Source organism: Martinezella paranaensis, from assembly GCF_014200235.1.
Taxonomy (GTDB): Bacteria; Pseudomonadota; Alphaproteobacteria; order Rhizobiales; family Rhizobiaceae; genus Rhizobium; species Rhizobium paranaense.
In genome coordinates this window covers 1-55,195 of record NZ_JACHBI010000012.1, presented here as the reverse complement: position 1 = coordinate 55,195, position 55,195 = coordinate 1, and the positions used below count along the sequence as shown (strand labels likewise).

Genomic DNA, 55,195 nt, shown 5'->3' with positions numbered 1-55,195 from the left:
TCAGAAATGGAGTCGATCGTCAAAAGCCCCCTTTACGAACGTGTCGCACGTGGCGTCGTGCTGACACCCTTCGGCCTGGCACTGGCCAAGCGGGCACGCAAGATCCTGCTCGAACTGCGTGAAGTCAGCCGCGAGATCGGCGAACTCAGGACCGGCAAAGGCGGTTCGGTCTTTCTCGGCGCCGTCACCGCACCCGCGATCAGCCTCGTTGTGCCGGCGATCCAGCGCGTGACGCGCGCCTATCCCGGCATCGAGATCAATATCGAGGTCGAGACCAGCAACGTGCTCGCGCGTGAACTGCTCGCCGCCCGCCACGACTTCATCATCAGCCGCATTCCAGACGAGCTCGATCCCCGCTTGTTCAACGCCCACGAGATCGGGGTGGAGAAGGCCTGCCTGATCGTCCGCAATGGCCATCCGCTGCTGGAAAAAGGCGTTGCCAGCCTCGAGGACCTGCCGGGCTATGACTGGGTCTTCCAACCGCCCGGCACGCTGTTGCGGCGCAAGGTAGAAGACATCTTCATCAAGGCCGGCGTGCCCCTGCCGGAAAACATTATCAACACCTCTTCGCTGCTCCTGACGCTCGCCATCGTCTGCAAGACGGACGCCATCACCCCGATCGCGCTCGATATGGCGCAATTCATCTGTGGACAGACATCGCAAGCCGGCGAATCCTGCATCCTGCCCATCGATTTCGATATCGAAGTGAAGCCTTACAGCCTGATTACGGCCCGCGAGCGTGCCATGCCACCAAGCGCCCGGCTGCTGCACGACATGATTCTGCAGGAAAGCAGGAACCCCGATCCGGCCATCGGCTTGCAGCCATAAGCTCCGCGCCAACTTGCACGGCTATCCCGAACACTTCTGGAGGCAGGCATGTTGTTCGGGCAATCGCTGTTTCAATCCGTCCTCGATCGTCTCGATGCGGAGGAAGAAAAGTCTGAGAAGAATGAGGCGGCGCATCGCATCCGCGGCCTCAACGTGAGCTTTGCCGCAACCGTTTTCGGAGGCGAGCCGGCGGCATCCTCCCGTCCGGACGATGCCTATGTCGACAATCTCGGCAACGACATCCCCTCGCGCGAGCCAATGCGGCCGGATTCTAAACCGAAAGAGCCGGAGCCGGCGGTCATGCCGGACTATCTCGCACGAACCTCGCGGGAAGACGTGGCGGCCGAACTGGAGATCTCTTCGCAGACCACCCTTCAGTCTCTTCACGAAAAACGCCGCGCGTTCGCCAAGGCCAATCATCCCGACGGCGTCGCCCCGCCCTTCCGCGAGCAGGCGACGACACGCATGATGATTGCCAATCAATTGATCGACGAGGCCATACGGCGTCTCGCGCGATAGCTACTTCTTCTCGTCCGTCGGCGCGTCGTCTTCCGCCTCGTCGCTCGCAGCGGCACGTTCAGCCTCGGCCTTGGGCGGCTGCGGATTGAAGCTGAAGAGCAGCATCCAGGCGGCATAGACGCCAAGGCCGCCTGCGAGGACCGCCCAGAAAGGCTGCGGCCCCAGAGCCTCGACGATCGCCCAGCCTAAGCAGACGGCAACGATCAGAACCCGCACCCAAAGCGGCTTATAGATAGGATGGTTGGGATCGATCAGTTGCATGGGCCTCGTTCGCCTGTTGGAGAGAACTTGTCTTTAGCGCATGATCCCGAAAAGTGCGAAGTGGTTTTGAAAGAGACTATGCCGATCAAATCGGGCACAGGGCGCCGATTTCAGAAAAAGCCATTTTCGCGACATGAATTTCAGAATTGTGAAATGCTAGCGGCTTGACGCCGCCATTGGAAAATGGAATGAAAATTCCATACGGATCATTATTCGGTTTATTTGTTCCGAATTAGGGAGGTAAAGATGACTGTCAGATTTGGTCTGCTCGGCGCCGGGCGCATCGGTAAAGTGCACGCGAAGGCCGTGAGCGGCGATGCCAACGCCAAACTCGTTGCGGTGGCGGATGCGTTCCCGGCCGCTGCGGAAGCGATTTCCTCCGCCTACGGCTGCGAAGTCCGCACCATCGAAGCGATCGAGGCTGCGAAGGACATCGATGCCGTCGTGATCTGCACGCCGACCGACACCCACGCCGATCTTATCGAGCGCTTTGCGCGCGCCGGCAAGGCAATTTTCTGCGAAAAGCCGATCGATCTCGATGTTGCCCGCGTCAAGGCCTGCATCAAGGTGGTCGAAGAGGTGAAGGGCAAGCTGATGGTCGGCTTCAACCGTCGCTTCGACCCGCATTTCATGGCGGTCAAGAAGGCCATCGACGATGGCCGCATCGGCGCGGTCGAGATGGTGACGATCACCTCGCGCGATCCCGGCGCCCCGCCGGTCGACTATATCAAGCGCTCCGGCGGTATCTTCCGCGACATGACCATCCATGATTTCGACATGGCCCGCTTCCTGCTCGGCGAAGAGCCGGTCGCCGTGACCGCCACCGCCGCAGTCCTCGTCGACAAGGCGATTGGCGAGGCCGGCGATTACGACAGCGTCTCCGTCATCCTGCAGACCGCATCCGGCAAACAGGCGATCATCTCCAACTCCCGCCGCGCCACCTATGGCTACGACCAGCGCATCGAGATCCATGGCTCGAAGGGCATGGTCGCTGCCGAAAACCAGCGCCCCTTCTCCATCGAAGTTGCCAACGGCGACGGCTATACCCGCCCGCCCCTGCACGACTTCTTCATGACCCGCTACACGGAAGCCTACGCCAACGAGATCGCAAGCTTCATCGCTGCAGTCGAAAAGGGCTCTGCGATCACGCCATCCGGCGCCGACGGCCTCGCCGCGCTCAAGCTTGCGGACGCAGCGGTTCAATCCGTCAAGGACGGGAAGCTGGTTAAGGTCGATTAAGACCGCGCTCAGCGTCCAGAAAATCAAAAATGGCCGGGTTGATCGCCCGGTCATTAACGTAAATGTGGAATCATCAAAAATGTTAAGGTTCCACATTTTTGCGATAACCGCTAACGCTGCCGGCCCCAAGCGCACGGTCGACTCATGTCGCTCACATCTCCGGAGTTCAAAGAGAAATACCGTTATTGCTCGCCCAGGCGAGGAAATACGTTCGGGCTGCAGGCCGAAGTCCAATTGCCTCTCGCAGTCGCCGAGTTGCCTCGTCTCTATCGCCCGACAGCAAGGCTGCGCTGAATGACAGCAAAGAGGGGCTGTCTTTCAGGGCCGCTGCAAGGCGCGAGGGATCGAGGTGAGATTCGAGCCATGGAATGCCAGTGGACTGCATCTTCTCAGCCAGATCAGCCGCGACCAAATCCAGGTCCGATGCCGCCGTAACCTCCCACCAATGATCTCGGCCATACACGAGTGTCCCCAACCTAGTGCGAAGGGTCGCGCTCGGCTCTGAAGGTTTTCCTTCAATGGCGTTCTGCCCTGCCATGGAGGCCACCGCAGCCACGAAGACGCCGAGGTTAACGGTAAACTTGCCGTTCTCTTCCAAATTCCAGCGGCTCGCTTGCAGGTTTACGATCAGCCAATCTTTGCCTTGAGACCGGTGCCAGTTGCGTCCCGACTTTTTAAACCCCTCACTTTTGAGCAATTGCGCAAATCCGCGCTTGATAACTTCATCTATGCTTTTTGCAGCGCCGCCCATACATTATCTCCAAGCTCGCAGACCACTATATGGATAGGAATTCGATCCTGTCACCGAGCAACTAGGCGAGAGCAATCATTAAACGGTTCGATGACCGCAATTGGCGGCTAGTTGCCATCAGGGGGAAGAAATCGAAACCGCGTTGGGCGGAGAAATCTTCGGGATACGCAACACCCCTCTTAACTGGCGTTACAAGGTTTTGGTGAAGGTTGGCCGGTCGATTCCACATTTAGGGCTTAATCGCCCGGCCATTTTTATTCGCTCATATCACTTCGTCGCCGGCTGATCGGTCACCGGTTGAGCGGTCGGCTCAGCCGCAGCGGCCTGATTCGCGTTTGGCGGCGACGCGAACCAGTATTTGGCCGATGTGGTACCCCGCTTGATGACGACGTGTTGGTTGGCGAAGATGCGATAGGGCTGGCTCCATTCTCCGTCCGGCCACTGCACGCGCACCACGGCACGTTCATTGGTTCCAAGACCGAAATGCGTGAAGCCGACATGGCCTGATGCGTGGCCACCGCCGATCTGGACGCGCTGCACCTGCGTCTGCGTGCCGGCCCGGACATTGATGGTGGCGCCGATGCCCATATGGTTGATCGGGCCGTTGTCCAATTCGATTTCGGTCCAATTGCCGAGGGGGCGATAACCCCAGTCGGTCTTGGCGCCGAGATTGCGGAACAGGAAGGCGCGCTGCATGCGGTTGACGACGAGGATGTCGAGCATGCCGTCATTGTTGAAGTCCTCGACCACCGCGCCGCGCCCCTTGCCGGGAAGCGCAATGCCGGCCTCGTCGCCCTTCTCGGTGAACTTTCCGTCGAAGCCGCCGAGCAGCAAGTTGTCGGGATCGCTGCTGGCGAAATCCGGCATGGCTTCGACATTGCCCTTGGTCAAAAACAGATCCATGTTGGTATCGTTGTTGATGTCGGCGAACTGCGCATGCCAGGCCGTCGACGGCCTGTGGTCCTTGCCGATATAGGGCCGATAGGCGGCTGCTCCCTTTTCATAGGCGGTGTCGCGATAGGTCGGGCTGTTCTCGTCAGCCTCGTCATCGAGTTCTTGCAGCTTGTTGTCACCCATCGATGTGATGAAGTATTCCGGCTTGCCATTTGCCTTCGGATCGGCCTCCGCAAGGCCCATGCCCCAGATCTTCAACGGCGCCCAGCCTTCTGCAGTCGTATATTGCCGCGGCGGCCGTCCCGGCGCGATGTCCCAGAGCTGCTCCTGTCCGCCGCGATAATATTGCCGGTCGTTGGCGACGCGCAGCGAATCCTGGCCCGAATGGTTCCAATCGGTGAACAGCATCGACAGCGTGCAATAGCTCGGCTTCAGCGGCAGCGGATTGGAATAGTCGACCTTGTCATTACTGACAGGACGATCGAAAACATTGTCGCTGCAGGTGCCGAAGGGCGTTCCCGGCGCATAGCGGTCGACATAATTGCCGAAAGCAAGCGTCGGATATTTATTGCCGGCTTCCCAGGTGGCCGCAAAAGCGACCGTCCAATCCTTGCCGCCGTCGAAGGCGAAGGTGCGATTGGCTTTTTCGAAGATGCAGTCCGGACCGCCCTTCAGGATGATATTTTCACCGAGCCGCAACAGCACGACATCCGTATAACCGTCATTGTCGATATCGATCGGATAGACGCCGAGGACGGACCGGAGATCCTTGTCGGAAAGATTGATCGGCTTCTCTTTGAATTTCAGAGCGCCGCCCGTCTCGCTTTCATTGACATAAAGCGCCAACGGGCTGGTGCCGCCGGCTATCATAAGATCGGGCTTGCGGTCGCCGTTGCAGTCGAAGCTGGCGACGCCGCCACCGACGAAATATTCCCAGCCGCCGGTATATTGATGATCTATGCCGGCGGCGACCGCTTCCTCCTGGAAATGCGGGACATCCATCAGAAAAGGCGCCGGCGCGGGCGTGTCCTCGGCGAAACCGCCGGGCGCGAATGAGAACGAAAACAAGCCGGCAACGGCAAGGAGGGCTGCGATCTTCTTCATTTATCCACCCCTGCCTGCTCGATAACCAGCGTCTTGAGGAAAGCGACGATGCGGGCGCGATCGTCATCGGACGCGCCGACATAGGCGTCACGGGCAGCGCGGCCGTCGCCGCCATGGGCGCGGATCACGCCGTCAAGGGTCGTGATGTCGTTGCGATGGCCGTAGGGCGGTGTCGAAGCCACACCCCAAAGCTCCGCCGTCATGAAGATATTGCGATCGACGAAGCGTTGCGCCAAAAGTTCGTTGCCGAGCTGGTCGACGGTGTTGTCGGTCATGGTGTGACGCTTGAGATCGCCGAACAGCGGCACCAGCACCTGCCCCTTATCATTGCGCTTCAGCTTCTTCGTCCAGTCGAGCTGCGACAGGTCGTAGACAGCAGGGTCTTTCACCTGCGAGACGTTCAACGTGCCGGCAACGTCGTTCGGACCGGGATCGGAGAAGGAGAGACTGTCGAGCGGCAGGCTCGTCCTGTGACAGGCCGTGCAGCCCATGCCATCGAATAGCTTCTCACCGGCGGCCGCCATGTCGCGCCATTGCGCGTTGTCCGGCACCTTCTGCACCGGCGCCGGCAAGGTTGCCTGCCAGGCCACCATCGCCGAAACGTCGCCGTCGCTGATCTCGTCGGCATGTCCGTCACCATCGAAATCCGTGGCCCCCGTCCAGCGGCCGCCGAAGCGCTCCACTGGCTCCATACCATGATGCTGGTTCAACGCGTTGACCGTGAACTGCCGGAGCGAGGTCATCACGCCCTTCTGGCTGAAGGGCCGGATGACAAGATCCATGTCGACGCCGTCGAGTTCCTGCATATCGACCAGGCCATTGGGCTGCGCGGTCAACCAGCCGAATTTGACGCCCTTGGTTTCGAGCGCGATGCGCTGGGGCTGGCCGGTTTTCGCCGCAAGCGTAATTGCCTCGGCGCGCTGGTGCTGCAGATCGACGGTCATCTCGCGCGCCAGAAGCTCGACCAGACCATCGCCGAACAGGCTGTTGGTGCCGCGCTCATTGGAGAATTGCGGATCGGTCGTGTCGAAATCCGCGCTCTCGAAACCTTCGGACACGAAGACATTGGTGGTGAAATCGCCGGCGCCGCCCGGAAAGGGCATGTTATGGCAGGAGGAACAGGCATTGGCGTCGACACCGGCCGTCCGGCTGAATTCGTTCATCACCGGGTGCTTGCGCTTGGTCGGCACGATCGCCTGCGTGGCGCCGGGGCGCCCTGCCCCGTCCTCCACCGTGAAGCGTGCCGTAAACAGCGCCTCGCCGATCTCGATGAGATTCTTGAGTTGCTCGACCGTCTGATGGCCGGAAACATCGGCGCCGGCCTGGCCCAGCGCCGCGGTCTTCTCCTCCCAAGGCTGCGCCGCGATAGCGGGCAATCCCGTCGCAGCAAGACAGAGGCACATCAGTGCCATTCGTTTCATAGTCCCCTCCTCAACCAGTCTGGCCGTTCAACTCCGTAACGACACCCGATCTGACGATATCGTCGTCCATCATCGCCAGCGCGCGGTTGAGATGCCCTTCGAACACCAGCGTCGGTTCGTCCGCCATCACCCGCAGCTCCGGCATGCCCTCCATGCGTACGACATGCGATTCCGCCAGCCCCTCGGAAATGCCCTCCAGCAACAGGTCGTAATAGCGCGTCCCCGGTCCGGTGATCGCGATCGGCATGCTTTCGTGCAGGCTGAGGACACGCGACAGGCCGATACCAAGCGCCAGCCCCGCCTGACGGAAGGCGAAAATGTTGCGGCGGCTGCCTTGCCGGGCGCTGGCGGCGATCTTGTCGAGTTCGGCAACCGGCACGAATTTCGCAGGGATCGTATCCAGCGGCACGTCGAAGGCGGCACGCAGGATGGCGTAAAAGCCGGCATAGGCTTCGATGCAGCCGCGCGAACCGCAGCGGCAGAGACCGCCGCCCGACATGTGCAGCATATGGCCGAAATTCGGCGCCGATATTTCGTGCTTTCCTTCCTCGCCGCGGCGCACGATTCCGAGACCAATGCTGTGGCCGAGCGAGAGAGCCGCAAGCCCCCGGAAGTCGCGGCCCTTTTTATTCTCTTCCTGCCGGCCGACGGCAGCGGCCACGAGCAGCGTCTCGTTGCCGAGGATGACTTTCGCCGACCATTCGTCGCGCAGCACCGCGGCAAAATCGATCTGCTCGCGCCCGAAGATCGGCGACCAGCGCAGCACCGGCTCGGAGCTCTCGACCAGGCCCTTGCTGCTGATCGAAATCATCAGCACCTTGTCCCGCGGCAATCGCGAACGGGCGACGATCCGGTTCAAGGCATCGCACAGCCCCGTGACGAAAGAGCCGACACCCGAGACGTTCTGCTGCCTCTCCTCGGTGAAGCGGTCGATCAGCCGGCCGGCATAATCCACAAGCGAATATTGCACTGCATCCGAGGAAATAATGACGACGATGAGATAGCCGCAATCGCGCCGCTGCGAGAAGAGCACGCGCGGCCGGCCGCGGCCGCTGGCGGCCTGCTGCTCTGCCTTTTCGATGATCTGCGCCCGCTCCAGGTCGGTGGTGATGACCGATACCGTCGCCGAGGAAAGCTTGGTGAAATCAGAGAGTTCCGTATGGGCGAGCGGGCCGTGACGGCGCAGTGCCGTCAGCACCAGAACACTGTTTTTCTGGCGGACCAATTCGGTGCTGGATTTGGCCAGCATTATCAAGCCTCCCGCTCATGCCATCCTCCCCTCCGCATCTCCGGCCGGCTTTTGTCAGCGGCGATTAAACCTGGAGATGCGGGTGTTGACAGGTGAAAAAATCTCTGACACTAAATTTCTCGACTGTCGAGAAAAAAATCCGAACCTTTCTCGTCAGCGTTATCGCGGCGGCCGGCGGGAGCTTAGGGCACGTGCGGTCGCATTCACTCGGGAGGATAATATGAGAGCTTTTATTAAGCTGGCTGCGGGCGCGGCCATCGTTTTGACCATGCAGACGACAGCCTTCGCGAAGGATCTGGTCGTCGGCGTTTCCTGGTCGAACTTCCAGGAAGAGCGTTGGAAGACCGATGAAGCAGCCATCAAGAAGGCTCTGGCAGCAGCCGGCGCCAAGTACATTTCCGCTGACGCTCAGTCGTCGGCTTCCAAGCAGCTCACGGACGTTGAGTCGCTGATTTCTCAGGGTGCCAACGCCCTCATCATCCTCGCACAGGATTCCGACGCCATCGGCCCGGCCGTTGAAAAGGCTGCCGACGAAGGCATTCCGGTTGTCGGCTATGACCGCCTGATCGAAAATCCGGCTGCCTTCTACATCACCTTCGACAACAAGGAAGTGGGCCGCATGCAGGCTCGCGAGATCCTGAAGGCGAAGCCGGAAGGCAACTACGTCTTCATCAAGGGCTCGTCGTCCGACCCGAACGCCGACTTCCTGTTCTCCGGCCAGATGGAAGTGCTGAAGCCTGCCATCGACGGCGGCAAGATCAAGAACGTCGGTGAAGCCTATACGGACGGCTGGCTGCCGCAGAACGCGCAGCGCAACATGGAGCAGTTCCTGACCGCCAACAACAACAAGGTTGACGCGGTCGTCGCCTCCAACGACGGCACCGCCGGCGGCGCCGTTGCAGCCCTCGACGCACAGGGCCTCGCCGGCTCCGTTCCGGTTTCCGGCCAGGATGCCGACAAGGCAGCTCTGAACCGTATCGCGCTCGGCAAGCAGACCGTTTCGGTCTGGAAGGACTCGCGCGAACTCGGCAAGCGCGCCGCTGAAATCGCCATCGACCTCGCTGGCGGCAAGACGATGGACAAGATCTCCGGCGTTCAGACCTTCAATGGCGGCCCGAAGCACGTTCCGATGAAGTCGGTCTTCCTGACCCCGATCCCGATCACCAAGGACAACCTCAACGTCGTCATCGACGCAGGCTGGATCAGCAAGGCTGAAGCTTGCCAGGGCGTTAAGGCCGGCAGCGTTGCAGCCTGCAAGTAAGCTGTCCTTGAACGGTTGACCCGACCATAACACCGACGCCGCAACGGCACCCCCGTTGCGGCGTCGAATGCGGATCAGGAGCAGACAACTCTCCCTTGCAGGTGGAGATGGAGCTTCCCGCATCCTTGCTGCGCCATCGCATATCCCATTGGCCTGCCGGATGGCGGTCATCGGGACCGGAACGAAGACCGGCCACACAGGCGATGACGCATTTTTGAGATCGGCGCGATATTGCCAGCGATTGCCCAGAATGCATCGCAGGCCGCGCCCAACAGTGGGAGAACGGCAAAGCGATGGCCGACATGACACAGTCCACCACATCGAGCGGTCCCCGCAATGCAGAAGCCGGAGCAATCACCCGGTTCCTGCGTGCCACCGAAATCGATACCCGCCTGCTCGGCATGATCGGAGCGCTGCTGATCATCTGGATCGGCTTCGATCTTTATCTTCGGATATTCGACGGCCGGGAATTCCTCACCGCCAGAAACCTTTGGAACCTTTCGGTGCAGACCTGCGAAATCGCGGTCCTCGCCACCGGCATGGTGCTGGTCATCGTCACGCGCAACATCGACCTTTCGGTCGGCTCGCTGCTCGGCTTCGTCGCCATGATCATGGGCGTCATCCAGGCCAAGTGGCTGCCGCAATATCTCGGCTTCGACAGTTCCTGGACCTGGGTCATCACACTGCTCTGCGGCCTGGCGATCGGCACGGCCATCGGCGCCTTCCAGGGCGCGATCACCGCCTTCTTGAATGTTCCCTCCTTCATCGTCACGCTCGGCGGGCTTCTCGTCTGGCGCGGCCTTGCCTGGTATGTCACCAGCGGCCAGACCGTGGCCCCGATGGACTCCACCTTCCTCGTCATGGGCGGCGGCGGCGCGACCGGTTCGATCGGCGCCACCTGGAGCTGGGTGGTGGGTGTGATCTCCTGCCTGCTGATCATCTTTGGCATCATCAGCTCGCGCCAGCAGAGAAAGCGCTTTCACTTTCCGCGCCGTCCGCTTTGGGCCGAATATTTCCTCGCCGCCCTCGGCTCGCTGCTCGTCCTCGGCACGGTCTATCTCTTCAACAGCTATTATTGGCCGATCGGCATCGCCAAGCGCTACGCCACGGATCATAATATCACCTGGCCGGAAACGGGATTGAACATTCCCTACGGCATCGCCGTTCCGGTTCTCATCGCCGTCTTCATCGGCATCGTGATGACCTTCATCGCCACGCGCCTTCGCTTCGGCCGCTATGTCTTCGCGATCGGCGGCAATCCGGAAGCTGCCGAACTCGCCGGCATCAAGACCAAATGGGTCATCGTGAGGATCTTCGCGCTGATGGGCTTCCTCGCCGCCGTCGCGGCCGCTATTTCCACGGCGCGCCTGAACTCGGCCGTCAACTCGCAGGGCACGACCTACGAACTCTTCACCATCGCCGCGGCCGTTATCGGCGGCACCTCGCTTGCCGGCGGCAGCGGCACGGTTGCCGGCGCCATGATCGGCGCCCTCGTCATGCAATCGCTGCAATCGGGCATGGGTCTCGCCAATGTCGATACGCCAATTCAGAACGTCGTCGTGGGCATTGTCCTGGTGGTCGCCGTTTGGCTTGACATCGTCTACCGCTCGCGCGCCAAGTAAAAGGAATTCGGAACCATGACGGACCAAACCACTCCGCTTGTGGAAATGAGGAACATTTCCATCTCCTTCGGCGGCATTCACGCCGTCGACAACGCCTCGGTCGACCTCTACCCCGGCGAAGTCGTGGCGCTGCTCGGCCATAACGGCGCCGGCAAGTCGACGCTGATCAAGATTCTCTCCGGCGCCTACAAGCGCGACAGCGGCGATATCCTGATCAACGGCGAACCGGCTGATATCCGCACGCCACGCGACGCCAAGAAATACGGCATCGAGACGATCTACCAGACGCTCGCCGTCGCCGACAATGTCGACGCCGCCGCCAATCTCTATCTCGGCCGCGAGCTGCAAACCCGCTGGGGCACGCTCGACGACGTCGCCATGGAGGCTTCGGCCCGCAAGGTGATGGGACGCCTGAACCCCAACTTCAAGCGCTTCAAGGAGCCGGTGAAGGCGCTCTCCGGCGGCCAGCGCCAGTCGGTGGCGATCGCCCGCGCCATCCTCTTCAACGCCCGCATCCTGATCATGGACGAGCCGACGGCGGCTCTCGGCCCGCAGGAAACCGCGCAGGTGGGCGACCTGATCAAGGAGCTGAAGAAGGACGGCATCGGCATCTTCCTCATCAGCCACGACATCCACGATGTCTTCGACCTCGCCGACCGCGTTTCGGTGATGAAGAACGGCCAGGTCGTCGGCCACGCCCGCACCGAAGACGTCACAAAGGACGAAGTCCTCGGCATGATCATCCTCGGCAAAGTCCCGCCCAAAGCCATCCCCGGTCCCGGCGCGATGAAGAGCTGAGCCCGATATCCTAAGCAAACAAACAGGGCCGCGCCCCCAGGGGATCGCGGCCCTTTTTCATTCTGAGATACCGATATGCGCTTTCCCGCATTTTCCGCATTGAAGCCAAACGCTTCCTAGGCTAAGAACCACCTCATCGGACAGGCGAGTCAACCCGCCTCAGGCATGCACCCGTAGCTCAGCTGGATAGAGTGTTGGATTCCGATTCCAAAGGTCACAGGTTCGAATCCTGTCGGGTGCGCCAACAATTTCAACTACATATGGTCATTTCGTTAGCAAAGCGCTCTTTCCACAGGAAGCATATAGGAAGCAAGCGCTTTAATCGTAGCTTAACTGCCATTGATGCGGATGTATGCGACTCGCGCGTTAATCATAACGCCACCATCTCAGGACTGACGCAACGTGCACCGGCATTTGCTCTAGGTCGGGTAAAGCCTGCGTGAACCTTTAGCGCTCTGCGCCGTCATAACGGCTTGTGCATTGTCATCGGATTTGCGCCAAACAGTCTACTATAAAACTCCATCGCATACCGATCAGTCATTCCGGCAATGAAGTCACAGATAGTGCGAGTCTTGCCGAGGCCGTCACTGTGACGAAAAATCTCGCGAAAGTCGGGAGGCATCAATCGTTCACCATTGGGCGAAGCTATCACCTCAAATATTTTCCTAATCACGTCCTTACCGCGATATTCGACCACCTGAAGCATCGGAGACCTGATTACCGCCTCGTATGTTATGTTCTTCATTACCTCCACAGAAACAAAGGTTTTGATATCGAACCTGGCTTGGTGAAGCTGCGGATATTCCTTGTGGGGAACAACTTCAATGCCATTGAGAAAAAGCGATATTAAGTTGGCTGTGAAACGGGTTCGATGATATCCATTTCCGGCAGTCAGAGAGGATAGTTTCTGTGCAGCTATAGAGGAATACATTTTTCGCTTATCAGGAGCTATCTTAGTATTTCTAAGAAAGGTCTGCTCATCACTGCCGATCGCGAATATTTTGCTGAATACCTCGTACAGAACCTCTTGAACGTCCGAGACACTCACTTTGGATTCATCTTTATACTGTTTGTCGATCCGCTTATTTATTGTTTCGACGACCGCCTCGTATATCGAGTCAGAAAAGCTGAAGAGATCGAGAGGTCCGTGAATTCCGCTTTTAAAAATATCCTCAAGATCGTATGTGGAGTATGCGATGTCGTCCGCGATATCCATTATTGAGCATTCGATCGTTTTGAAGTCGGCGATCTCGCTGACTCCGAGCACGTGCGACTTTATCTCCTGCACTAGGTCGAAGTCCGATTTGTAGAATCCCTTCATGGGAGTGGTCGCTTTGTCTTCAGGACGCTCCTTGCTCCCTATGGGTATTACCCGGTCATATTTCAGAACGGACGCCAAAGACCGATAAGTTAAATTCAACCCGCGCCGTAGATCCGTTCCGCGGCTAACTGGCGGCCCTGCTTCATCGCCATCAAGTGTCTTCTTCTCCAAGGTGGATAGGATGCGCAATGTCTGCGCATTTCCTTCGAATCCACCGGCATCGCGCATGCACTCATCGAGAGCTTCTTCGCCATTGTGCCCAAACGGCGGATGCCCAAGGTCATGAGCAAGACCTGCGAACTCAACAATGTCGACATTAATGGGTGATTTTTGGAAGAAATCCGAAGTGTTATTGAGTTTAATTGCTATCGACTTAGCAATCTGAGCCACTTCTAATGAATGAGTGAGCCGATTTCTAAAAAAATCGCTTTCATGACCGGGGAAGACCTGGGTTTTCCCTTGTAAGCGTCTGAAACTTGCACTGTGAATGAGGCGCGCATAGTCACGCCGCGCCTCCTCTCTGTATTCTTCTGGATTGTCCTGCGTTACGGGACGCTCGTCATCACCAGCAGAATACAATCCTTGCATGTCAATCTCATGGCTACTTTTTCACCTTATGATTGACGGTATGCTGCGATTTGTCATTGGTCAAGCTCCACTTGCCAGTGGATTGCTCGATCGCAGTCCTCAATGTTTTCAGTTCGCTAACGGCGGTGCGGTAAACCGGATCGTTGTCTGTCTTGACCGCCGTTACACTCCGACCAGATTTTAATGCCGTTGTAGCTGCCATAACGCTCTCCCCTTTGTGCCAACGCGTGAGCGCGTGCGCATGAAATGCGCACTCTATATGCTATGGGATTACCCATTGCATATAAGTTAATCCGCCGGCAAGTTGAATAACGCCGCAACTTCGCTTCAGTTTCCATCTGTAGCGATTCGCGTCGAAATTGCCGGTGGATCTTGATCGAAAGGTACGTGACCCGGCTGGTTTATGCAAGTGTGCCGGATTGCCACGCCATTAGCTGCTCATCAGAGCCGCGCTAGCGGAAAGCCGATTCTCCCACCTCTTAAATACCATGCCCGTGCCGACAGAGATCGGCCTTGACTCCTCGTTGACCCAGAACATAATAAGAACAAAAGGCGGCACCAATGAGGAAACGAGGAAGATTTATGCCGCGCGATATCCGTTCCGTCACACCTGCTTATGAAACCCTGCGCTTTGTCGCTTCAGTTTGCATGGAGAGAATCAGTAAACAGACGAGGCGAGACTTTGCGGGCTATGCCGTAGGAAAGCGCCGCAAGCTCTCTGTCGTGCCTTACATCGCGCACGACATGGCGAAAGAGCTTGTGCGTTCGGTGAAAGTTGCCAAGGGAGGGCAACTCGCCGCCCCGGAAGAGATCGCCGAAAAGATTGAAGCAATATTGCTCGGCATTGATGAGCAAACGGCCTTTAATTTGGCAAGCGTCTCAACCGAAGAAAAGGAAGCGGTTGTTGATCTGGTCGCCGATCAGGTGCGGGCGAAGATGCTTTCAGACTATTCGGTAGCGGAAATCGAGAAAGAACCGGAGCCGCCAAAGGCTATCGAGTGGAATGGATGGAAAGGTTTTGAATCCATCAAATCCGACGAGAAGCCTCAATACAAATGGCGGCATACGTGGGCAGATCGAAGCGGAAATGACTTCGTTGGCTACAAGTGCGGCGCCTGCATTGGGCGCATTTTTCAGATCGACTATACGGCCCAGCGGGATAAATGGTTTTGGCTGGTCGAGCATGTGCCGCTTGAGCGTCCGGAGCGGGAATGCCGTTCTGCCGGTTGGGAGTGGTCGGCCCGAGAGGCGGCATGTCGAGCAGAGAAATGCTATGACGCCATTGCGAGACTTAATGGACGGCAGGCTTAGGGAGAGAAGGCATGTGCGGTCGCATTTATATCAAAGCATCATTGCGCGAGCTGCTTGCGAATTTTTCATTCGCCGGCCCCGGTGATACGGAGCCGCTGTCAAACAGCTTTCCGAACTACAATGGCGCACCGACGCAATCCTATCCCGTCATTATCAGGGATATCGTCGGAGAGCCGGATATCACCGGCCCTATCTTTGCATCGGCCAAATGGGGATTTGTGCCCGAATGGGCAAAAGACGAGCAGCCCGGCAAGCCCGCGCCGATCAATGCCAAGGCGGAAGGAATCCAAACGAACGGCATGTTTCGGCAAGCCTACAAGTCAAAGCGCTGCCTCGTCCCGATCAATGGTTTTTTCGAATGGAAAGACATCTACGGGACCGGCAAGAACAAGCAACCCTATGCCATTGCCATGAAGGACGGCAGTCCCTTTGCGCTTGCCGGCATCTGGTCGCTTCGGCGAGATCGAGATACCGGCCTCGATAAGCGGACCTTCGCTGTCGTGACCTGCGCTCCAAACGAAATAATGGGAAAGATTCACGACCGAATGCCGGTCATCCTGCACCCGGAAGACTATGAGCGTTGGCTGTCGCCCGAGCCGGACCCTGCCGACCTTATGAAACCGTTTCCCTCCGATCTGATGACCATGTGGAAAATCGGCAAGGACGTTGGGAATGTAAAGAACAACCGGCCCGACATTATCGACCCCATTCCCAACGATCCGGAGCCGCCATTGCTATGAGCGACGAAACCCGCACCGATACCCATCCATTCCGTTGAGATTTGTTTAGAGGAAGGCGAGAACGGGCGTTGGGGATATGGCCGCGACTTGGGTGGACCAGACGAATGGAAGATTGCTATTGCATCGGCATCACGCCCGTAAACTGCAAAGCAACAGAAAATGAGCGAAACCATCCGTCAAGGCGACATTGTGCGCACCACAGGAATACGGTCTCCGGCAATGCTTGTGGTAAAGCTCCATCTGCAAGCAGACGATAGCGAGCTTGCGGAGCTGATCTGGTTTGATGCGAACATGAATGCGCGACAGTTGACCCTCGACACCGGATTCCTTGAACATGTCCCACGCGCCGAATGATCAAACGAAACCTGTACCCAAAACATCGGCGCAGTATGCCATGGACGACGCTTACCAAGCGCTGATTTACCTTGAGGCCGTGAGGAGAGTGCTCGGCCCAAGGGCGAACGGCCCATACAGCGATTTCGTTTACGACTACCCTATGTTGCATCCGTCGAGCTTTCTTCTCGCACATGCGATCGAGCTTTCGCTGACATCTTATTTGCGCGCTTCAGGAGAGAAGCGCGGCCAGAGCGGCCACGACCTAGTTCGCAGGCTTGAGGCAGCCGAAGCCATTGGCTTCACACCTAGCCAGTCATTTAGGCGATGCGTGATTGCTATCGCGAAGTCGCACAACACGATGCAATTTCGATTCGCCAAAAGCGATCCGGCCCCGTTCATGAGCCCAAGAGACGCTCTTGCTCAAGTGTTGCCCGATATGGAGGCGATTTACTTTTTCGTTGTCGACAAAGTCACAGGATCCGCACCTGGGGGCAATGCCAGTCCAGTAGGACCGCTTTAAAGCAAAGGCCGCCTTGCATGCGCAAGGCGGCCTCTCAATTAGGTAGCTATTTACCCGCAATCCGACGGGAAAACCATTTCTGAAACAACACTTCCGTGCCGCGTGGCCCGAGGTAGGCCAGCCCGGCAATCAGGCCCGTTGTGGCCGGCGGTCCGACGTTCAGATAGGAGGCAATCCCCTCCCCTATGAACGCCATTCCGAAGGCAACCGGGATTTCCCAAAGCAGTTCGAGGCCGAAGAATTTCCGACGCCCCTTGCGCGCTTCGTTGCTATGCCACATGGCCCGGCCAACCATCGCGCCGACGATAGTCGAGAGCGCGCCGCCACCCCAAGCATCCAGCAGCTCATAGAGCGAATTGTATTTGTCTGACATCAGCCGGGCTTTCCGCAATTGTATTGAGCAAAGCGCCCGCGATGGCGAGCGATATTGATGGCAACCGGCCTGTCATGGCCGACAAGATAGCTGTTGGTCTCTGGCATCGGGTCCATAGGCACCAGAAGATCGCACGGCTCAATTGCCTTGGTTGTCGGGCTGCACGCAGCCGCCGAGCAACAAGCACAAATCAACATCGTCAGCCTGAAATACTTTCGCATCGATCTTTTGTCCGTCTTTAAGGATGGTGACACGGCTTTCCTGAAGGCCTGCCGCAATCTCGGTTTTGGCCGCGCGCTTGCCGACCAGATAGGCCGGCGCGGACGCCAAGGCGGCACCGATTACGATGCCGCCTCCAATCTTGATAATGTCGAATGGCGTCATGAGAGCTTCCGCCAAGCGACGTAGAGGGTGAGGCCAACTACGACCACGGCGATAGCCATCCGCAGCCAGTCGCCGGACGAGAGATCGCCCTGTTGGGCCGAAACGACTTCGACGGCCTTCACAAGCGGCTCTTGAGCGATAGGTGCCGCCGCGCCGACGCCGCCGGCAACCAGCGCCACCGCCCTGGATTTGGCTTGCGTCTCCGTCTCCGCCGTGTACTTGGCGCCAGCAACCGGCCCCTTCGAAGGGTATTGCTTCCAGGGCAACTGCCAGTGCGGGCCATCCTTAAACGTCTTCCAGTCTCCGCCCCACTCGACGGCAATGCGGAGTTCCTTTGCCGCCTGCTTCATGGCCTTGGCGATCTTGTGATAGAGCGGCCAATCCCAAGAGACGGAGCCGTTGACGACCGGCGCGAGATCGACCGCATGGCCGTAGCCGTTTTCCGCCCGCAGATGCCGCGAATTCATCGTCGTGGATGCGCCGGATGATACCATCTCCTTTTGGCGTCCGATGTCACGGACGCCCTCAAGCACGGTGAAATCAACCTCTGTGATCTGGATTGCGCGACGCACGACGCGCACAAGATCAGGGTGGACGCAAATAAGGCGCGAATTGCTCCGCGTCGACAGCGTATAAGCCATAATTTCTCTCCATATTTTGGGGTAAAAATTGCACCACGTATCTTTACATAGTGCATAATATGCCCTATGTTTTACCCATCGAAGCGAGGGGTATATGGGCAAACTGGTTCAAATCGGAAACATCATCATTCGGGTCTATGCGAACGACCATTTGCCCCCGCACTTCCACGTCATCACCCCGGATGGGGATGCGCTGGTTGAGATTGCCACGCTGGAAATCCTGCGCGGCAAGCTGGCCCGCAAGGCACACGACACCGCCCTTGAATGGGCAGCAAAGAACAGGGCGGCGATTGCCGCCGAGTGGAACCGGACAAACCCCCGCTTTCCCATCGCTTGAAGAAGGAAAACAGATATGGACACGCCCCGCATTGAAAGCGTTACGCCAGCGTCGAACATGACGCTGGAAATTCAATGGAAGGACGCCCCGGCATCCGCCGCCAATCTTGTCGGCTGGATTGCAACGGGCGGCGAACTTCTGGCTCCGCTGAAGTCCGCGGATGTCTGGAAAACCGCGACTGTTGCGGACTATGGCGCAACGGTCGAATGGGCCGGCGACGATCTGGCGATAGATGCCTTTCACCTTTTCCAGATCGCAGAGGACCAACGCGATTTCGCGGTTGAGGATCTGCGCAAATGGCAGGAGGAAATCGGCCTTTCCAACAATGAGGCAGCAGATTTTCTTGGCGTCAGTCTGCGTACATGGAAGAATTACCGCGCCGGCGCACCGATCAGTCATGCCGTCAAGATGCTGCTACGCGCGAGCCAACGCGACCCGCTTTTGATGCATGCCCATTACCGACCGCGTCAGACTGGCAGGCCGAAAGCTGCCTAGCCGCCTCGGCACCGAGGGAACCTGCCTTCGCAGGTAACGGTATCCGTCACGGCCGATTTATCGTCCTCATACCAACGTTAGGCATCTCCCGACGCATTTGATAGAGAACCGTCCGCCACTTCAAGGCGGGGCGCAAAGAGGGAATCAGCGATAACTTCAAGCACCAACTCAGGTAACGCAGCTTCAACATACGTCTGAGCCGCATTGATATTCGGCCATATTGCGTCTCCCTTCTCACCTCCCATCAATGCACCCCAGTGCGTCGGGAAATATCGAGCCAACATTCCAAGGATGAAAGAAACCATATAAGTTATGGATAGCTGAGAAAACCAAGCGTCTGGGGAGAATCTCGACACTAGATGCGGGCTCGGATTGCCGCCCATCGTACGAATAACTCGCGTGTCTAGTACTTGTGGGAAATATTTTTTGACTCCGGTTTCATCTATCTTGAGAACGGTTCTTTCAGCGCTAGCGTCATAAGGGTCCTCTTCTGGCGAAAGCTCAAATCCGGCACCCGCATATTCGATACATACGGGATGATCAGGCGTGCCGTGAACAGTAATCGTCGCACCGGAATCGGGAGAATAGACAAAGTTCTTGAGTCGGATCCATCGTCGCGGGCGTTCAGCTGAAACATCAGTGGATATGTCGGGAAGCCGATCCAGTATATCCGAGAGCGACGTTTCCCGCCCAAGGCGCTGTTCTTCATTATCGAATGGGACAGGGATAGTGCGATCATAGACCCGCAACATCGTGCGTTTGTGGGTTGCCGCGACGAGGTCTGAGAACAGTCCTCCGCATGTGCGTACGCGAAGCTTACTGATCGAGGCTAGCGCGACAGGTAGATCGCTCGATAACGTCGCGGACCACGCTATCGCTTCTAATCCGTGCCCCTGCCTCAATCCCTCCTCGCCAGAGTCCCTACGATGCAATAGCGTCAACGAACGGCAGAGGGAGGCAACACCATAAAAAGCGAGAAGAGGTCGAACGGCGAACGACGCCGTAGATGCGCTGCGAAAATACTCACGTCCCTGTCGTGCGGAAGCGATAATTTCCTTCGCCCGTCGTGCGTTCAGTTTCCTTCCGTGAATCCTTTCAAACCAATCGCTGACGATATCTCGGCTTTCCAAATGTAGTAAGCTTTGCCAAACATCTGAGTTCATTAATATCCCCTCGGTCAGAAGTGACCATACACAAGCCGTTTCGGTATGTCGTTATGCCAAGCCTCGACAACGCAGGCCACTATAGGAAAACGGGACAGTGACCAGCGTTTTCTGGTGTCCGCTTCGCGGTGAAAGCGGTAACGAACCCGCCCGCTAATGCGCTGCCAACTAGTTCTCGTCCGTTCGGCCGGACCGGCGGGGCGTGAGGAATGCCGAAGGCGTGGCGGGAGTGCCCGGCGCGCTATTTGGAGCAACCTTTCCGCCGGCGTCCGCTGATTCGGACGGGTCACCAGCTTCGGCCGCTCTCTCCATACTGCCCTCGCCTTCCGTCGCCGACTTGCCGTCATAAAGCCGTCCGGACACTTCAACTTCGAAGCCCGAGGTTTTCGTATATTTGGACCGCGCCGTCTTGATGATGTACGGCACGCCGTCGAGCCCAGGACGAACGCCTGCGAATAGCAGAGGCAAGCCTGCCTCAATCTGCGGATCGCCCACCACCGCCACCGAGACGTTGCCCTCCCCGCGCGCAAGCTCTTTCGCCTTGGCACGCGCCGCCTTGTCAGCTTCTGCCGGCGAAGAAAACGCTTCGGGTATGCGGTAGATGCTATCGCCATCGGCATCCGCGGCCGCCTCGATTTCGACCCGCTTCGCCTTTTCCGCATCCTGATAGTAGGACACAACCTTGCTGTACTTCGTGCGGTCGTTGATATCGACTTTCAGCGTGCCGGTTTTGATGACGGCAGGCGTCAGGATGATCGAGCCGAGAGACGAGCCGGAGGCCGACAGGCCCGAGCCGCGCCGGGCAAACAATAACCGCCCCTGCTTGATCGCGAAGAGGGCGTTATGCCGGTCAGCCAGCCGCCGCAGGAAATGGATATTCGTCTCGTCCTGCTGCCCTATCCATTCGTAGCGATGTGCCGCTAGATCGGTGTCCACGGCGGGTGTCAGCCCGCTTTCGCCGGCAATGTCGGATATGAGATCGCCGAGCGTGACCTTATCCCAAGCGCGTTCCTGCCGCTCTTTCAACTTGCCGCTGCGCAGGTCCGCCGCCCTGCCCGCTATCGACATCTTATAGGGCAAGCAATCGAGGCTGATCTTGTCAGCCGTGAATTGCCCCTTTGGCACGAGGTTGTTGCCATATCCCATTTTGACAGAGATCACGGCACCCTTGCGCGGCAGAGCAAGGAAATTCGGCGGGCCGTCGTTCAGCTCGATATCGACCGTATCCGACTTCAATCCCTCTTCATCCGTCACCGTGACCGAAATCAGTCGCTCATAGAACTGCCCAGCGACGGGAACGCCATCGACAGTAATTTCGACACGAGGCTCCATGTTCAATCCCAAAGGCTAATCAGCCGACGTTCCACGCTCGCGCTCGGCATGTCGGGCATGATGATTCCCATGCCGAGCGGCAGGACGGGACCAAGGGCGGCAAGGCCGCGATTAGCGGCAAGCACCGCTTCGACAACGCCCGCCGTCCGTCCGTAGTGAGCGAGGCAGGCAAGATCGACCGTCTCGCCCTGTCGCGTGGTGTAAATGGTCGCCATCTGATCACCGAAAAAGTTTGGAAAGCAAAGAGCTTGCGCTATCGACCAACCCGGCGGCACCCGCCGCCGTTTCCGTCCGGTTCCGCTTGAGCGAGATTACGTAGGCATTACGGCGAGGCGCACCCTTGGCATCGTGGAACGATTGATCTTCCTCGACGGATTGCACCGTGAACATGCCGCGAATAATGCCTTCCATCGCATCGCCACTGACCAGCATCATTTCAGTTCCGGCCATTGACGCCGCTATGATGCCGTCAAGCTGCGATTGCCCCCCGAATTCTTCCGGAAATAAAACGCCCTGAATCGTCACTTCGTCGGACGTTGGTCCGGTCCATTGCTGCGGATTAAGGGTTTGGCCCACGGAGATCTCAACCCAAGGGGTATTCACCTTGCGCTTGATATTCTGATAGCCAAAGCCCAACGCCTCGAAGGCATAGCCTCCTAGCATCATCGATGTTACACCCGTCATAATCTACCTATAATTGAGCTGTTTTTGTAGCAAGCAATGAACGTCGGAGAGAATGCATGGGCTCAAACGTCAACTGCGAAGGCAGTTAGTTAGGCTATCTTCGACGCTACTGCGATCTGCCCATACGCATAGGGATCCCGTGTCCGTGCAACCTTTATCCGGCTTCGGCAGACCGTCCACTTCAACGCCCTCTACCTCTTTCTGATAGGGACCACAACCGCCGCGTTTAATGTATGATAAAGACGGTCGGAGATGGGGAGGACCAAAGATGTTACACATTAGGCATTATTTGGTTGCAGTAGCAATTTGCACACTGGTTCCAATCAACTCCTCTGCGCAAGAGGTGTGCTTCAAGGATGCGAGCAAGAAGTTCGAGGATTGGAGAGCAGAGAATGGAAAGACTTTAGATAGTCTTTCTGCCAAATTCAAAGCTTCCAAAGACCCCTATAAGGAATTAGTTGACTACGACGGTATGAAAATACCAATTGCTGCTGCTCTCATCATTGAAGGTGAAAAGTATGGGAAGAAAGCAGATGTCGAGGTTAACCTAGTTGTAGGTGACGCGCAGGGATGTTCGAAGCAAACGCAGGTGCCTCGCGGTGTGTATGATTTTGCGCGGGAAGTTCTCGGCATTACAACTGTCCTGCCTGAGAAGGCAACCAGAATTGACTTCGAAGAGCTTCGGCGCGGCAACATTGCAGGGGGTAAAGAATCGGTCATCAATAAAACAGGGCGCGATATTGACAAAATATTTAACCCCTTCAGATGGTGATTAAGTATCAACTGCGTATATGAGCGACGGGAGAGCGGGCCATCGAAGGTCCGCCTTCCATCAATTCCGGTCCTCTGCAGGCCAAGAATACTGGCGGCCTGAGCCTCATGCCGACGGCTGATTTTCGTTCGTTTATGATCCTGAGCCTAATCGCTGAATTGCGTATCGGCCGCATTCTTTATTGCCGCGCCGAGCTGAGCAATCGCGGCACCGGCCGCCACTTGCGGGTCAGCAACTCCGGTTATCGAGATCGGCGCATGCACCGTGATATTTGGCGGCTGCTGATTAACGACTCGAACATCTTGCGTTCCGCTCGGTCGGCTCATCGCCGCAATGGACGATGCATCGATACGGGCAGTTATCAAGCCAAGATCGTCGGCCGTCTTGCCGGGCAGGGTTTCCGTGGCTGATCCTCCCAAACCGGCGGCGCGGGCTGCACGCGCGCTATCAATCGCAGATTGTGCATAGACGCCAGTCGGAGCCGGGCCATTTGCGGGCATGGCGAATGACTTCAGATACGAACCGATGCCATGCAAAGCATCTTCCGGGCCGGGCAACCAAGCCTTTCCCTGTTTGTAAAACGTGTCGCCGGTATAGCTCTGCTCGCCAAACTCCCACGCGCCCGCCCCGGCCATGCCATATATCCCAAGACGCGCAAACCCTTTAAGCATTGTCGACCAGCCGCCTAGCAAGCCAGTAGCAGCACCGCCCGCAGCAGCTCCGGTTGCAGCTGTTGCCGCCACGCCGCCCGCAGTCGCCGTTCCACCACCGACAATCGCCGCGATGGAGCCGACCGTCTTGAGCGCACCAAGCAACGTGCTTGCACCCGACAGCAGAAACATCGCGGTTGCCAGCTTGCGAACAGTGCCGGCGAGAAAGGCAAAACCCGCTCCCCACAGCATGAGCTTGAAACCATAGCCCGCCATTTCCGCAAAGAACGTGGCAATAGGGTTTTCACGAATGGCGTCCGTCAACTCACGAATGGATGCCCCCCATTCCTTCGCCTTCATAAAGAAGCGGCCAAGGTTTTCGCCTGCGTTCGGATCGACCTTCCCAAGCATCAGGTCGCTAACGTCGTTGACCAACTCGCGGATACCGCCATCGTAGCCGAAGCCTTTCGCAAAGCCCTGCGCCCCGACTTTGATTTGATCGAAGATGGTCGCCCGGCTTCCGAGCGTATCCAAGACATCACTGATTGCTTGCGCGCCTTCCCGGATCGAAGGCAACATGCTGTCCCCAACTTCCCAAAAGATGTTGGATACCTTGTTACCCAAAAGCTCGAGCGCATTGCCGGTAGTGCTGGCACGCTGCTTATACTCGTTCATGGCAGAGCCGGCATACTTCGTGCGGTCGCTGACGCTGGCAAGCGCATCGTCCAGAAGCTTCACGTTGCCGACCAGCGGAATGAACGCTTTGGCCTCGTCACCGAAGAAGTCGGAGACAATGGATATCTGTTGATCTTTCGGAGCCTTGGCGATGGCGGCGAGAACTTTTTTTAGCGCCGCCGGCGCATCCTTCTGCATTTCCTTGGCGATCTTCGGCAGGTCGAGACCGAGCCTTGCCGCCACTTCGCGCTGACTCTTTTTCGCGGATGCGCCCCGCGTCAAAGCCTTCGTTACGTTCTGCATCGCGGTCGCCGCCACTTCCGGTTCCGCGCCGGCTGCGATCATGGCGCTACCGATGCCGGCAACCTGTTCTTTCGTAAAGCCGGCGATCTTGCCGAGCGCACCGACGCGCAGCATGAAGTCTGTAATTTCAGACGCCTTGCTCGCCATGTTGTTCGACAGATGGTTCATCACATCGGCGAGGTCGCCAGTTTCGGCAACCGTCAAGCCGAACTGCGTTTTCAGCTTAGCCAGGCTAGAGCCGGCCTTTTCCGCCGTGATGTCGAAGGCGATGCCAACGCGCGAGGCCATTTCGGCAAAGCCCTGCAAATCCTGTGTTGCGATACCGGACTCACCAGCAGCGGCGTAGAGGGCCGCGATGTTATCGGCGGACATCGGGATTTCGCCAGACATGCGCCGGATACTACGGCGCATGGTCTCGAACTGCTCGCTTGACGCATCGACCACCTTTTTGACATCGGCAAATGCGGACTCGAAATTGATCGCCTCGCCCGCCGTGGCACGCAAACCCTCCCTCACACCAAGATAGCCAGCACCAAACACAACCGCCTGCCCGACCATACTGCGAATAGGCGCAAAGGTCGCCCGCTGCTGCGCCCGGAGGCCGTCGAGCGCTCGCGTGATATGCTTGGCGCGAGCCGTCACATCGTCCAGAAGCGAAACCCGGAGGGTGCTTTGAAGTGTGGTCATGATATTCCCTCCAGCGCATCACGCAGGGCGCGAGCCGTGTCGAAATAGGCGATCAATTTTTCAGGTGACCACCGCTCGATAACATCGAGCGGTGTGTGGGCGAAGCGGGCAACGAACAGGGCGACTAAGCGCCAATCGTGTTGATTTATGCGTTTCCCAAAATGTCCTTGGTCGCATCAAGAATGCGCCGATAATCGGCGGCGCAGATCTTCTTGAAGGCCGGAATCGGCACGTCTGAAATCGCGGAGAGAACGGCGACGTTCTGCGATATCTCGCCCTTGAACTGATCGCCGGCCATGAAGTCGCCCACGGTCGCCTCTCGGAAAGTCAGATCGGAATAGGCGATTTCGTTGTGGGTGACGGGCTTGGAAAGAGTGAGTCTGACAACTTCGGTCATGATGATTCCTCGAAGAAAATGGCCCGCATAAAGCGGGCTTGATAAAGGGAGATTGTCGGGGGGAAGGTGCCGCCTTACAGCAGCAGAGCGTTGCGGATATCGCCGTATTGCGAGACGCCGCCGACCTTGAAATCAAAGTCGTCCATCTCGTAGATTTCCTCGCCGTCGATTTCGAGTTTGTAATAATTCACGTCAACGGCATAGTCGTTCTCGGCAAGGTCGCCGGGCTTCCATGTGCCGTGATCGGGCTTATACATTTTGCCGCGAATGGAGAGCACCGCGCTATGCGTGGTGCCGTCTTCATCGACGAGTGCGCCGGTCACCATGAACGGTGTGTCAACGCCCGGCTTGACGCCGTGGAGCTTCAAAATCTGCGGGTCGAGACCCGGCATCTTGAACTTGAATTCCAGCGCCTCATAGCCGAGGTTGACCTTGCGGGCTTTGATCATGCCGGCGTTGCGCACGTCTTCGCGCTTGGCTTCGGGCACGGGCACGGTGATGTCGCCGATCTGGCCGAGTTTGCTTTGACGGTCGGCCCACATCATGCAATCGCGGATGATGTAGCTGGGTAGGGTCTTTTCTGCCATGTCAGATTGTCCTTGATCAAGCGGCGAGCGAAAGCGGGCCGGTTTCGATGGCACCATTCACCTCGTCCAGCAAAAGCCGGTAGTAGAGAATGTTGCGGTGTGTGGTGACGTGGATTTGCTCCATCAGGCCGACCGGCTCAAACTCCACGTCGAGGAAGAGTTTGCCGGCGGCGAGCGTGGTCGGCTCATTGATATCCGCCAGCCAGACACGCCCGCCAAGGATGTCCTCATTGTTTTTGAAGACCCGAAGCGCGGCGTTACCGTCCTCGATCAGCATCTTGAGATTTCCCTTGGTGAACTTGCGGTCCACATAAAGGAAATAGAGGTCTTCCAAAGCCTCATTCACCATGTCGGCGGTCGCGCGCACGCTATCGAACTGCCAAAGGTCGTCATCGGTAGCGAGGCGACTGCCCCAAGTGCGGAAGCCGCCGCGCTCATTGATGATGGTGGCGACCTGCTTTTCGTTCAGATAGTTGCTGTCATCCGGGTAGGAGATTGTCCGGGCAACGCCATCGATCGTGCGAATGATCTTGTTCGAGACCGAACCGGACACGCCCTCCGACGAAGCAACCACGCGGGCGCGCACCCCGGCAAAGACGGCCGCCACCGGCTTTGTGACCGGAACGCCGCTGACGTTCTTGATGGTCTTCGGATCGATGATGAGAATGCGACCGCCGTTGATCGTACGGCGGAAGCGGACGGCTTCTGCGTTCGTGGTATTCGGACCGGTGATGTAGGCTCGCGCCCGGATTTTCGGGCAAATAACGTTGAGTGCCGAGACAAACGGATTGGCAACATCGCCCACATTGGCCGTCGCCGCCGGCAGAACCTTGTCGGCATCGTCGCCACCGCCGGTAAAGGTGATTGTCGGCGGCTGCGACAACGCCCTGCCCGGCTCGACAACCCGCACGGCAACAACCTTGTCGGCATTCGCTCCCATGCCCATAACCGCCTCAAGCTTAGGCAAAACCTTGCCTGGATCGTTGCCGCCGCCGGTCGCTTCCACAATGGGCGATTCCGTCAGCTTTGCGCCCTGCTCCGAAAGCGAAATCGAAACGACGCCACCTTCCACCCAGGCGCCGGTATTGCCGGCAGTGATCACCACGTGCGGCTGATAGCCGGTAATCGCCTTGGCGCGCAGCGCGGCATAAAGGCCGGTACGGGCGACCGCATCGCCAAGGAGATTGCTTTGCAACGTGGCAGCGTCGGCGCTATCCGGCACACGGTTGACGATGCACCACGAGCCACCTTCGTTGAAAACGGTGGTCACATCTTCCAGAAGCGTGCCCGCCGCGCCGAGCGCTGCCGCTTGCGGCAGAGACGTAATCAGCGTCGGATAGTTCGCGGGAAAGGCGGCGGCGTCCGCGTCGGGTGCCGTACCATTGATAAGGGTGATGCCGTTACGTTGGACACGCAGAAGCGACGGGGTTTCCGCGCTTTCGGCAAGTGTCACGCCATGGGCATAGGACAGGTCGGCCATGAATGGTCTCCATTAAAAGTGACAGATGAGTTTGAGAATTGCGCCGCCTGCCAAAAGCAGCACGGCCGAGATGGAACAACCCGCCGAAACCGGCGGGCTGAATTCAGCAAGGAAGAGAATGTTGGGCGCGGATTGGCGTGCTATCGGTACGTTGCCGCCGCCCACATGGCATCGATCGCATCCGGGGAGAGGCTGAACGAAGCCCCGATTTGCTCAAGCAATTGGTCCGTACGCAGAAACTCGGTCGGATATTCCCACGCATTGAGCGCCTTCGCCCTCGCCTTGCTATCGGCAATCTGATTGATAGCAGCCGTCACGTCGTCCGGCATGATATCGTTATCGATCAGAGCGTCACGGAACTGGCGTGGCGTGAGAGGCGGCATAGCCGCGCGCCTCTCTTCCGGGGACATGAGATCGATTGGATTCACGATCCGGTTGCCGCTCCACTTCATCCCGTAGACAGTTCCGCCGGGACCGCGCGTGAAGTCGCCGGCCTCCGCCTTGCTGATACCTATGATCCGATAGCCGGCGATCTGTGAATGTTCCGGGTCCGGCTCCATCGAAACAACGCAATCGTTATCGTCCAGTGCCACATAGAAATCGAATGGCGGCAGCGATTTGTATAAATCATGCCATTCGGTATTAGCAGCGTCGTAGAAGACATAGATTTGAACCACCTGCCCGCCCGCAAGCTCAACCGCTTCAACTTGCCCTGTTAGTTTTCCGAAATCGTGCATAGCATCCCTCAGAATGGGAAAGCGGCAAACCAGCCGCGATTTTGAATGTAGAGCTGCGGCTGACGAGAGCCGAACCTGTATTGGTCGCCGCTCACGCGCTGCGCCATGGTCAAAACATAAGCACCGTTGTTGATGACCGAGCCGTTGGACATCAGCACCTCGACGTACCCCGCCATCTGTGAATTGGTGACTGCATTGGCAACGTGAGCTTGTGCCCATGCGCTGGCGCGATCTTCTATCCGCTGATTGAGGTCGCCGAACTGTTGGGTCCAGACGGCTCCGTTGGCAGTAATATAGAAATGGATTTGGCCACCTTGGTCCTGCCAAATAAGAGAACCATTGCCATCAACCACCCATCGCCCACGCTTCACATTCGGATGATGCAGCCAAATGCTGGGATCGGTCATCCTTATTTCGAGGGAGCCGGACATGATATCGCCAGTGCGATTGACCGGTGCATAACCAAGGCTGGCCTGCTTGGTGTCCAACGTTGTCTGGAGGTTCGTTATGTCCGCGATAGCGTGCTTGTGGCCGGTATCGGATTTCAGGTTCAGAGCCGTTTGGGTTGCGTTCGAAATTGGCTTGGCCGCATCCGACGTATTGTTGACGTTTCCAAGTGAAAGGGCGGTGCGTTGAGCCGCGCTGTCGGCGGCAGTTAGCAACGCCTTTCCCGGCGCCGTCGCGTCCGTCAGATCGGCCGATGTCAGCGTGACCGCACCTTGCCGGCCGGCAACAGACTGCACAACGTCGGTTGGTGTGCGCAGCTCCTGCCAGTTCGCCAGCACGTTCGCCGGCTCGGCCTGCAAGATGAAGCTTTTGTTGAGATCGGTGCGGATCGCGACATCGCCCCTTTGCACCGCCAGCGCCAACATTGCGGCCTGCGTTGCAACGACAAAGGTGTCGGTGATCGCAGATGCGGGCAGTTGCGTTGCCGGAATTTTGCCCGCCCCGTCTAGCGAGGCGTAGCCGTTCGCGACCCCTTTGTTGGCGATGTTCTCCGCCGAATAGCCAAGGCTCGCCTGTTTGCCGGCCAGCAACGCATCAACGGTGGACACTGAATATGCGTCGGCAATGCCATAGCCCGCCAAGCTGGTCGGCTTGCCGGCGACATCGGCAAAGTCCACGAAGCTCCACGTCATCGACCCGGCAGCACCGCCGGCAGTCAGGACCTTTTTCGAACTACCGATACCTGTGGCCGGCACATGCAGGTTGCCGTCCCCGGTCGGATGGACATAGTTATTGGCTCCAGCCGCAACGCCGTTGAGTTTGGTTTTGTCGCCAGCCGACAGAAAGCCGCTGGTCGTGGTTGTTGCGTCCGGATGAGCGGCAACTCCGCCGGCCCCGACATGGGAAGCGGCAGCAAATGCCGTCGATGCCTGCAATGCTGCGGAACCGAGTTGCAGTAAAACGCGGGTCGCGCCGGCATCTACTGCCGCAGCCAAAGAGCGGCCATATACTGACGACGCTCCCTCAAATGCGGCTGTCCACGCCGTCGAGAAATCCGGCAAATCGGCGACGGCAAGCGACAACGCAGCCTTCGCCGCTGCCACATCGCCCGCCTTGAGGATCGCGCGACCGGTTGCGCCGCTGTCGGCAATGTCGCCGGCATTCAGCGTGATGACGCCTGTTTTTCCAGCGACCGAGGAAACAGCGGTGAACGTCGGAACACGCTCCCAACGAGTTGGGCCACGGCGCAACTGGTCGCCAGCCGAGACGTCTCCGACATCATCGGCGGCGACCTTGCCGGGTACAGAGACAACCCAAAAATCACCCTGATTTCCCGAACCGGACGAGATGGCCGGCGTGTTCGTCGCGGCGTCGTAAACCCCAAGAAAGCTGCCATCGACGGGAAGAAACGTCCCGGAAATCTTGCCATCAGGGCCGAGCGGCACATATCCGTCGGGCTTCCCCTTATTGGCAACATCTTCGGCAACGTACGAGAGCTTGTCCTGCTTGCCAGTCAGGAGGTTGAAGATTTCGGCTTTGGTGTGAGCATCGCCAATCCCATAACCGCCAAGCGTCGTCGGCTTGTCGTCAATTTCCGACCACGGATGGCGATGCCGGTCATAGTCCTGCGCCTTCACATAACGGACATCGCTATAAGCGAGGTCGAGCGATAGAGTAAGGTCGCTCACCATCTCGCCGCCGCCCCTCAATCCGGTCCCCGCAGTGATCGAACGCGTTTTCGGCACTGTCAGGGAAAGGACTTCCCGAAGGGCATCTTCGACGGTCGTGGACGCCAGTCCGCCGCCGGCCTCGCGATAGACTCGGTCGGCCTGATAATCGATATGGGACGTGGCTGAGATAATCCAGTTGGCGCGGATGGGATCGCCCGCGCCAAAGGTCCGTTCGATATCGACGGCGAGCGAACCGCTGTCACGATTGTAGGAAATCAACCGGCCCAACATCACACCATAAGGAGCATCGCGTGTGACCAGCGCCAAGTAGGCAGCCGGGGAATAGCGACGCTTGTTGGTCGAGCTGATACCGATGGTCATCGGACCGGTCTTCACCTCGATAGCAGAGTTGCTTTCCGCGATGAAGACGGCCCCAAGCTGTAGGTCCTCCTGCAATTGCGCAATGAGCGGCGACACGGCTTCATCGATCCGCTTCAATCCGTTTTCCTGCAATTCGCGAACAGCCGACCGCCAATCCTTTTCGATTTCCTCCTGTCCATGAAGGCGCAAATCGACATCTTCGAAGCGCCTGTTCCAGTAATCGGGATCGCCGAGATCATCGCCGACCCTGATTTGATATTGATCCAGTCGGCGCATAACCGGTCACTCCTGTACTGCGGTGATTTCCTCGAAGGAGAGGATTTGATTTTTGATCTGGTCGGCGAGAACACCCTTGATGGTGCCGCCCTGGCTTGGGCGAATAGTCAGCCCCGCGACCTTGACGACGGTTGCGACTTGGACGCGGTAGTCCGCGTCCGGCTTGAAGGCCGGCGTGGTGCTTTTGGCAGGCATGTTTCGTCTCCGGGAAATTTAGAGCGCTACGTCAACGCGCTCTTCGACATGGAAAGGAACGAGGGCATTGTTTGTGGTGCCGTCGATCTGGATTTTGTAGGCGTTGATTGCCGGGGTGGCGGTAAAGCTGTAGGTGCGTCGGAAACGACCGGGATCGATGGGCTGATCCACAAAGCCGCTGCTTTCGATCAGCGTATTGTCATCCTTGCGCAACTTGACCGTGATCGTGTGCCGATCCGCTTCGAACTTGGCTATGATGAGCTGAACCGTGATCGTCGTCGCCGAGGTAGCAAGCGTTCGGCGCGTCGAAATGTGTTTCAGCGTGGTCCGCTGTCGCCAGATGCGTATGCGGCTGCTCGGTATCTCCAGAGCGGGCGCAACGGCATTCGTGCCGGTCATCACCACACGATGGCGGAGCAGCGGCGGCAAGCCCACCAGCAGATTAGGCGTTAACACGTTCAACGGCTTCCATGCGCCGTTGATCATCACCTGATGTTCAATCTCGCAGGATTTCGGCTTGATCGTTCCGGCAAGGATATCGATGGAAGCGATGCCGCCCGAAAGCGTCAGCGCGGCCAACTCGATTTCGACGCGAGACGCCTTGAAGACCAGATATTCCATCTGGAAATACAGGTCTCTCGTCAGATCGCCTTGATAGTAGGCGCCGTCTGTCGAGTAAAACAACGTGCCCTGCGCATACTTGTTGCTGTCAACGACCGCGACCTTGTGGTTGCCAAGCGTGGTGATAATCAAAGCATAGCGCTGCCCGGCTTCGAGAAACACGGGCGGGATGGCAACATAGGTATCGTTCGGCGCAACCTTGATACTGGCGTAGGGGATCGTGACATGCGTCACAAGATGCTCGGGGTCAGGCGATCCGCTGGCCGTGGTGTAGCCGATGGAAATGTGCACATCGCCATCCGCGCCCTTTTCCGTGAAACGCAACTTCAGGCCAGAAAGCCAACCGTCCTGCGAGTTGAGGAACGTCTGCGCGATCTGCGCGCCCGATACGGTCCGGTCGGTGACCTGCGCAACCCAATAGTTGTCGTTCCATTCGTCCTCCCAAAACTGCTGGACGCGAAGGAGCGTGTGCGCGTTCAGAGGATCCCACCACGATTGACCATAGACGTTATCGAGAATTTGCGTACCGGTAACGAGGAAGGTTTCGCCGTTCTTCTTAAAGGTGTTGGTGGCGCTATCGTAGACGCCATCGGCCCACCACTGCGAATTGTTGCAGACGTTATAGGCAGGCCCATAGCGCAGGCGCGAACGGGCAACCGACAACTGTTTCATCTCATGCGTCTGAAAGCCGTACTGCGCAATGGCAATCGAACCATCGACAGCGCCCGCCGAAGACGCCAAACGGATTTCCCGCCCCGAGATCGCCGGCAGCAGCAAGCCGTTGCCCGGCACGTAGGCGTTGAGATCGAGCGGGTTGTAGAGGGAAATCTGCGTTTCATTCCGGTTCTCGTGGGAAAACCGAACGCCCTCTTCGACAAGGCAAAGCAGGTCGATATTTTCGTTGTCGGTTTCGTTGGTCGTCAGGAAGCGGTCCGACGCCCAATCGGACGCGTCGTCCGGTATTTCCATTTTCTCTTTCAGGCGGGCAATGTCACGCATGACATTGATCAGCTCGCCCGAGCCGGCCATGCCCGCCATGCCCTTTTTGAGCGCGGTGATATCACTGGCAATCGTGTTGATGCGCGGCTCAATCTGCGTCCGCCAGACTTCGAGCGAGCGAATGCGGGTGTCGTTGCGCGTGACAGATGGCAGCGCGTTGGCAGCTTCCATCGCAATGGCCTCGATACCGGTCGTGTTCAGCGTCACCCAGGCGATGACGATCAACGATTGGTCGATGACCGGGCGCGGCAGTGTCGCGCTCTCCTGCCCCGGAATGAGGTCAATCTTGGCCGCACGCTGGCGTTCCACCACCATCATGCGCGGTTCGGTCGTGTCGCTTTCCAGATCAACGAGGAAGTCGCGGGTCTCATTGCGGCTGTCTTCCTCCTGACCGTAGGCGATAACGGCAACCAGCCGCTTCGTGGCCGAAGGCAGGATCGAGACGATATTGCGGGTCGATGCCTGCGCCATTTCGAAGATGGCGCCATCGGGCCGATAGATGCGACCGGCCGCGACCTGCAATTCGGTGGCGCTGTTTTTGGTGACAGCAAAGCCGGCATAGCCGGGTGCATCCGCCGTCACCGCATCCTTGACCAGCGTGTCAAAGGTCGTGCGGGCGGATGACTGGATAGCGTTGAGGTCGCTGTGACGCGCCTCCATGCGATCCTGAAACGGTACTGTTTTCAGCATATGTCAGCTCCTGAGAAGACGGCCAGCAATGAAGGGCGTTCCAGCAACGATGAGCTGGCCCGCCTGCGGGCTGCGGTAGGTTTTTGTGTTGATGAGAATCGTATCCCGCGCCGATTTCGCGGCGCGAAGGGCTCGCAGGGTTTCGCGATATTTTTCCCCGTCCGAGGCGGCAAAAAAGCTTCCGAAGAAACCGCCTACCAAGAGCGCCCGGCGTGGTTTGACGGACGGCACATGCACCACGAGCTCGGCAGTGAATGGCGCGACACCAAAGCGGCTCACACCCAAATAGGAAGCACCGCGACGGCGCGGGACCATTTCAGGGTCCCAAATGACAATGCGCTCAAACACCCGTGTTTCGGATCGCATGTTCGACCAGTAACGACGGTGCAATGGTCGCCCGAAAAATGCCGCCCGCCCTGCCCTTGCTGCGGTATATTCTGCTTCGGGCTGGACCGTCGCCGGGCGCATCCCATAGCGAATGACGGACGGCGCACCATCCGCCCGCCGGAACGCAGCGACCGAACGGTTGTGATCGAGCGATACGAGGAAGCGCAAGCTTCTGCCGAGATAGGTAACAGAGCGCCGACGCGGGCGCCGAAGCAGCGCCCGTTCGTATAAGGCGTAGCCAAGACCCGGAATGATGTCTGTGATCTCTTCGACATTGATGGGCTGCTCTATGCCGCGCTCGACAAAAGTAATGCGCGGGCGCGTTCGATCTGCCGCCTTGCTGTCGGATATGAACGACGCGCCGAGCGCCGAATATGCCCGCGCCGAGAGAAACAGCCGCTTCCCGGCAAAGGACCGCGATGCGCGGGTGTAGATGCGAATTTGCGGCATGCGATCGGCAAGTGCCGCACGCTGCTCTTCCGACATGCCACCCGAAAGAAAGAAGGTTCCAGGGGGCCGGATTGCCCTGACAATCTCGCTGCCGACAATGCCGGCATAAGCTTCAAGGCCGGCAAGCGTACCCTTGATCCGATGATGATAGATCGCATCCGCGATCACTCGGCGCTGATGATGCACCGGCCATTTCGGATTCCAGATATCGACCGAATAGGCATGCGCGAGCGCCGGCAGGAAATGCACGGGCGTTGTCAACGGATCGAGGTAGGCTTGCCAATCGATTCCGATTGCATCCGTGCGCTCACCGACCGCAGCAAGCGCCTTTTCCAACGGCAATGAGCTTTGCGGCAGCAAATGCGTCTCCGCCGGGATCATGATTGCACCCGGAAGGTCAGGTTGACGCTCGTCAGATAGGGCGCGACGTTGGCGCGGGCGGGCATATCCGAGAACACGGCATTTTCAATCCGCATGACATTCGGGACATACGCCGCCGCCAGCAACGCCGTGGCGGGAATTTCAGCTCCGATATGATAGCGGGCCACGCCAAACGACCGAACGCTTTTAGCCGCGGCATCCACGACCTGCGCAGGATCGGGACCGCGCGGCACGATGAGCGTTGCCGAGAGGGAGTAGCGGTCGATCTGTGCCGCCGAAACGGTCACATCGTCCGTGAGCGGTCTTATGTGCTTGGCGTCGAGCGCCTTCGCGACGGCAAAGACCGCATCGAGTGGGGCCGCAACTCCTTCGGCACCAAGCAGATAGACGAGAACCTTACCTGCCCCGCCATTGGCGATTCGAATGTCATGCGCTTGCGGCCAAGCCTTCAGGGCCGCAGCCAGATATCCATCTTCCGAACCTGCCGCCGGGGCGGAGAAGGTCGCGAGATAACGGCGCAACAAGGCGCTGTCATCTTCGCGAAAGATCAGCTTGCCACGCCCGTCCAGCGTAATAATGCGTTCGACGCCTGCCTTCGATACCGCGTGGTCAAGATCAGCACCCTTCGCGAAAGCTGGCAACGTCGAGCGCAGGCCGTCATTGACGCGGGCGCGCATCAGCAGTTCGCGGTAAGCATGAGCCTCCTGATCGATCTTGAGCGGATCGGTTTCGAGGCCACCCACATCATACTCATAGCCGGCCTCTTCGGCTCGCTTCTCAAGATCTGACATCCGGGCCGCAAGGATTGTCTCGAAGTCGAGTTTTTCAATCGCGTCCGGTTCCGGCAGGCGTGAAACATCAATGATCGTTGGCGCGTAGATTGCCATGGTCAGCCCCCGCTGTAGACGACGCGGACGCTTGCGCTCTCCGAAACGGAGTAGTCGCCGCGATGGCCGCGTGGGTAATAGGTTCCGAAGATTTCCAGCATGATCGAGCCGTCCGCATCGGCTCGCGTGACCCGACCCGCCGTCATGCGATAACGTGGCTCCCATTCGAGGATTGCTGTCGCCGCAGCGGCGTAGACGGCAAGAATGGTGCGCCGGGTCATCTTGGCATCGATCAGATCGAGCAAGTCGCTGCCGAACGTTCGACGCATAACGCGCGAGCCCTTCGGCGTGGTCAGTATCTTCCGAATGGACTGCTCAACATGGCCCCAATTACTGAGCTGCTTTCCGCTTGCGGCGCTTACGCCCGTCGAATCCGGCATTGTCCGAACCTCTTTCTGATTTGACAGGTGACACGACATCGCCAAACGTTGGCGTAAGCTCCCTCGCCTGATGGCAGGTCAGCGAGATAATTTCGCCGGACGCACGCCATTGCGATCGCGCCAAGATCGCGCCTCTTGCAATCCGTTCGATTCTCGTATGATTTGCACTTAATGCGCGTAATTCGTCCGCGCGGGGAGATAGAAATTGAAACCAATTCCCATGTTAGTTGTGACGGCACTAACCTTTTCCGGTTGCCCTGGCATCAGCAACGCAGCCGTCGCCGAACCTCTCCCAATGCCTGAATTTGATACACTGCTTTTCTGCCGGAATCTCACATCGAAGATGCTCGTAAAATCCGAGCAGGCGGTGGAAACCGCCAAATGCGTCTATCAGGAGAGAATCGCCAAAGGGCAATTGCAGAACCACTGGAGCCTTATGACTCCCAACGCTGTCAAAAACTGCATGAAATACCAAGAGCCAGGTAGGCAGAGTTATTTCACTTTTCGCGGGTGTGTCAGTTATTCTATAGGTCTTGAATGCATGAAAGACGCCTATCGCTGCTCACTCAAGTAATGAACTTTTCATCGGCAATGACTCACAATCTAGTCTTTGGCGAACACACGAGACGAGCCCTCGACAATCGGCCATAGCCCCTTGGACGAGCCTGCCCCAACGTCCACCTTGTCGCCGATGCGGGCAACCCGTTTCCCGCCCTCGCCGCCGAGCTGCACGTTGGGCGATACCACGATGACGGTCGCGCCCGTTACCTTGACCAGATCGGCCGAGGCTTCAACAACGGTATTGCCGATCTTGATATGCAGCGGCATATCCTTGTTCTCGCGAGCGTTGGCATCGCTGTAGGTCGAGAAATCTATCTGCGCGTCCGTCATGTCGCCGTTCTCCGATACGACATCGACTTGCTCGCCCTTCTCATAAAGCACGTCCACCTTGACGCCACCTGCCGCCAAGGTTCGCGCACCGATCCACGGCGTAAGGTAGGGCTTGCCGTTCTGATCGGACAGTTTCACCCGGTACTTGCTCTTGTCGTCGCTGACTTCGGCAATCGTCCCTTTCCTGCGGCGGTTGCGGTTCCGCCGCTCAAGCTCGGCAATGCGATGCATCATATCCGCAAGCTGTTCGACCAACGTGCTCATCACGGCATCTCGAAGGCTGGCGTCATCAACATGGCATCGGCTTCGCCGTAGACCATGCCATACCGCCGCATGGCGGCCTGCAGTTCGTCGACATCGCCCGAAATCTGCGCGCGCATGAGTTCGATATTCTTCGCCATATCTGGCGACTTGCGAATTAGATCGGTCTCGCATTTGGCGAAAAACCGCGCCAACGGCGTGCCGGGACCGAGCGCCGTACCACGAACAGGGTCGGCAACAACCTCCGTCGTGAGCTTCAATCTATGGGCAGCAAGCCGCGTTCCGTTCGCATCCGCGCTAACACGGTCGCGCTCGACACCCACAAGACGAAGACTAAGGCACCGAAAGAGGTCTGCCCACTCGTTCTGCGGATCGTTGAGTGCATCACCAATCTGACGCATGGTCATATCAAGGTGAAACTCGAAATTCGCGTCTGTGGCCGGAAGCCCGCCATAGATAACGCTTTCGTCCGTTTCCGGGTCGGTCACGACATGCGGCGACGCAATCCCCGCTTCAAAGATGATATCGACGTTTCCGTTTTTATTGAGTGCCCGCGTCTCAAGTCCTTCTGTCACCTTTGACGCGCCGACATAGACCGAAATGAACGGCCTTTCCTTATGCGTTCTAAGCGCGCCATCTGCCCCGATGTCGAGCGTGCCGATTTCACTGTCGAGCACATTGTCGCCGACCATGGTGCGCCCGATTAGGGCTTGCACGGCGGCGATGCGTATGGCGATGCAGGCAAGCGACATGTGGCGTTCTCACTTTTCTCGAAGGACGGCGACAATCAAATTGCTGTAGCGGTCGGAGATAAAACCGACTTCCCACACCGGTTCACCCTGTCGATCGATCGCGCGCACGGCATCGCCGGGTTGAAGTTTCGGACCGTCATAGGAACCGCGATCAAGGAAAAGCTCCGCCTCCCCCGCAGCAAGGCGACTGCGAAAGACGCCGGCCTGTCCGACTCCTATCGGCTTGGAATCGTCGCCGCCCTCGCAGAGCGTTTCGCAGCGAACAATGATTTGCGGGCGCTCCGGGTCGAGCTTCCCATTCTTCATGAAGGACAGCCGCACCCGCTCGCCAAAAGCGCCGCCGATCTTACGATCAACGGCAGCTTCCAGTTTTCGCCAATCGACCATGTTATTGATGCAGAACTACATCGCCACGGTCAGACGGATTTTCGGCGACGTTGGCGGAGTAACCGATCTTCGTCTTGCCGCCAGTGGCGTCCGAAGTCACCAAACCAGCATCCCAATAAACCGGTATGCCTTCGCCCCACGCCTGCGCAGCAACTTTAGGTAGACTGTAGACGCCTTCGCGGTCAAGGTTGACGCGCTCGCCTTGATTGGCGGAGTGTGCAGCGACACCGAAGAGCTTGCCAACAAGCACGCCATCGCCGGACTGAACATCGGTGGGCGCAGTCATTTCGAGCGTGTCGCCTTCCTGAATATAGTTTTTCATCGTGAGCGTTCCTTATGAACAATGAGGACGTGAGGCGGACCCGAAGGCCCGCCCATGTTGATCCGCGCCGGTTAGGACAGCTTGCCGGGATTGTGATAGCCGAACCGGAAGTCGGTCGCGCCACAGCCGAAATCGTGCTCCACCGACATGCTGAAACCCTGCCGACCGAACGGCTCGTCCATGCGCACGCGCGGCGCTTCGTATCCGTCCAGATAGCCCCAGCGATAATTCGAACCGGTCGAGGGGTCCGCGAACAGATCCCAGGACGGCCCATCGATCTGCGAGGTTTCGACAAGCTCAAACTTGCCCGAGAAAATATTGACGGTCGAAACCGTGGCTGGCGTGATCGAGGCCAGGAACTTTTCGGCGTTCGTAAGCTGATCAGGACCAACGAGCATGATGCGGGCCGGATTCGCCAACATCGGCTTGTCATCGATAGTCTTCTGTTTACTCATGGCCTTGCGGCCCAAGCCCACGCTATCGACAGTTATCGCCGCGTCGGCACCGACGTTGGCATGGTCGGCGTGGAAAACGGTCTTTCCATCCGCCAGCTTGCCGTTGTAGGCGCCGGCATAGAAGGTGACTTCCTCAAACAGCGCCACCGATGCGCCGTAGCTGGTCAGCAGATCGGAAATCGCGCCGAGATCGTCATTGATAAGCATCTGACGGCTGATGTTGAGCGCGATGGCATAGCTGAATGCCTGCACCGATTCCTTGCCTTCACCGAAGGTCCCATATTTGATCTCGCCGTTTTCCAGCACCTTCTTCAGCATCGGGAAGTCGCCGACGCGGACAATCGTATCAGGGCGGAAGTCGCGGAAGTTTTTCTTCCGGGCGAACTTGCGGAACGTCGGTTGCGCGAGCGCATAGCGCTGCTCAAGCGTACGATTCACAGCGCCCTCAAAGATGGCCGGGAAATCGGACGTTGCATGCGATGCACGCGTAAAGATGTCGTCGATGTCGCGGGCATTGAGCATGCGGCGACCACGGAAGTCGACGATATCGGCGGCGATGTCGATCAGTCCCTGCCCCGTGAATTGGCGTGCAGCAGCCGACGGACCGTCTTTCGGCATCGGAGCACCGAGGCCGTAAGCGAGCGCTTCGACACGGGCCGCACGGATCGTCTCGGTTTCATCCTGCCCAACCTGCGCACGCACGTGGCTGTCAGTCTTGACCGACTGGTCCTTATCGAACAGCTTTTCGAACAGTGCCGAGCGGAAAGCATCAACCGTCGTTCCGGCGCGGATATGATCGCGCCCAAAGTCGGCAAGGCCGGCGCGGCTGGCGAGGTCGTCAATGGTCGCGGATCGCGTCCGTTCGGCAAGAATGCCTTGCTGCTCGGCGTCGGCATTGTGATTGCCCGGCTGCGAAATCGGGGTGCCGCGCGTGGCATTTTCAAGCGTGGCAATCTCGCCGCGAACCTGCTCGATTTCAGCAAGGATGCCGGCATGATCCTGCTCGATAGCACGAGCGGCCTCGCTCGACAGACCGTCCACCAACTCGCCCCGCTTTTTCTCGGCGCGGCTGGTCAGATCGCTCAATTTGCTGCGCAACGCAAAAATTGCCGGCGAGGCTTGCAGCATGTGGTTCAAGCCGCCACCTCCCAATAAGCTGTCGTGCCCGATCAGCGGAGCGGCATGGGAAGGGTCGGCGGAGATGATAGCAAAGGCGAGGCCGAAGCAAAGAAATGCGGCGACGGTCGCGAAAACATATGCAGCCTTTTTCATGGCGTGCGGTTCCTTATGTAGAGTACCGGGCAAAACAAGCGCCGTCGCCCTGCGTCCCGGCGGAGCGCAGGCGGCGAACTTCAAAAAGGGGGAATTGGGATTAGGCCAGGCGAAGCGCGGCTTCGGCCATTCGCATGCGGGTGGCGCGGATCAAATGGCTATCCGGCTCGCCGATAAGCAACGGAAAGGTTGCCTCGCTTGAGCGAACCTGCGCGCCGGGATCGGCGGGCACCGTCACAAACGAAACCTCGTTCGGCGTCCAGCGCTCCACGAAAATCTTTTCAACGTCGCCCTTCTTCTGAGCTTCCTCAATGCGGATTTTGTCGATGGAATAACCAACCGATACATTCTTGATGATCTTGTCAGAGACCAGTCCGAACATGCGGTCGGCGGCTACATCGATTCCGGGCTTCGGGAAACGTATCGTGCACATGCCCTCGCTACCCTCGACCCATGCCCGGTCCACGACGGCCACCTGAGAAAAGGTGGACCAACGGGAATGACTGTCGAGAACAGGAGCGCCCGCATTCATGCGCGAGAGGTCAATCGCCCGTTCGCTGACGACAAGGATTTCGTCAAACGGCACGGCGGTATCCCATCCCGTATAACGGAGACGGCGAACCGCCGACCCAGTCGTAAACGCCAGCGTCACCGTGCGCGCGTCGGTGTTGATAGAGCTGTTAAGAGCCTCGCCTCGAAACTGCATCGGCAGGCTGGTGGGTGCCTTTCGCACTTCAAGTCTCGTCATCGTCTTGGCTTTCTTCTGCCTTGTCGGGGGGATCGTCATCCCATCCCTGTTGCAATTGCCCCGCCTGCGAAACCCGGCGGGCGTCCGTGTCGAAGACAAGTCCGAGCTTGTCTATCTTCCGCTGGAATTCCGCGATTTCGGCAATCACCTCGTCGGGGTCTTCGCCGGACTCGGCAATGACGGAAGCGTGCGACCGGAAGCCGGCGCGCACTTCCTTCACTTTTGCGTTAGTGTCTTTCAGCGGATCGGCCGAATAGAAGCGCGGCGGCGACCATTTCACCGGAACTTTCGGCGACTTTATCAGGCCCGCGAAATATGCTGCCTCGCAAAACCAGTCCCAAATTGGCTGCAACAGCATCGGAATGATGAACTTCCACTGCAGCTCAGAGATGATCCGCTTGAAAGTTTCGATGCCGATTTTGCCCGACGAATAGTTTACCTTGTCCAGCCTACCGGCCAGAATGAAATAAGGCATCCGCCAACCCGCCGCGATAGTATGCAGCATCGAGACTTTGTAAGGATCGTAACCGCCGGTCGCCGCCGGCTGCGAGAAGTCGAGACGCCGGCCACCGACCGCATTGTAGAAGGAGCCCGGCTCAAACTTTTCGACGCGCTCACCACGCGCATTGTAGACGCCCGGCTGAAGGGGCTTTCCCGTGCCTTCTTCCACCGGGGTTCCGAGCGTGTCTTGCTCCTCGCCGCCGCTCATCACGCCGACAAGACAAGACTCAAGCCGCTTTCTGACCAGCTCCGATTCCTCGTATTTCGCGAGATCGTGCATGTCATCCATTGCCGGCACGCCCCAGGGCGTACCGCGAACCTGCGTTCGCTGCTTTTCAAAGACATGGGCGATTTCGGAAGCGAGAACCGGCTTCGATATCACCGACGACATGGGATCGAAGAAGCTGTTACCGGGATGCGAACCAAACATCCAATAGGCGCGCTTGCGGCCAATGGCGTCAAACTCGATACCCTGTATGACCTTCCCGCTCCCGGAAAGAATTCCTTCCCTAGAACTGTCGATCAGGTCCGTTTCGAGAACCTGCAACTGCAACGGAACCGGCAAGCCATCCTCAAGCCTGCGACGGCGACGACGTACCAAGCCATCGCCGCTTTCGAACATGCCTCGAACGGCCAAGGATTGGAGGCCGTAGAAATCGAGATCGCCATCGGCATCGCAAACTTTGCTCCATTCGTCAAAAAGCTCGTTGACCTTTTTGTCCTTGGCGCGCGGCACGATGCCATCGCCAATCGCATGCGAGACGAGCTGTGCGACGGCATGCGCTGCATAAGGGTTGTTGCGAACGAGATCGCGCATGCGGTCGCGGAGCGTCCGGCCAGCGCGGGAAATCTCCGCGTCCGCCGATGTCGAGCGTGCGCGCCTGCCGGATTTCAGGCGGCTGGTTTCGGCTGCGGCGTAACCGCGCGACATGATTTCCATCGCGGCGCGGTTTTTAATCCGGCGAAGGCCAGATTCCGGCGCAAAATAGCCAATGGTCCGGTCGATGATATTGGCAACACTCATCAGTCGAGCGCCGCGCGAATGATGCGTGGGCGTGTCGAGCGGCTGGCTTTCAATGCCGCAAGCGTTTCGCGCATCTCTTTCAACGAGTGATATTCGACTTCGCGGCGTGTTCCGCCCGAATGAAATATCACCTTCCTCGCGCCCATGAGAATGGCCTCTTCGAGGGCGGCAATCTGATCGTCTGTTGTAGCCATCGCTATAACCACTCCGATTTTGCGATTTTCGGTGCATGTGAAGTTGCCGGCACTTCCGGCGGCGTGGACAGTTCGCCCTCACGATGCGCCCAATTGGGATTGACCATCTGCCGGGCGGCAAAGGCATAGACCGTGCAGTCAAGCGCCTCGTGGCGACGACCCGGAACCGGCACGAACTGGCGGAAGGTCTGACCGCGCACATAGCGAACCACCATCTGTTCGCCCGTGATCTGCTCATACCAAACGTCCGGCAGGTCTTTCGAAAAACGCATAGACTTCGGGCGAACAAGCCGACCGAAAATGTTGCTCTTGATGCCGTCCACGCCGACGATGAAAAGCCTTCCGCCTTTGACCGAAGTCTTCGAACGCTCGATCCAGGGCCGATTGCCTGCCGCTCCCTTGATCGCCAGTACACGGCGATTGAACCGAGGGAACGCGAAACGATAGACGGTCTCCATCGTTTCGCCGTCCGAGCTGTCGATGCAGACGGCATCAACCTTGATCTTGCCGCCTAGCGGGTGATCCCACCGGGTCGATATCGCAACGTCCAGCTCGGTCCATGTCGAATGATCGTCATAGCGGCCCCATATGACCGTATGCCCGAGAATGTAGGGAATGCCCGCCTTGTCCCATCCGACAAAGGTCGCCTCAAGTCGGTCATCCTGCACGTCTACGCCGGCGGTGATAATGAGAACGTCCGCCGGGATAGCCTCAAGCCCAAAGTCTTCGGCACGCGTAGCAAGCTCGATGTCGTCTAGCTCGTCGCCTTCCTCTTCCCATCCTTGGGCGAGGATTGTGTTGACGAACGTTTGCAGCGTCGTCGGATCATTTTTGACTGACACAAATTCCCGCGCCAAACGCCCCCAGGACGCATTGGGCAAAAGCGAAATCAGAGCGTTCATCCGAAAGCCGGCATGATCCTTGATCTCCGGCCGCAGTGCCCGCCAACGCCCGGCGGCGACCATGGCGGGCTTGTGCCGCTCGTCTATGGCGCAACCGCATTCCGGGCAAACATAATAAGCCTTTTCCGGCTCACCTTCCGGCCAATGGATATCGCCCCATGTTATTTCATGGAAGTGCCCGCACTCCGGGCAAGGCAGTTCATAAATCCGCTTGTCCGATTGTTCGTAGGCGCGCAGCACATGGCTGGTCGCCTTGTAGACAGGCGTAGACCCCATAACAATCTTGCGGTCCGCGAACGAAAGTGTGCGCCGCTCGGCAAGCAAGATCGGCGAGCCTTCCTTCGTCGCATCCATGCCGTCCGCCTCGTCAATGAAGAGGATACGGACATTGTGGCGACGAAGGTTGCGCGGTGCCTTTGCTGCAATCACCTTGAGGAAGCCGCCGGGAAAGCGTCGGGCGAGAAGCGTGTTACGCCCGCCCTCGTCGGCATCGCCGGTCAGCAAACCCCGAAGCGACGGGGACGCGTCAAAGATCGGCTCGACATCGGACACCATATAGTCGCGGCAGTCGGCCTCTGTCGGCAACAATGAAAGAATGGGCGATGGGTCGTTTGCGCAGAAGCTTGCAAGCGCGCTGGTCAGCAACGTGGTGAAGCCGACACGAACGGGCTTAACAAGCGTGACGCGCTCAATTGCAGCGCTGCCGATCGCATCGGCAATCTCGATCTGCGGCGGCCAGAGCTGGACCATGCCCGTGAGCGACGACACGCCTTCGGGAAGATAGACGTTCTTTTCAATCCAGTCCGATAGCCGCAGCTTCGGAGGCGGAAGCAGACTGTCCCACAGCGCCCGCCTCAATGTCGCCAGTGCTGTCGCCATCGTCTTCGTTACCAAGCTCGGTAAGTGCCGACCGTATTTCGCGGTCGATCAGGTCAACGTCGTAAGTGGTGAGATGCGGAAGCTTCTGCCGGCATCGCGACGGGACCGACAGCATGCCGTTGCGAATGCGGCGACCTATCGAGGTCCATTCGTTGCGGACATCGACAATGGCGATCAGCTCCCGACGAAGCGCCGCGTTTTTCAATGCGGTCTGGTCTGCCTGTTCTCTTGCCAGCCGCGCGCGTTCGGCTGTCAGCGCGTCGGAGCCGTCGCCTGTCCGGCCCGCTGCCATCATGCGCAGATGTTCGCAATAGCGCTGGACCGACCCGGCCATGTCGAAGCGATTCCGATCTGTCTTCACCACGATTCCACGCTCGACAAAATCGGAGATCGCCCGCTTGGACACCCCTAACAAGTCAGCGAGTTGGGCGGCGGTCATTTCGCCGTTGCTCGCGTCTTCCGGCTCCGATGCAGCAGCTTCCGCCTGCGCAAACAGCGTGGTTTCGGCCGCAGTCGAGTGTTTCTTGTGCGCCTTGGCCGCGAAACTCGCGCTTACGCTGAATTTCTCGGCGGCTTCGCGAACCGTATGGCCCTCGTCTAAGTAGGCGATAACCTGCATTCGGAGTTCGTCGGGATAGCTCTTTGCCATCTGATTCCGATTCCACCGAAAGAGCGGTGGAATCCCCCTATAATTTTCTTCACAGAGCGAAATCCCGCAGTCGCGCGCACCCGCTATTCGGACTCTTTCGGGGGAAGGACCCGACCGAGGGGGCCGGGAGGCCGGCGGCGATGAGGGGTCGAAGGCAAGGCCGTCAGGGCGCGAGCTTGGTCAAGGCGGCTTCGACCCGTTCCTTGAGCAACGGTGCCGCGACACGATGGAAGGCCGCAGAGGTCGCGCCCGTGGTCATCTCCCTTGGGATGAACACACCCGACCGGGCAAAGGTGATCTTTGAGCCTGATCGGTTCAACCGATAGAAGACGTGTCCGTTGAAGTGAGGCACGTCGATGCGGTCAGGAAACAAGCCGCCACGCATGAAAGCGCCCGGATAAAGCGTCGGCTTGCCGAATGGTCTCGCCACGACACCCGATGGGGTTTCCTTGGGGCGAAGATACTTTAGGCGAATGTTACCGCCTCGCGTCGCCATGTCGTAGTAGAGCTTGCCCGGTCGCGCCGCGGATGGATTGCCTACCGCCTTGACGATGGTGGCGCGCGGCAGGCCGGTTTGCTTCGTCAGCTCGCGTATGACAACCGTCTTGGCGCGATTGCCGACCTGATTGACAACGCGCGGCAAGACTTTCGGAAAGCGCTCTTTCAGCTCGCCTATCCGCTTGCCATATTCCGTCAGGTTGCGGTCAACCCATTGCATGGACAGTGCAGTCATCAGCAAGCCCTACCTGCGGGAAACAGAAAAGGCGATCACTCTGGACCGCCTTCGATACGATGATGATTTTGGCAATGCAGTAGCACCGGCCTTGAATCGCTGCTCTCATTCGAGAGGGTCAAGGCAGGGTCCACCCGGCTTAACAGCGTGGGAGCTTTCCGCTCCGCTCGCCAGCCTCTGAGGCGGCGCGCTTGCACATGGACGGTAGATCATCCTGCCCATTGCTTCTCACAACTTTTCCAAGAGCGCAAGAGGGGCTTCTATGAGGTGTTCCTTGCCGAAAAGCTCCACCTTAACCACCGCTCCGGTCGCCACTCGTTTGCCGTCTATGGTGCGATCCTTGCGCATCTTGCAGATCAGGCCGTTGAAGTTCGCGAAGGGACCAAAGGTAAAGCGAACGGTCATCCCGCGCTTGAACACCATGCAGTGCTGCGCGTCGGGCGCTTCATCGAATGCCTTGAATCTTTGCACTTCCTGATCGGAGACACGATGCGGCGATATCATTCCGCCGACGAAGCCAGCGACCCCATCAACACGGCAGATGCCGCATACCGCAGCCGGCGAATAGACGATGTTGACCAGCACATATCCAGGCAAAAGTGGGCGCATTACGTTGGCAACGATCTTGCCACGAATGACCTGCTGGCCGATGTTTTCGAGCGGCAAAAACACCTTCACGCCCGCCCTCTGAAGGGCATCTTCAACAGCTTTTTCCTGCTTGTGCTTCGTCTCGACTACGAACCATTCACGCTTTCCCGGCTGATTTTCCGCCGCCATGGAAAGCATCGTGGCCTTGATTCGCTTGCGGCTGCGCATCTGATCGAACAACGATGCAAAGCGTGTCAGGTCGTAAAGCTCCGGGTTAACCGGTTTGCTGGCGGCATAAATTTTCGCGTCATGCATCATTGGAATTTCCCTCGTTAACTTGCCGTTCAAAAGCAGACCACGCCTCACAAACCGCCGCGTCCAAGTCCGTGATGTCGGATGGGACAGGCGGGAAAAAGAACCACTCAACGCCCGCCGGAATGGGCAACCATGGCAGACCGCTGCGGGCAAAGAACCGCTCCCAGGCCTGCGCAAGCTCGCCGTTTCGGTGTGTGGTTTCGAACTTCTCGGAGATCCGGAAAACGTTGGGAGCGACACTCACGCCCTTATGGTCCGTCGCCCGCTCGTCCATGGTGTTGACCTTTGGCCAGCCGTATTTGCTGCGGCGCTCGCGAAGGATCGCTTCCGCTTCCTCGCCACCCGCAGCTACCATTCGGCGTTGGAAGGGCGTCAGGCTCGGCATCGCCGTGAAGAGAGGCCGAAGCAGCTCGGCACAACGGCCTGCATGCCACGCTCTGGTGTACGGGCCGTGGACGATTGGCAGTGCAACGTCCGACTTCGGGTCCTCAAGCTTTTCCCAATCGCGGCCCGTCAGGAACGCGCCGGCCCACGGAACTGAGATTTTCGCTTTCTCGGCACGCTCGATGTAGGTCGGCGATTTGGTGATGCATGCGGTGCGCTGTTCTGGCGAAAGCTTCTGCCAAGCCTTCCGAGCAGCATATTCGCTGTCCTTGTCCCGCGTCGGCCATTTGGCGTACCAGCGACGGAAAGCCCGCTCGATCGCTTCCGGCTTTTCCTCCGAACCGTCGTCGCGCGCATCTCTCTCTTGCTGATAATCAGTATTTTCTGAATCTAAGTTATTACTAAGTGCCGATTTTGCCGGCGACGGTAAAACCGGCGCCGGTTTTGCCGGCGCCGGCATTTCAGTCTGCGGTAAAAATGCCACACCTTCGGAAGGCTCCGATTGGTCCTCTTCCGCCGAACGCGGCTCATCGAAAATGACCAGATTGGATGCGCCGAATTTGCCGTCCGCACGAGACTGCTCGCGCTCGGCATAACCGTACTCGACAAGTTCGGCGATCATCTTGCGCGCCTTATCGCGCCCGCAACCGCCCTTTTTGATGATGTCCCCAATGACAACAGTCCAGTTGTCCGGCTTGGAAAGCAGGTAGCCGAGCAGCCACCGTGCTTCCATGGAAAGACGGTCATCCTCGAAGACGTGATTGGGAACGGCGGTATAGCGGGCATTTCGCGCGCCGCGCCGAATGGTAGCTTCGACAGTCATCGTCCACCGCCTTTGCGCACGATGTCGCGCAGGAACGAGCGAACCGCATGTAGGCCAAGCACGACGGTTTGCGGTAATCCGCCGTCAGGCAACCGAGTGGCGTTGATGGCGGCAAATTCCACGTCCAGCGCGTCCACACCAAGCCTGAAGTGCGCTTCCGTCAGGACGCGCCGGATTGCTGCGCAATCGCGAAAGATGACGCCTGCGGGCACGCGCAAGAGCCACGCCGCGCGTTCAGCATCCGTTTCGCAATCGGCAAGCTCTTCAACAATGGGGAGAAGCTGGCTCATCGGCCCACCTCGCGCTCCACCTTGCGCGCAAGAACGCGATAGGCGTCCATCTGCTTGCAGAGATCAGCATGCGCCTGTTTCTGGCTGGCGATGGCGCTTGCCGCGTCCGCACAGATAGCCTCGAAGCTGCGGAACGATGCGTCCAGCCGGGCGGATTCTTTCAGAAACTCGTCAAACAGCGGATTGGAGCCTGCCGGGCCAAAGAATTGTTCGCGTACCTGCGCAACCCAATCGCGTGGCACGCCCAAATCCTTGGCAACGGCGGCGTCCGTCCAGGGTGCTTTATAGGCATCCTTGCCATAGACCTCGTCCAGCTTGTCATTGATGATGCGCCGATCCTCGCGGGTCATCTCGCGCGGCTTATCTGCTGTGGAAGGGGCGCATTCACTCGCCATGATTTTTGTTCCTTTGCGCTTCGCCGGGCTGGCGTGAATCGGGCAAAAGTCCTTGCGCGGACCGTTGCCGACCACCCATCCCTTGTTCTGGAAAAACTGAATTGCCGCGACCGGCGGCTTTCGATTAACCCCTGTCTGAAAGGGGAAATAAGCGACAGCGCCACAGCTCGCGCAGTCGATCCGCATAGCCTTGGTAGACTTGTCGCCGTAGGGAATGGAAACTTCTGGAAAGACGCGTTCGCTCATTGGGAGAGGTTCCCCGAGCCTTCGGCAGGCAGGTAGTCTTTCCAGTCAACGCGCCGTGTCACCGTGCAATCGCCATAGGTGCCGTCTTCCTGCAGCTCCCATACGAACCAAGCCGTATTCATGCGGCTGCTCGCTTTGTTCCCCTCCCACCCGTCGCGGTGCATCATTGGCAACCTGCGTTTGAAGACGTAGGCGCGGGCCGGCGGACAATCATCCATAACGAAATTGCGGTCATCATCCGCAAAGCCGCAGAGGAAATTCAGGTTGAGCAAAAGCGCCATCTTGCGCGGTCGGAAGACGCGCAGTGCATGGGCGACGAAGGCGTTGAGAACGTCACCATAAGGCGGGTTCGTCACGATGTCGTAAGACCCGCATTCCGCAGGCTGCGAGGTCAGAAAGTCTTGAACTGACTGCAATTCGCCGTGTTGGTCCGCCGTGCCGTAATCGATCAGATCGGCGAGGACGACGCCATAACCGGCGAGTTCCAGCACATGGGAAATCGCCCCGCGCCCACAGGCGGGCTCAAGCAACATTGCCGAAAAGGTTTCGAGTGCCAGAAGCGTGAACATGGCTTCGGGCGGCGTTTCATAAAGATTGTTGCCGCGCTCGTCCTTCGTCGCGCTCGCCGTGCCCACCGCTGCGCGGAGATTGGCGCGTGTTGGCGCGAGTCCGGCCGAAATCCTTGCCTGAATAGCACGCTCAACTATGCCCGGTTCGCGTTGCTCAGCAGCCGCATATTTGCGGGCTTCATGAATTTCCTTTCGGGAAAGACCGGCTTGATCGGCGGTAAAAGCGTTCTCGTTGGGAACGCTTTTCGGGCGTCCCTTAAAGGTCCTGCCCGCCGATTGCGCCTCGTCCCACTTGTCGGCGATCAAAATTTTCGCGCGGGTCTCAATCAGCAAGGCGTCGGCCTGCATTCGCCGCGCCTTGGCGATCAGCTTTTCCGTTGCGCCGATCTGCTCCGCAAACTGCGCCGCCGTCTTTGCCTGCGCGTAGGCAACAGACGCGACAATCCGGGCGTTGACGATATCGCCCTCATCAAGCAGTGCCCTCGCCCGTTCGACGGTCGCCACTAGCCCAGAGGCGTCGGCAACCGACACAATCTCCGGCACAACCGCAACTGTCGGCCCGTCGGACGCATCAGGCAAATCGCCCGGCTCCGCTATACCCTGCAGCGTTATCAGCAACTCGCGAGCGCGGTCAGTGGGGTAGTACGTCTTGCCGTCTTTCTTATCGCGGGAGAGATAGCGATTGCTGACAGCCTTGTTTGCCGCCACGATTTGCTTTTGCTCCGCAACGATGACAACGCCGTCATGCACCGCCGTCATGATGACCGCGAGCCCGTTCGGGCCGGGCTTGGGAAGCTTGACCGATTCATAAACGCCCATCAGTTCGCCCTCATCAAACGGTCGAGATAGGCTTGACCGAGGCCGGTCAGCTTCGCAGCGCGCTCGTCTTCGCAGATATGGAGATAGCCGCAGCGGTGGCATTCCCGCGCGAGCTGGCGACGCCCAAGCCCAACCGAAATATCCACGCGCCCACCGGCAAACTGCACTTCACGCAAAAAGCCCCTTGCACGTTCGGACAAGGGGCGGGCCATCAGCTCATCAATGGCGGGGTCGGTTTGGTGTTTCATTGCCCACCTCCGACAACCTGAAAGCCAACCTTCTGCCCACCCCTCGCCTTTACGGCAGCAAGTGCTTTTCGCAGCACCGCCAGCCCCGCTTCTAGTTCGGCGGCATCCCGATCCATCTTCATCGCTTCCGCAGGCGTCACCACCAAATCGGCAATCGCAACCGCTCCGCCGGAAATCAGGTCGCCAGCCTTACGCACCGTGTCGGAATAGGCCGCGACAAGGCAGTGATCGGTTCCGTGCGAACCCTCAGGGTCCACGAGCCGCTTTCCACTCAGCTCGGCCATGGCGGAGGTGACGACCGGCACACCACATTCCGATTCGAGGGCATAGACCGCATGCAGCGGCATCAATTCCGGATCGGTGGCGTTGTTCATCCGCCCGATGTGGCTTTTCGAGATAGAGGAAATCTCCGCAGAGCGCTCGATGCCGCCGGCAAGGCGAATAAGATCGCGTTGCGCAGCCTTGATGCGATGAAACCATGCAGTTGATATCATGAGATAAAGCCTTTCCCGCGCCGGGAAATTCCCAGCGTTTTTCCCGTAGTGGGAATTGATCGAAGGTGAGAAATTCAGGGCGTTACGAAGCTACGGAGGCCCACATGCAAAACGAGAATTCCCCGCGCGCGGCGGCAGAAAGGAAAGCGCCACGGCGCGGGCTGCAGCAGGCCGGGAGGATTGGCCGCGCGAAGATGAAAAGAGGCGCTTCATTCTGCCGCCTCCAATGGGATTGCTGCCAGCTCGGCAAGACGCTCGAACGTGACTCCGTCGATACCTCGACGCCGGCCGGCACGAACAACCCGTACCCAATAGCAAGACGGTATCGAACCACGCCGACGCATGGCTTTCGCGGATTCGTACGGCACGCAGATATCAAGGGCAAAAGCCGCCGTTGAAGGCCAAAGAATTATGATCGTCGCATGGGTCATGCGTGATAGGTGCATTATACCCCTATTTTTGTCAACCCCGTTTAGGTCAGACACCGACCCATAAAATAGGTACAAAATACCCCATGATCCAGCGGCAAGAACAATTCGAGCGCGAGCAGCGCGCAGCTAGGCTCCGCGAAGCTCAGGAGAAATCCGGACTTGGCGGATACCGAAAGCTTGCCCAACGTTTTGGGTGGAACGAAAACACGGTCAAAGGTCACCTCCAGGGCAAAAGCAGCTTTGGAACCGTAGCCGGGAAGCAGTATGCGAAAGCATTTGGTGTTTCTTTCCAATGGCTCTACCACGGCACAGGAAACCCCGATGACATCGATATCGAACCTGCCTCCATTATTGACGTGCCACTAATATCGATGATCAGCGCCGGGCACTTGGCTGGACATGAGGGAATTACGGACTTTTCGGAATTTCCTACGGTATCGGCGCTGGACTTGCCCGAGGGTGATTGGATTGCGCTGAGGGTCGAGGGCGACTCGATGAACAAGATATCGCCTCCAGAATCCATTATCTTTGCCAACCGCAGGGATAAAAGACTGGTCCACAACGCTTGCTACATCATAGCCGACGAGCAAGGCAACGCGACTTACAAGCGGTTTAGGAGCGACCAAGAACCGCCCTTCCAACCTGCATCATATCTCGACATACCCCCGCCAACGCTGACCGGCACCATTACCGTTATCGGAAGAGTGAGAAGATCCGTCATTGATATGTAATCAGTGAACAGCAGGATGCCCGCCACTTCAAATTGCATGTATTCAGACCCCGCCGAGCGGGGTTTTTTTGTATCCGATTCGCCCCTAAAAATTGACTGATTCCTGTATGGGTGTAATTTACCCCCATTTTTTTCTTGCGCAATATAGGTGCATATTGTACCTACTTCTCACCCAAGCCGAGAGACCTTCAGCGGTACGGGCAAATAGCCGGGCGAACTCCTCCAATCGCGACGAGAAGCCGGCCCCATGAAATGGAGAGAGAACAGTGCGCAATATTCCAAGGGAAATGGCTGATCTGGCACGCGAACGCGGCGTCGGCATGACCGAAGCCGATTTGAAAGCCGAAGGCTTCACAAAAGACGAAATCGAAAAGCACGCGCCCAAAGCGGCGGAGATACTGCGCGCCGCGGAATACACACGCGCCGCCTGACGCTCGCATCCGCTCCGGTCTCCGGCCTTCGGGCCGGTTTCCCGAACGGATGAACGGAGATCACCTCATGTTCCGCATTTCCCCAATGACAGAGATTCCCACTGGCCTGCCACAGCTCGATAGGGACGTGCGTGTGCTCTGCGCTGCAATCGGGCTCATCACTGCCGGCATGGCGTTCGCCACGCTGACAATCGTGCTGCCGCTCTGATTGAGGCGAAGCATGGCCAAGATAGAGGTTTCACCAAAACTCAAAGACGACGGCACGCACGCGGCTATAGCCGCAACCCACATCGGACAAGCCCACATCGCGGGCACGGGACCGAGCGGCGCGACCTGTGGGCAATGCACTTTCTGGCATGCTTGGCGGAAAGCGAAAGTCAATGGCGAAAGCCAGCTCGTCGCCGTCGAGCCGGGCACTTTCAGCATGCGCCATAAAAGCCGCCCGAGCGAGCGCAAAGACGCGCTCTGCAACAAACCTATCATCAATAAGGCGAGACGAACCATTCCGGCCGCAGCCACCGCATGCCGCTTCTTCACGCCACGAACGACCGAGATCTAATCAGCAATGCTGTCGCCAAAGGCCATTCAGATCGCACCCCGGAAAAGTTCACTGTTTCGCGTCCGCTTCTATGGCGGCGCCACCATCACCACCACCGCCGCCAACGCCCTGCAAGCCGAGCAGAAAGCTCGCCGCCAGCGCCCTGGCTTCATCGAAACTGTCCGTATTGTGAAAGGAAACCGCTAGAATGATGACCGCCGAGACGACCAGCAGCAACCCGATGCCTATGCAGCGCCCGCGTCTGCGCCGCAGCGATGTGCCGAATTACCTTGCGTGTAAGCACGGCATCGACATTGCCGTTTCAACGCTTGCTAAAATGGCAACTGTTGGCGGCGGCCCGGCCATGCAGTACAGCGGGCGCATTCCGCTCTATCACGTTCAAGATTTGGATACTTGGGCGGAAGAGCGTCTGTCGAAAGCCGTTCGCTCAACATCGGAGCGCAGCTTAGTGGGCAAGCAGTGCCTATCAGATCAACGGTGAAGCATTAGCTTTGAACCATCCGCTTGGAATAAGCTTGCCTTCAAGATGGTCTGGACGGTTTTGCAAGATGCGGTAACTTAGGTGCAAGATTCGTCACAAGTGTGAGATATGGCAAAAACCGATTGGATTGCAAATGCAGTTGTGGTCTTGATGGGCCTGATTACTGTCGGCGGCGCCGTTTGGTTGGGCCTATATTTGCAGGGACGCGGACCAATACCTCCAAAGCAGCTATCTGCTGAGTATATAGGGCCTAGCGATCCGCTACAGGACCTACAAAATACAGGCACAAATATTTCCGTTTCTATCTCCAGCGGCGGAAAACCTGTCCCGAAAATCTACATCTACCGAGCGTCACTAGAAAATACTGGCCATGCACCGATACTACCGTCAGATTTTTTTGGGGACCTCAAGCTGTCGGCGCTCCCCGATTGGCACATTGTTGCTGTCGGGAACTCACCTTGGCGCGGGGCGCAAAGCGTTTCCGTAGATTGGAAGCGAACTTCTGATAACTTGTATACCGCCTCCCCTACCCTGCTCAATAGCGGCGACGAGATCGCGATAAGCGTTTACCTCACGGCAAAGGAAGACGTTGAGACGGCCGCAGTGCTTAAGGGCGCGAGTGCCCCGATAGCCTTCGAAACAAGGGTTGCAAATCTTCCTTCCATAAGTCTAAAGCCAAATATTATTATGGAAAAAGCGCAGCCGGTTGCCGGAGGAATTACGGTGGAGATTCGAAATTGGGGTGTTTGGTTTTTTCTCGTAATTTTCGCCATATACTTTGCACTTCATCTATTCCTATTAAGACGCTTTGCGAGCGTCTCGAAGCTTAACTATGGCTACCTTGTTCTCATTTTTATTGCTTCAATATTTAGCATTTCAGCGGCAGAGGCGACTACTACATACGTTTTTGGGCCATACGCGGGCTTACCTGATGTTCCGGCAGATGGTTGGCTAAATATACCGCCTCTAGCGCTAAACTTCGGCCTTCTTCTTTTATTCTACCTTTTCCCCATTCTTAGGCCGCAGTACCTTCGCTCGGGTCCCTGATACGCCTTTGCCCGCCGGACAAGTGGACAATCTCAGAGCGGTTTGAACGGGTCAGATCTCAGAGTCGGATTCGAAAAGGGTTCAACGATATCCATACCTTGCTAGCCGTCTGGTGATGAGACGAATGTGGGCGATCATGATCCACGCTTCG

Annotated in this window: 63 protein-coding genes and 1 tRNA gene (1 of these 64 cut by a window edge); 21 read left to right on the top strand and 43 right to left on the bottom strand. The window is 58.2% G+C overall.

The genetic code is table 11. The features are described from left to right. Both GGD50_RS24550 and GGD50_RS24545 read left to right on the top strand, forming a co-directional pair. Positions 1–828: the 3' portion of a LysR family transcriptional regulator gene (locus tag GGD50_RS24550; RefSeq protein ID WP_107108776.1), read on the top strand. Its footprint begins 195 nt before the window's first position; 828 of the gene's 1,023 nt are visible here — the last part of the coding sequence; its start codon lies beyond the left edge, outside the window; the stop codon is at positions 826–828. A gap of 48 nt (positions 829–876) precedes the next feature. Next, positions 877–1,347: a hypothetical protein gene (locus GGD50_RS24545; RefSeq protein ID WP_107108777.1), complete on the top strand. Its 471-nt coding sequence runs from the start codon at positions 877–879 to the stop codon at positions 1,345–1,347. On the opposite strand, the gene GGD50_RS24540 is transcribed toward GGD50_RS24545, so the two are convergent. Next, positions 1,348–1,608, bottom strand: a complete 261-nt coding sequence (locus GGD50_RS24540; RefSeq protein WP_107108778.1) for a hypothetical protein — start codon at positions 1,606–1,608, stop codon at positions 1,348–1,350. It abuts the gene before it with no gap. A gap of 246 nt (positions 1,609–1,854) precedes the next feature. On the opposite strand from GGD50_RS24540, the gene iolG reads away from it, so the two are divergent. Further along, positions 1,855–2,847: an inositol 2-dehydrogenase gene (gene iolG / locus GGD50_RS24535; protein ID WP_107108779.1), complete on the top strand. Its 993-nt coding sequence runs from the start codon at positions 1,855–1,857 to the stop codon at positions 2,845–2,847. Between the two features lie 166 nt (positions 2,848–3,013). Here the strand turns inward: iolG and GGD50_RS24530 are convergent, their stop codons facing one another. From GGD50_RS24530 to GGD50_RS24515, 4 genes are all read right to left on the bottom strand, one after another. Beyond that, a complete protein-coding gene (locus tag GGD50_RS24530; RefSeq protein ID WP_107108780.1) occupies positions 3,014–3,598 on the bottom strand; it encodes a DUF4304 domain-containing protein in 585 nt (194 codons plus the stop codon). 267 nt (positions 3,599–3,865) lie between these two features. Then, a complete protein-coding gene (locus GGD50_RS24525) occupies positions 3,866–5,596 on the bottom strand; it encodes a CRTAC1 family protein (protein ID WP_107108781.1) in 1,731 nt (576 codons plus the stop codon). After that, positions 5,593–7,017 carry a cytochrome c family protein gene (locus GGD50_RS24520; protein WP_107108782.1) on the bottom strand — a complete coding sequence of 475 codons (1,425 nt, stop codon included), beginning with the start codon at positions 7,015–7,017 and terminating at the stop codon, positions 5,593–5,595. The genes GGD50_RS24525 and GGD50_RS24520 overlap by 4 nt, the downstream gene beginning before the upstream one ends. 10 nt (positions 7,018–7,027) lie before the next feature. After that, complete coding sequence (locus GGD50_RS24515) at positions 7,028–8,266, bottom strand: ROK family transcriptional regulator (protein ID WP_107108783.1); 1,239 nt, start codon at positions 8,264–8,266, stop codon at positions 7,028–7,030. A 220-nt stretch (positions 8,267–8,486) separates the two neighbouring features. Between GGD50_RS24515 and xylF the strand changes: the two genes are divergently transcribed. From xylF to GGD50_RS24495, 4 genes are all read left to right on the top strand, one after another. Beyond that, complete coding sequence (gene xylF / locus GGD50_RS24510; protein WP_107108784.1) at positions 8,487–9,527, top strand: D-xylose ABC transporter substrate-binding protein; 1,041 nt, start codon at positions 8,487–8,489, stop codon at positions 9,525–9,527. A gap of 293 nt (positions 9,528–9,820) precedes the next feature. Next, positions 9,821–11,149 carry a sugar ABC transporter permease gene (locus tag GGD50_RS24505; protein WP_107108785.1) on the top strand — a complete coding sequence of 443 codons (1,329 nt, stop codon included), beginning with the start codon at positions 9,821–9,823 and terminating at the stop codon, positions 11,147–11,149. A 15-nt stretch (positions 11,150–11,164) separates the two neighbouring features. After that, positions 11,165–11,947 (top strand): ATP-binding cassette domain-containing protein, encoded by a 783-nt coding sequence (locus tag GGD50_RS24500; RefSeq protein WP_028751812.1) that lies wholly within the window; start codon positions 11,165–11,167, stop codon positions 11,945–11,947. Positions 11,948–12,114: 167 nt separating this feature from the next. Further along, positions 12,115–12,191: transfer RNA gene (locus tag GGD50_RS24495), tRNA-Arg, on the top strand. 219 nt (positions 12,192–12,410) lie between these two features. On the opposite strand, the gene dgt is transcribed toward GGD50_RS24495, so the two are convergent. Both dgt and GGD50_RS24485 read right to left on the bottom strand, forming a co-directional pair. Beyond that, positions 12,411–13,856 (bottom strand): dGTP triphosphohydrolase, encoded by a 1,446-nt coding sequence (gene dgt, locus GGD50_RS24490; protein WP_107108786.1) that lies wholly within the window; start codon positions 13,854–13,856, stop codon positions 12,411–12,413. A 13-nt stretch (positions 13,857–13,869) separates the two neighbouring features. Then, positions 13,870–14,058 carry a hypothetical protein gene (locus GGD50_RS24485; RefSeq protein ID WP_107108787.1) on the bottom strand — a complete coding sequence of 63 codons (189 nt, stop codon included), beginning with the start codon at positions 14,056–14,058 and terminating at the stop codon, positions 13,870–13,872. A 380-nt stretch (positions 14,059–14,438) separates the two neighbouring features. Here GGD50_RS24485 and GGD50_RS24480 point away from each other — a divergent pair, with 380 nt between their 5' ends. The 4 genes from GGD50_RS24480 to GGD50_RS24465 all read left to right on the top strand — a co-directional run bounded on the left by GGD50_RS24480 (position 14,439) and on the right by GGD50_RS24465 (position 16,763). Further along, entirely contained in the window at positions 14,439–15,167 is a 729-nt protein-coding gene (locus GGD50_RS24480; RefSeq protein ID WP_107108788.1) for a hypothetical protein, read from the top strand. An 11-nt stretch (positions 15,168–15,178) separates the two neighbouring features. Then, on the top strand, positions 15,179–15,907 hold the full coding sequence (locus GGD50_RS24475) for an SOS response-associated peptidase (protein ID WP_107108789.1): 729 nt from the start codon (positions 15,179–15,181) through the stop codon (positions 15,905–15,907). Between the two features lie 159 nt (positions 15,908–16,066). Continuing rightward, positions 16,067–16,261: a hypothetical protein gene (locus GGD50_RS24470; RefSeq protein WP_146143999.1), complete on the top strand. Its 195-nt coding sequence runs from the start codon at positions 16,067–16,069 to the stop codon at positions 16,259–16,261. Then, the gene (locus GGD50_RS24465; protein WP_146144000.1) at positions 16,242–16,763 is read left to right on the top strand and encodes a hypothetical protein; all 522 of its coding nucleotides are present in this window, start codon (positions 16,242–16,244) and stop codon (positions 16,761–16,763) included. Before GGD50_RS24470 ends, GGD50_RS24465 begins: the two co-directional genes overlap by 20 nt. A gap of 46 nt (positions 16,764–16,809) precedes the next feature. On the opposite strand, the gene GGD50_RS24460 is transcribed toward GGD50_RS24465, so the two are convergent. The 3 genes from GGD50_RS24460 to GGD50_RS24450 form a co-directional block, all read right to left on the bottom strand. Further along, a complete protein-coding gene (locus tag GGD50_RS24460; RefSeq protein ID WP_107108791.1) occupies positions 16,810–17,136 on the bottom strand; it encodes a phage holin family protein in 327 nt (108 codons plus the stop codon). Between the two features lie 138 nt (positions 17,137–17,274). Then, positions 17,275–17,520, bottom strand: coding sequence for a hypothetical protein (locus tag GGD50_RS24455; RefSeq protein ID WP_181316079.1), 246 nt, complete (start codon positions 17,518–17,520; stop codon positions 17,275–17,277). Then, a complete protein-coding gene (locus GGD50_RS24450) occupies positions 17,517–18,161 on the bottom strand; it encodes a M15 family metallopeptidase (protein ID WP_107108793.1) in 645 nt (214 codons plus the stop codon). Before GGD50_RS24450 ends, GGD50_RS24455 begins: the two co-directional genes overlap by 4 nt. 94 nt (positions 18,162–18,255) lie before the next feature. Between GGD50_RS24450 and GGD50_RS24445 the strand changes: the two genes are divergently transcribed. Both GGD50_RS24445 and GGD50_RS24440 read left to right on the top strand, forming a co-directional pair. Then, positions 18,256–18,498, top strand: a complete 243-nt coding sequence (locus GGD50_RS24445; protein ID WP_107108794.1) for a DUF4160 domain-containing protein — start codon at positions 18,256–18,258, stop codon at positions 18,496–18,498. 15 nt (positions 18,499–18,513) lie between these two features. Next, the gene (locus tag GGD50_RS24440) at positions 18,514–18,993 is read left to right on the top strand and encodes a helix-turn-helix domain-containing protein (protein WP_107108795.1); all 480 of its coding nucleotides are present in this window, start codon (positions 18,514–18,516) and stop codon (positions 18,991–18,993) included. Positions 18,994–19,070: 77 nt separating this feature from the next. Here GGD50_RS24440 and GGD50_RS24435 read toward each other — a convergent pair whose 3' ends face one another. From GGD50_RS24435 to GGD50_RS24420, 4 genes are all read right to left on the bottom strand, one after another. Beyond that, on the bottom strand, positions 19,071–20,156 hold the full coding sequence (locus GGD50_RS24435) for a YaaC family protein (RefSeq protein ID WP_107108796.1): 1,086 nt from the start codon (positions 20,154–20,156) through the stop codon (positions 19,071–19,073). A 168-nt stretch (positions 20,157–20,324) separates the two neighbouring features. Beyond that, positions 20,325–21,488 (bottom strand): phage late control D family protein, encoded by a 1,164-nt coding sequence (locus GGD50_RS24430; RefSeq protein WP_107108797.1) that lies wholly within the window; start codon positions 21,486–21,488, stop codon positions 20,325–20,327. Positions 21,489–21,490: 2 nt separating this feature from the next. Continuing rightward, the gene (locus GGD50_RS24425; RefSeq protein WP_107108798.1) at positions 21,491–21,703 is read right to left on the bottom strand and encodes a tail protein X; all 213 of its coding nucleotides are present in this window, start codon (positions 21,701–21,703) and stop codon (positions 21,491–21,493) included. Positions 21,704–21,707: 4 nt separating this feature from the next. After that, the gene (locus GGD50_RS24420; RefSeq protein WP_245407489.1) at positions 21,708–22,154 is read right to left on the bottom strand and encodes a phage tail protein; all 447 of its coding nucleotides are present in this window, start codon (positions 22,152–22,154) and stop codon (positions 21,708–21,710) included. A 286-nt stretch (positions 22,155–22,440) separates the two neighbouring features. On the opposite strand from GGD50_RS24420, the gene GGD50_RS24415 reads away from it, so the two are divergent. Next, entirely contained in the window at positions 22,441–22,944 is a 504-nt protein-coding gene (locus GGD50_RS24415; protein WP_107108800.1) for a hypothetical protein, read from the top strand. Positions 22,945–23,090: 146 nt separating this feature from the next. On the opposite strand, the gene GGD50_RS24410 is transcribed toward GGD50_RS24415, so the two are convergent. The 29 genes from GGD50_RS24410 to GGD50_RS24270 all read right to left on the bottom strand — a co-directional run bounded on the left by GGD50_RS24410 (position 23,091) and on the right by GGD50_RS24270 (position 51,365). Next, a complete protein-coding gene (locus GGD50_RS24410) occupies positions 23,091–25,112 on the bottom strand; it encodes a phage tail tape measure protein (protein ID WP_331371055.1) in 2,022 nt (673 codons plus the stop codon). A gap of 292 nt (positions 25,113–25,404) precedes the next feature. Further along, positions 25,405–25,656 carry a phage tail assembly protein gene (locus tag GGD50_RS24405; RefSeq protein WP_107108802.1) on the bottom strand — a complete coding sequence of 84 codons (252 nt, stop codon included), beginning with the start codon at positions 25,654–25,656 and terminating at the stop codon, positions 25,405–25,407. Positions 25,657–25,730: 74 nt separating this feature from the next. Beyond that, positions 25,731–26,243 (bottom strand): phage major tail tube protein, encoded by a 513-nt coding sequence (locus GGD50_RS24400; protein ID WP_107108803.1) that lies wholly within the window; start codon positions 26,241–26,243, stop codon positions 25,731–25,733. Positions 26,244–26,259: 16 nt separating this feature from the next. Beyond that, positions 26,260–27,723, bottom strand: a complete 1,464-nt coding sequence (locus GGD50_RS24395; protein WP_107108804.1) for a phage tail sheath subtilisin-like domain-containing protein — start codon at positions 27,721–27,723, stop codon at positions 26,260–26,262. Positions 27,724–27,863: 140 nt separating this feature from the next. Further along, positions 27,864–28,460, bottom strand: a complete 597-nt coding sequence (locus GGD50_RS24390) for a hypothetical protein (RefSeq protein WP_107108805.1) — start codon at positions 28,458–28,460, stop codon at positions 27,864–27,866. Between the two features lie 8 nt (positions 28,461–28,468). Further along, the gene (locus GGD50_RS24385) at positions 28,469–31,234 is read right to left on the bottom strand and encodes a phage tail fiber repeat family protein (RefSeq protein ID WP_107108806.1); all 2,766 of its coding nucleotides are present in this window, start codon (positions 31,232–31,234) and stop codon (positions 28,469–28,471) included. Between the two features lie 6 nt (positions 31,235–31,240). Continuing rightward, on the bottom strand, positions 31,241–31,429 hold the full coding sequence (locus tag GGD50_RS24380; RefSeq protein WP_107108807.1) for a hypothetical protein: 189 nt from the start codon (positions 31,427–31,429) through the stop codon (positions 31,241–31,243). An 18-nt stretch (positions 31,430–31,447) separates the two neighbouring features. Beyond that, positions 31,448–33,739, bottom strand: coding sequence for a hypothetical protein (locus tag GGD50_RS24375; RefSeq protein WP_107108808.1), 2,292 nt, complete (start codon positions 33,737–33,739; stop codon positions 31,448–31,450). Positions 33,740–33,742: 3 nt separating this feature from the next. After that, complete coding sequence (locus tag GGD50_RS24370; protein WP_107108809.1) at positions 33,743–34,957, bottom strand: phage tail protein I; 1,215 nt, start codon at positions 34,955–34,957, stop codon at positions 33,743–33,745. Continuing rightward, positions 34,954–35,844 (bottom strand): baseplate J/gp47 family protein, encoded by an 891-nt coding sequence (locus GGD50_RS24365; protein WP_107108810.1) that lies wholly within the window; start codon positions 35,842–35,844, stop codon positions 34,954–34,956. The genes GGD50_RS24370 and GGD50_RS24365 overlap by 4 nt, the downstream gene beginning before the upstream one ends. Positions 35,845–35,846: 2 nt before the next feature. Continuing rightward, a complete protein-coding gene (locus GGD50_RS24360) occupies positions 35,847–36,224 on the bottom strand; it encodes a GPW/gp25 family protein (RefSeq protein WP_107108811.1) in 378 nt (125 codons plus the stop codon). A gap of 603 nt (positions 36,225–36,827) precedes the next feature. Beyond that, positions 36,828–37,379: a phage baseplate assembly protein V gene (locus GGD50_RS24355; protein ID WP_107108814.1), complete on the bottom strand. Its 552-nt coding sequence runs from the start codon at positions 37,377–37,379 to the stop codon at positions 36,828–36,830. After that, on the bottom strand, positions 37,379–38,128 hold the full coding sequence (locus tag GGD50_RS24350) for a hypothetical protein (protein WP_107108815.1): 750 nt from the start codon (positions 38,126–38,128) through the stop codon (positions 37,379–37,381). The genes GGD50_RS24355 and GGD50_RS24350 overlap by 1 nt, the downstream gene beginning before the upstream one ends. A 9-nt stretch (positions 38,129–38,137) precedes the next feature. Next, positions 38,138–38,515 (bottom strand): hypothetical protein, encoded by a 378-nt coding sequence (locus tag GGD50_RS24345; RefSeq protein ID WP_107108816.1) that lies wholly within the window; start codon positions 38,513–38,515, stop codon positions 38,138–38,140. Between the two features lies 1 nt (position 38,516). Further along, positions 38,517–38,837, bottom strand: coding sequence for a DUF2190 family protein (locus tag GGD50_RS24340; RefSeq protein WP_107108817.1), 321 nt, complete (start codon positions 38,835–38,837; stop codon positions 38,517–38,519). Between the two features lie 71 nt (positions 38,838–38,908). After that, positions 38,909–40,564, bottom strand: a complete 1,656-nt coding sequence (locus GGD50_RS24335; RefSeq protein ID WP_107108818.1) for a phage major capsid protein — start codon at positions 40,562–40,564, stop codon at positions 38,909–38,911. 100 nt (positions 40,565–40,664) lie between these two features. After that, positions 40,665–41,312 carry a hypothetical protein gene (locus GGD50_RS24330; protein WP_183939834.1) on the bottom strand — a complete coding sequence of 216 codons (648 nt, stop codon included), beginning with the start codon at positions 41,310–41,312 and terminating at the stop codon, positions 40,665–40,667. Continuing rightward, entirely contained in the window at positions 41,299–42,837 is a 1,539-nt protein-coding gene (locus tag GGD50_RS24325; protein WP_107108820.1) for a phage portal protein, read from the bottom strand. Before GGD50_RS24325 ends, GGD50_RS24330 begins: the two co-directional genes overlap by 14 nt. Continuing rightward, positions 42,837–43,031, bottom strand: coding sequence for a phage head-tail joining protein (locus GGD50_RS24320; protein ID WP_107108821.1), 195 nt, complete (start codon positions 43,029–43,031; stop codon positions 42,837–42,839). The genes GGD50_RS24325 and GGD50_RS24320 overlap by 1 nt, the downstream gene beginning before the upstream one ends. 2 nt (positions 43,032–43,033) lie before the next feature. Next, complete coding sequence (locus GGD50_RS24315) at positions 43,034–44,812, bottom strand: phage terminase large subunit family protein (RefSeq protein WP_107108822.1); 1,779 nt, start codon at positions 44,810–44,812, stop codon at positions 43,034–43,036. Continuing rightward, positions 44,727–45,461 (bottom strand): MerR family transcriptional regulator, encoded by a 735-nt coding sequence (locus GGD50_RS24310; RefSeq protein WP_181316080.1) that lies wholly within the window; start codon positions 45,459–45,461, stop codon positions 44,727–44,729. Before GGD50_RS24310 ends, GGD50_RS24315 begins: the two co-directional genes overlap by 86 nt. Before the next feature lie 163 nt (positions 45,462–45,624). After that, positions 45,625–46,194, bottom strand: coding sequence for a hypothetical protein (locus tag GGD50_RS24305; protein WP_107108859.1), 570 nt, complete (start codon positions 46,192–46,194; stop codon positions 45,625–45,627). A gap of 228 nt (positions 46,195–46,422) precedes the next feature. Continuing rightward, positions 46,423–47,100 (bottom strand): transcription termination/antitermination protein NusG, encoded by a 678-nt coding sequence (gene nusG, locus GGD50_RS24300; RefSeq protein ID WP_245407492.1) that lies wholly within the window; start codon positions 47,098–47,100, stop codon positions 46,423–46,425. Then, the gene (locus GGD50_RS24295) at positions 47,090–48,214 is read right to left on the bottom strand and encodes a helix-turn-helix domain-containing protein (protein ID WP_246451490.1); all 1,125 of its coding nucleotides are present in this window, start codon (positions 48,212–48,214) and stop codon (positions 47,090–47,092) included. The genes nusG and GGD50_RS24295 overlap by 11 nt, the downstream gene beginning before the upstream one ends. An 86-nt stretch (positions 48,215–48,300) precedes the next feature. Further along, positions 48,301–48,594 (bottom strand): hypothetical protein, encoded by a 294-nt coding sequence (locus tag GGD50_RS24290; RefSeq protein WP_107108825.1) that lies wholly within the window; start codon positions 48,592–48,594, stop codon positions 48,301–48,303. After that, complete coding sequence (locus GGD50_RS24285) at positions 48,591–49,235, bottom strand: hypothetical protein (RefSeq protein WP_181316081.1); 645 nt, start codon at positions 49,233–49,235, stop codon at positions 48,591–48,593. The genes GGD50_RS24290 and GGD50_RS24285 overlap by 4 nt, the downstream gene beginning before the upstream one ends. Next, a complete protein-coding gene (locus GGD50_RS24280; protein WP_181316082.1) occupies positions 49,232–50,623 on the bottom strand; it encodes an SAM-dependent methyltransferase in 1,392 nt (463 codons plus the stop codon). The genes GGD50_RS24285 and GGD50_RS24280 overlap by 4 nt, the downstream gene beginning before the upstream one ends. Beyond that, positions 50,623–50,871: a hypothetical protein gene (locus tag GGD50_RS24275; protein WP_107108826.1), complete on the bottom strand. Its 249-nt coding sequence runs from the start codon at positions 50,869–50,871 to the stop codon at positions 50,623–50,625. Before GGD50_RS24275 ends, GGD50_RS24280 begins: the two co-directional genes overlap by 1 nt. Beyond that, positions 50,868–51,365 carry a hypothetical protein gene (locus GGD50_RS24270; RefSeq protein WP_107108827.1) on the bottom strand — a complete coding sequence of 166 codons (498 nt, stop codon included), beginning with the start codon at positions 51,363–51,365 and terminating at the stop codon, positions 50,868–50,870. Before GGD50_RS24270 ends, GGD50_RS24275 begins: the two co-directional genes overlap by 4 nt. A gap of 514 nt (positions 51,366–51,879) precedes the next feature. Here GGD50_RS24270 and GGD50_RS24265 point away from each other — a divergent pair. The 7 genes from GGD50_RS24265 to GGD50_RS24235 all read left to right on the top strand — a co-directional run bounded on the left by GGD50_RS24265 (position 51,880) and on the right by GGD50_RS24235 (position 55,044). Then, positions 51,880–52,527, top strand: coding sequence for a LexA family protein (locus GGD50_RS24265; RefSeq protein WP_107108828.1), 648 nt, complete (start codon positions 51,880–51,882; stop codon positions 52,525–52,527). 265 nt (positions 52,528–52,792) lie between these two features. Next, complete coding sequence (locus tag GGD50_RS24260) at positions 52,793–52,957, top strand: hypothetical protein (RefSeq protein WP_181316085.1); 165 nt, start codon at positions 52,793–52,795, stop codon at positions 52,955–52,957. Between the two features lie 67 nt (positions 52,958–53,024). Beyond that, positions 53,025–53,165, top strand: coding sequence for a hypothetical protein (locus GGD50_RS24255; RefSeq protein ID WP_181316083.1), 141 nt, complete (start codon positions 53,025–53,027; stop codon positions 53,163–53,165). 12 nt (positions 53,166–53,177) lie between these two features. Next, entirely contained in the window at positions 53,178–53,516 is a 339-nt protein-coding gene (locus GGD50_RS24250; RefSeq protein ID WP_107108829.1) for a hypothetical protein, read from the top strand. Between the two features lie 6 nt (positions 53,517–53,522). After that, entirely contained in the window at positions 53,523–53,702 is a 180-nt protein-coding gene (locus GGD50_RS24245) for a hypothetical protein (protein WP_107108830.1), read from the top strand. Position 53,703: 1 nt separating this feature from the next. After that, positions 53,704–53,997, top strand: coding sequence for a hypothetical protein (locus GGD50_RS24240; protein WP_246451487.1), 294 nt, complete (start codon positions 53,704–53,706; stop codon positions 53,995–53,997). Positions 53,998–54,105: 108 nt separating this feature from the next. Continuing rightward, complete coding sequence (locus GGD50_RS24235) at positions 54,106–55,044, top strand: hypothetical protein (RefSeq protein ID WP_107108831.1); 939 nt, start codon at positions 54,106–54,108, stop codon at positions 55,042–55,044. Positions 55,045–55,195: the final 151 nt, after the last annotated feature.

Coding starts and splice junctions, on each gene's coding strand:
- GGD50_RS24545 (WP_107108777.1), top strand. CDS start 877: ATGTTGTTCGGGCAATCGCTGTTTCAATCCGTCCTCGATCGTCTCGAT.
- GGD50_RS24540 (WP_107108778.1), bottom strand. CDS start 1,608: ATGCAACTGATCGATCCCAACCATCCTATCTATAAGCCGCTTTGGGTG.
- iolG (WP_107108779.1), top strand. CDS start 1,855: ATGACTGTCAGATTTGGTCTGCTCGGCGCCGGGCGCATCGGTAAAGTG.
- GGD50_RS24530 (WP_107108780.1), bottom strand. CDS start 3,598: ATGGGCGGCGCTGCAAAAAGCATAGATGAAGTTATCAAGCGCGGATTT.
- GGD50_RS24525 (WP_107108781.1), bottom strand. CDS start 5,596: ATGAAGAAGATCGCAGCCCTCCTTGCCGTTGCCGGCTTGTTTTCGTTC.
- GGD50_RS24520 (WP_107108782.1), bottom strand. CDS start 7,017: ATGAAACGAATGGCACTGATGTGCCTCTGTCTTGCTGCGACGGGATTG.
- GGD50_RS24515 (WP_107108783.1), bottom strand. CDS start 8,266: ATGCTGGCCAAATCCAGCACCGAATTGGTCCGCCAGAAAAACAGTGTT.
- xylF (WP_107108784.1), top strand. CDS start 8,487: ATGAGAGCTTTTATTAAGCTGGCTGCGGGCGCGGCCATCGTTTTGACC.
- GGD50_RS24505 (WP_107108785.1), top strand. CDS start 9,821: ATGGCCGACATGACACAGTCCACCACATCGAGCGGTCCCCGCAATGCA.
- GGD50_RS24500 (WP_028751812.1), top strand. CDS start 11,165: ATGACGGACCAAACCACTCCGCTTGTGGAAATGAGGAACATTTCCATC.
- dgt (WP_107108786.1), bottom strand. CDS start 13,856: ATGCAAGGATTGTATTCTGCTGGTGATGACGAGCGTCCCGTAACGCAG.
- GGD50_RS24485 (WP_107108787.1), bottom strand. CDS start 14,058: ATGGCAGCTACAACGGCATTAAAATCTGGTCGGAGTGTAACGGCGGTC.
- GGD50_RS24480 (WP_107108788.1), top strand. CDS start 14,439: ATGCCGCGCGATATCCGTTCCGTCACACCTGCTTATGAAACCCTGCGC.
- GGD50_RS24475 (WP_107108789.1), top strand. CDS start 15,179: ATGTGCGGTCGCATTTATATCAAAGCATCATTGCGCGAGCTGCTTGCG.
- GGD50_RS24470 (WP_146143999.1), top strand. CDS start 16,067: ATGAGCGAAACCATCCGTCAAGGCGACATTGTGCGCACCACAGGAATA.
- GGD50_RS24465 (WP_146144000.1), top strand. CDS start 16,242: ATGTCCCACGCGCCGAATGATCAAACGAAACCTGTACCCAAAACATCG.
- GGD50_RS24460 (WP_107108791.1), bottom strand. CDS start 17,136: ATGTCAGACAAATACAATTCGCTCTATGAGCTGCTGGATGCTTGGGGT.
- GGD50_RS24455 (WP_181316079.1), bottom strand. CDS start 17,520: ATGACGCCATTCGACATTATCAAGATTGGAGGCGGCATCGTAATCGGT.
- GGD50_RS24450 (WP_107108793.1), bottom strand. CDS start 18,161: ATGGCTTATACGCTGTCGACGCGGAGCAATTCGCGCCTTATTTGCGTC.
- GGD50_RS24445 (WP_107108794.1), top strand. CDS start 18,256: ATGGGCAAACTGGTTCAAATCGGAAACATCATCATTCGGGTCTATGCG.
- GGD50_RS24440 (WP_107108795.1), top strand. CDS start 18,514: ATGGACACGCCCCGCATTGAAAGCGTTACGCCAGCGTCGAACATGACG.
- GGD50_RS24435 (WP_107108796.1), bottom strand. CDS start 20,156: ATGAACTCAGATGTTTGGCAAAGCTTACTACATTTGGAAAGCCGAGAT.
- GGD50_RS24430 (WP_107108797.1), bottom strand. CDS start 21,488: ATGGAGCCTCGTGTCGAAATTACTGTCGATGGCGTTCCCGTCGCTGGG.
- GGD50_RS24425 (WP_107108798.1), bottom strand. CDS start 21,703: ATGGCGACCATTTACACCACGCGACAGGGCGAGACGGTCGATCTTGCC.
- GGD50_RS24420 (WP_245407489.1), bottom strand. CDS start 22,154: ATGATGCTAGGAGGCTATGCCTTCGAGGCGTTGGGCTTTGGCTATCAG.
- GGD50_RS24415 (WP_107108800.1), top strand. CDS start 22,441: ATGTTACACATTAGGCATTATTTGGTTGCAGTAGCAATTTGCACACTG.
- GGD50_RS24405 (WP_107108802.1), bottom strand. CDS start 25,656: ATGACCGAAGTTGTCAGACTCACTCTTTCCAAGCCCGTCACCCACAAC.
- GGD50_RS24400 (WP_107108803.1), bottom strand. CDS start 26,243: ATGGCAGAAAAGACCCTACCCAGCTACATCATCCGCGATTGCATGATG.
- GGD50_RS24395 (WP_107108804.1), bottom strand. CDS start 27,723: ATGGCCGACCTGTCCTATGCCCATGGCGTGACACTTGCCGAAAGCGCG.
- GGD50_RS24390 (WP_107108805.1), bottom strand. CDS start 28,460: ATGCACGATTTCGGAAAACTAACAGGGCAAGTTGAAGCGGTTGAGCTT.
- GGD50_RS24385 (WP_107108806.1), bottom strand. CDS start 31,234: ATGCGCCGACTGGATCAATATCAAATCAGGGTCGGCGATGATCTCGGC.
- GGD50_RS24380 (WP_107108807.1), bottom strand. CDS start 31,429: ATGCCTGCCAAAAGCACCACGCCGGCCTTCAAGCCGGACGCGGACTAC.
- GGD50_RS24375 (WP_107108808.1), bottom strand. CDS start 33,739: ATGCTGAAAACAGTACCGTTTCAGGATCGCATGGAGGCGCGTCACAGC.
- GGD50_RS24370 (WP_107108809.1), bottom strand. CDS start 34,957: ATGATCCCGGCGGAGACGCATTTGCTGCCGCAAAGCTCATTGCCGTTG.
- GGD50_RS24365 (WP_107108810.1), bottom strand. CDS start 35,844: ATGGCAATCTACGCGCCAACGATCATTGATGTTTCACGCCTGCCGGAA.
- GGD50_RS24360 (WP_107108811.1), bottom strand. CDS start 36,224: ATGCCGGATTCGACGGGCGTAAGCGCCGCAAGCGGAAAGCAGCTCAGT.
- GGD50_RS24355 (WP_107108814.1), bottom strand. CDS start 37,379: ATGAGCACGTTGGTCGAACAGCTTGCGGATATGATGCATCGCATTGCC.
- GGD50_RS24350 (WP_107108815.1), bottom strand. CDS start 38,128: ATGTCGCTTGCCTGCATCGCCATACGCATCGCCGCCGTGCAAGCCCTA.
- GGD50_RS24345 (WP_107108816.1), bottom strand. CDS start 38,515: ATGGTCGATTGGCGAAAACTGGAAGCTGCCGTTGATCGTAAGATCGGC.
- GGD50_RS24340 (WP_107108817.1), bottom strand. CDS start 38,837: ATGAAAAACTATATTCAGGAAGGCGACACGCTCGAAATGACTGCGCCC.
- GGD50_RS24335 (WP_107108818.1), bottom strand. CDS start 40,564: ATGAAAAAGGCTGCATATGTTTTCGCGACCGTCGCCGCATTTCTTTGC.
- GGD50_RS24330 (WP_183939834.1), bottom strand. CDS start 41,312: ATGACGAGACTTGAAGTGCGAAAGGCACCCACCAGCCTGCCGATGCAG.
- GGD50_RS24325 (WP_107108820.1), bottom strand. CDS start 42,837: ATGAGTGTTGCCAATATCATCGACCGGACCATTGGCTATTTTGCGCCG.
- GGD50_RS24320 (WP_107108821.1), bottom strand. CDS start 43,031: ATGGCTACAACAGACGATCAGATTGCCGCCCTCGAAGAGGCCATTCTC.
- GGD50_RS24315 (WP_107108822.1), bottom strand. CDS start 44,812: ATGGCGACAGCACTGGCGACATTGAGGCGGGCGCTGTGGGACAGTCTG.
- GGD50_RS24310 (WP_181316080.1), bottom strand. CDS start 45,461: ATGGCAAAGAGCTATCCCGACGAACTCCGAATGCAGGTTATCGCCTAC.
- GGD50_RS24305 (WP_107108859.1), bottom strand. CDS start 46,194: ATGACTGCACTGTCCATGCAATGGGTTGACCGCAACCTGACGGAATAT.
- nusG (WP_245407492.1), bottom strand. CDS start 47,100: ATGATGCATGACGCGAAAATTTATGCCGCCAGCAAACCGGTTAACCCG.
- GGD50_RS24295 (WP_246451490.1), bottom strand. CDS start 48,214: ATGGAAGCACGGTGGCTGCTCGGCTACCTGCTTTCCAAGCCGGACAAC.
- GGD50_RS24290 (WP_107108825.1), bottom strand. CDS start 48,594: ATGAGCCAGCTTCTCCCCATTGTTGAAGAGCTTGCCGATTGCGAAACG.
- GGD50_RS24285 (WP_181316081.1), bottom strand. CDS start 49,235: ATGAGCGAACGCGTCTTTCCAGAAGTTTCCATTCCCTACGGCGACAAG.
- GGD50_RS24280 (WP_181316082.1), bottom strand. CDS start 50,623: ATGGGCGTTTATGAATCGGTCAAGCTTCCCAAGCCCGGCCCGAACGGG.
- GGD50_RS24275 (WP_107108826.1), bottom strand. CDS start 50,871: ATGAAACACCAAACCGACCCCGCCATTGATGAGCTGATGGCCCGCCCC.
- GGD50_RS24270 (WP_107108827.1), bottom strand. CDS start 51,365: ATGATATCAACTGCATGGTTTCATCGCATCAAGGCTGCGCAACGCGAT.
- GGD50_RS24265 (WP_107108828.1), top strand. CDS start 51,880: ATGATCCAGCGGCAAGAACAATTCGAGCGCGAGCAGCGCGCAGCTAGG.
- GGD50_RS24255 (WP_181316083.1), top strand. CDS start 53,025: ATGTTCCGCATTTCCCCAATGACAGAGATTCCCACTGGCCTGCCACAG.
- GGD50_RS24250 (WP_107108829.1), top strand. CDS start 53,178: ATGGCCAAGATAGAGGTTTCACCAAAACTCAAAGACGACGGCACGCAC.
- GGD50_RS24245 (WP_107108830.1), top strand. CDS start 53,523: ATGCTGTCGCCAAAGGCCATTCAGATCGCACCCCGGAAAAGTTCACTG.
- GGD50_RS24240 (WP_246451487.1), top strand. CDS start 53,704: ATGATGACCGCCGAGACGACCAGCAGCAACCCGATGCCTATGCAGCGC.
- GGD50_RS24235 (WP_107108831.1), top strand. CDS start 54,106: ATGGCAAAAACCGATTGGATTGCAAATGCAGTTGTGGTCTTGATGGGC.